Raw genomic sequence first — 57,671 nt, forward strand, 5'->3', positions numbered from 1 at the left:
GAATCCGGTGGTTACAAGCAGTCTTCGGTGGAGCGGTAGTTCAGTCGGTTAGAATACCTGCCTGTCACGCAGGGGGTCGCGGGTTCGAGTCCCGTCCGTTCCGCCACTTATTAAGACATTAAGCCTGCCTTACTGGCAGGCTTAATGGCAAAAAACTTTAGGGGCGTAGCTCAGTTGGTAGAGCACCGGTCTCCAAAACCGGGTGTCGCGAGTTCGAGTCTCTCCGCCCCTGCCATATATAATCCTTTGCTTCGGCAAAGGATTTTTTTTGCCCGAAATACTCTACAGCACCGCTTCTTCATTTTCAGCCAGCCTCCCTGCTGGCTGCTATATCAATCCATCACGTTGATTTTTAATAGATCTTTGATCTGCGATTGCTTATCACTATTTTGCAGCCAAATGGCATACAGCGGCCTGGTAAGCGTGGTGGAATCCACCACCGTATGCAGCCCGGCTTTAGTGTCTGCCCAGCGAACCGGTAACCACGTACACCCTTTTAACAAGGGCAGTTGCTGGCAGGCGATCTCTGCAGAGCTGGTTGTTAACTGTGGAACATCATCAGGTGCAATCAATCCCGCCTCATGCTGCTGAAAATCTGGTCCCCATTCCAGCCGCAAATAGGTCAGGTCTGCCTTCATCATCGAAGGTTCAGAGGCATAAAGCGCCAGACCAAACTGGCCAACAATCTGGCTGCTAAATTCATCCATCTTGGGGGCTTCGGTCGTAATCAGAAGATCAAGCTGACGCTCATGAAGTTGCTTAACCAGCGACTGCCGTTGCGCAATCCTGGCTTCGAATTGCAAATGACCATGAGAATGATACAGCCGGGTAAGCCACTGACTTAACATACATTCCCACAGAGAAGCGCTGGCCCCAATCGAGAACTCATTGTGCCTCGAAGTATGGGCAACCTCTTTGCGCGCTGCCTGCCAGGTATTCATCAGCGTTTCTGCGTACGGGAGCAGTTTTTCACCCGCAGGTGTCAAACGGATGTTGTTGCGATGGCGGGTAAAAAGATTCACACCCAGTTGATTTTCCAGCTGTCGAATACGAAAACTGACTGCTGACTGCGTCAGATAAAGGGCTTCAGCTGCTCGCCCAAAGTGGCGTGTTCTGCTCACTTCAAGGAAAGTTTTTAGCAATTCCGTATCCACATCTTTCTCCGCAAAATTATTTGTCGTTATGATTTAAATGTTTTGTTTTACACTCTGTCAAGCGTAACTAATACTCCGCGCCATAAATAGCTCGGCCAAAGAATTAGGAGCGTGTAGGATGGCGGAAAGCTTTACGACGACTAATCGTTTTTTCGACAATAAAAATTATCCACGCGGGTTCTCTCGTCACGGCGACTTCACCATCAAAGAGGCGCAGCTGCTTGAGCGTCATGGTTATGCCTTCAACGAGCTGGATCTGGGTAAACGTGAGCCTGCAACGGAAGATGAAAAGCAGTTTGTCTCCGTGTGCCGTGGTGAGCGTGAACCACAATCTGAAGCGGAACGTGTATGGATCAAGTACATGGCGCGCATTAAGCGTCCAAAGCGTTTCCATACCCTTTCTGGCGGTAAGCCGCAGATGGAAGGTGCTGAAGATTACACCGAGTCCGATGACTAAGAAAAAAGGGGCTGCGGCCCCTTTTTTACGCCAGTAACTTTTGCAGGTGCAAAAGTAAACGGTCGATTGCCCGATAGCTCAACGCTTCCTGCAGATGCTGTCTCTCAATTGCATGACTGCTTTCGACATCGGCGATAGTACGAGCCACTTTTAAAAGACGCTGCCATGCACGAATAGAGAGCCCGAAGCGCGTCAACGTTTCCTCCAGCCACGTCGCATCCTCAGCCTTTAGCTGGCAAAACTGTCGGATCTCAGCATTATCCAGACGGGCATTCAGTTTATTTTGCCGCCTGTACTGCCGGGCCTGAGCAGCAATAACCCGATCGCGAACCGTTACTGAACACTCTCCTCTGACATTGCTCTGGCTGAGCAGGCCGGGAGGAGGCAAAGGGATCTCCAGGGATAAATCGAAACGATCCAGGAAAGGGCCTGATAACTTTCCCAGATATCGCAGCGTTTGTTCAGGCGTACAGCGGTTGTGATTCCCCTGATAATGACCTGACGGGCTGGGGTTCATTGCCGCAACCAGCTGGAACTGTGCCGGATAGCTTATTTTGGCTCGGGTACGTGAGATATGTATCTCTCCGGATTCAATCGGCTCCCTTAGGGCATCCAACACGCGCCGCTCAAACTCAGGTAGTTCATCAAGAAACAGGATGCCGTTATGTGCCAGTGAAATCTCTCCTGGCCCCGGAATGGAACCTCCTCCGACCATGGCCGTCAGGGACGCGCTGTGGTGCGGAGAGCGGAAAGGGCGACGTCGCCACTGTTTTTGCAACGACACTGAACTCACCAGGCTCACTATCGCAGCGCTTTCGAGTGCTTCATGGTTACTGAGTGGTGGAAGTAAACCATTCAACCGGCTCGCCAGCATCGTTTTTCCGGTACCCGGCGGGCCAATCAGCAACAGGTTATGCCCGCCGGCAGCGGTGATCTCCAGCGCTCGCTTTCCCTGCTCCTGGCCGATAATATCGCTGAGATCGTCGGTGCTTTCAGGCGGTATATCTTCCGTTTCTTCGGGCTCTGACAACCTATGCCGCCCTTCAAGATGGGCGCAGACCTCCTGCAAATGCCCGGCAATAAGGCACCCTTTTTCGGCTATCAGGCTCACTTCCGCACTGTTTTCATTGGCAAGAATGATTTCGCGACCGGCACGTATGGCTTCCAGCGCGCCAGAGATAGCGCCAGGAACGCCTCTCAGCGCGCCTGTAAGCGCCAGTTCCCCGATGAACTCGTACGAGCCTAGCCTGGACGTATTAAGCTGTTCAGAAGCGGCGAGAAGCGCAATAGCGATAGGTAAATCATATCTCCCGCCCTCTTTAGGCAGATCCGCTGGCGCCAGGTTGATGGTGATCTTTTTCGCCGGGAAGGTATAACCGCTATTGATAATGGCGCTGCGGACCCGATCTCTGGCTTCTTTCACCGTTGTCTCTGGCAAACCGACAAGCGTTAAGCCGGGCAGTCCATTACTCAGATGAACCTCCACAGAAATAAGCGGTGCTTTTACTCCAATAGCCGCACGCGTATAAACAACTGACAGTGACATAAGCACCTCCTCGGGCGCTGACTATGCCACTGTCGCTTTCATACCTTGAGTGCTATTTTTGTGTTTTACGGCATTACTTCCAGACTTTTAGCAGCAGTTTGTAATCATTTCTTGTGAGTGGAAGCCTCATCGCAGAAAAAAACGTGCCCGTTATGATGACCTGGCGGCGGCGAAAAAAATGAAAAATATTCACCATCTGTTTTTCTCATATAAAACAATGCTTTTCAAAGATATGGTTCGCGAGCTAATCAAAATGGTCATAAATAAATCTTGTGTTTGGTTTAAAAACTGTGATAACTCTTTAGGTATTCCTTCGAACAAGATGCAAAAAGAACTGAAAATGACAGCCCTTCTACGAGTGATTAGCCTGGTCGTGATTAGCGTGGTGGTGATTATTATCCCACCGTGCGGGGCTGCACTTGGACGAGGAAAGGCTTAGAAATCAAGCCTTAACGAACTAAGACCCCCGCACCGAAAGGTCCGGGGGTTTTTTTATGACTAAAAAACGCAAATGAGGAGCAGAGAATGACAAATAGCACAAAATTCTGTTTCTCCCGATTTATGACGGGGAACTAACTATGAATGGGGCACAGTGGGTAGTACATGCGTTGCGCGCGCAGGGAGTCGAAACAGTATTCGGTTATCCGGGTGGCGCAATTATGCCGATTTACGATGCACTGTATGACGGCGGCGTGGAGCACCTGTTGTGCCGACACGAGCAGGGCGCGGCAATGGCGGCGATCGGTTATGCGCGCGCCACCGGCAAAACCGGCGTCTGCATGGCGACCTCGGGTCCCGGTGCAACTAACCTGATCACCGGTCTGGCTGATGCGCTGCTCGATTCCGTTCCGGTCGTCGCCATCACCGGACAGGTTGCATCTCCCTTCATCGGTACCGACGCTTTCCAGGAAGTGGACGTTCTCGGCTTATCCCTGGCCTGCACCAAACACAGTTTCCTCGTCCAGTCTCTGGAAGAGTTGCCGCGGGTGATGGCAGAAGCGTTCGAGGTGGCAAGTTCCGGCCGTCCAGGTCCGGTTCTGGTTGATATCCCGAAAGATATCCAGGTGGCCATCGGCGATCTCGAACCGCACTTCTCCACTGTTGAAAGCGACGATGCGTTTTCGCATGCGGAAGTGGAAGAGGCGCGGCAGATGTTGGCCCAGGCGAAACAGCCGATGCTGTACGTCGGTGGTGGCGTGGGCATGGCGCAGGCAGTTCCTGCCCTGCGTGAATTTATCGCGGTGACGCAAATGCCTGCTACCTGCACGCTGAAAGGGCTGGGTGCGGTAGATGCGGATTATCCCTGTTATCTGGGCATGCTGGGGATGCACGGTACCAAAGCGGCAAATCTGGCCGTTCAGGAGTGTGACTTGCTCATCGCCGTGGGTGCCCGTTTTGACGATCGCGTCACCGGTAAGCTGAATACCTTCGCGCCGAATGCCAAAGTGATCCATATGGATATCGACCCTGCGGAGATGAACAAATTGCGTCAGGCGCATGTTGCCTTGCAGGGCGATCTCAATACGCTGTTACCAGCATTACAGCAGCCACTGGATATCAATGCCTGGCGAAAGCACACCTCAGACCTGCGCGCTGAACACGCCTGGCGTTACGATCATCCTGGCGACGCCATTTACGCGCCGCTGCTGTTGAAGCAGTTGTCCGATCGGAAACCCGCAGACAGCGTGGTGACGACGGATGTGGGTCAACACCAGATGTGGTCCGCCCAGCACATGACCTATACCCGCCCGGAAAATTTCATCACCTCCAGCGGGTTAGGCACGATGGGCTTCGGCTTGCCTGCTGCCGTGGGTGCGCAGGTTGCCCGCCCGAACGATACGGTAATCTGTATCTCCGGTGACGGCTCCTTCATGATGAACGTTCAGGAGCTGGGCACCGTGAAGCGCAAGCAGTTGCCGCTGAAGATCGTGTTGCTCGATAACCAGCGTTTAGGGATGGTTCGCCAGTGGCAACAACTCTTCTTCCAGGAGCGTTACAGCGAAACCACTCTGACTGATAATCCCGATTTCCTCACCCTGGCCAGCGCCTTTGGCATTCCTGGCCAGCACATCACCCGTAAAGACCAGGTTGAAGCGGCACTCGACACCATGCTGTCAAGCGAAGGGCCTTACCTGCTTCATGTCTCAATCGACGAGCTTGAGAATGTCTGGCCGTTGGTACCGCCAGGTGCCAGTAACTCACAAATGCTGGAGAAATTATCATGATGCAACATCAGGTCGCCGTACAGGCTCGCTTCAATCCAGAGACATTAGAGCGCGTTTTGCGCGTGGTCCGTCATCGTGGCTTTCAGATTTGCTCTATGAATATGGAGACGGCCACTGACGCCCAAAACATCAGTATCGAATTAACCGTTGCCAGCCCGCGCCCGGTCGACTTACTGTTTAGTCAGTTATCAAAGCTGGTAGACGTTGCCCATGTTGCCATCTGCCAGAGCACAACCACATCACAACAAATCCGCGCTTAAGCGTGACAGGAAGAGAAAATGACGACAAAAAAAGCTGATTACATTTGGTTCAATGGTGAGATGGTTCGCTGGGAGGACGCGAAAGTCCACGTGATGTCCCACGCGCTGCACTACGGTACTTCTGTCTTTGAAGGGATCCGTTGCTACGACTCTCACAAAGGGCCAGTGGTGTTCCGTCATCGTGAACATATGCAGCGTCTGCATGACTCAGCCAAAATTTATCGTTTCCCGGTTTCTCAGAGCGTTGATGAGCTGATGGAAGCCTGCCGCGAGGTCATCCGTAAAAACAATCTGACCAGTGCCTATATTCGTCCGCTGGTTTTCGTGGGTGACGTAGGGATGGGCGTTAACCCGCCAGCCGGTTATACCACGGATGTGATCATTGCCGCGTTCCCGTGGGGTGCCTACCTGGGTGCAGAAGCGCTGGAGCAGGGGATCGACGCAATGGTCTCTTCCTGGAATCGTGTGGCACCCAATACGATCCCGACCGCCGCTAAAGCGGGCGGTAACTACCTCTCTTCCCTGCTGGTCGGTAGCGAAGCGCGCCGTCACGGATATCAGGAAGGTATCGCGCTCGATGTGAACGGCTACATCTCCGAAGGCGCCGGTGAAAACCTGTTTGAAGTGAAAGATGGCATCCTGTTCACGCCGCCGTTCACCTCGTCCGCGCTGCCGGGCATCACCCGTGACGCCATCATCAAGCTGGCGAAAGATCTGGGTATCGAAGTGCGTGAGCAGGTCCTGTCCCGCGAATCCTTGTACCTGGCGGATGAAGTGTTTATGTCCGGTACCGCGGCTGAAATCACGCCGGTTCGCAGCGTAGACGGTATTCAGGTAGGCGCAGGCCGCTGTGGTCCGGTCACCAAACGCATTCAACAAGCCTTCTTCGGCCTCTTTACCGGCGAAACAGAAGACAAATACGGCTGGTTGGATCAGGTTAATCAATAAGCATAAATATGGGACGGCACGCACCGTCCCTTTGACTCGTCAGACGGGAGTAAATAAAGCATGCCTAAGTATCGTTCCGCCACCACCACCCACGGCCGTAACATGGCCGGTGCCCGCGCGCTGTGGCGCGCCACCGGGATGACCGACGCTGATTTCGGTAAGCCGATTATCGCCGTGGTGAACTCCTTTACCCAGTTCGTACCGGGCCACGTGCACCTGCGCGATCTCGGTAAGCTGGTTGCCGAGCAAATTGAAGCTGCTGGCGGGGTGGCGAAAGAGTTCAACACCATTGCGGTGGATGACGGTATCGCGATGGGTCACGGGGGCATGCTCTATTCACTGCCGTCGCGCGAGCTGATCGCCGACTCGGTGGAGTACATGGTTAACGCCCACTGCGCTGATGCCATGGTTTGTATCTCCAACTGCGATAAAATCACCCCGGGGATGCTGATGGCCTCCCTGCGCCTGAACATTCCGGTGATCTTCGTCTCCGGCGGTCCAATGGAAGCGGGTAAAACCAAGCTTTCCGACAAAATCATCAAGCTCGACCTGGTGGATGCGATGATTCAGGGCGCGGACCCGAAAGTCTCTGACGAGCAGAGTAATCAGGTGGAGCGTTCCGCGTGCCCAACCTGCGGCTCCTGTTCCGGGATGTTCACCGCCAACTCTATGAACTGTCTGACCGAAGCGCTGGGCCTGTCTCAGCCGGGCAACGGCTCGCTGCTGGCGACCCACGCCGATCGTAAACAGCTGTTCCTTAACGCCGGTAAGTGCATCGTTGAGCTGACCAAACGTTACTACGAGCAGGACGATGCCAGCGCGCTGCCGCGCAACATCGCCAGCAAGGCCGCGTTTGAAAACGCCATGACGCTGGATATCGCCATGGGCGGTTCCACCAATACCGTTCTGCACCTGCTGGCCGCCGCGCAGGAAGCCGAAATCGACTTCACCATGAGCGATATCGATAAGCTCTCCCGCAAAGTGCCACAGCTGTGTAAGGTCGCGCCAAGCACCCAGAAATACCACATGGAAGACGTCCATCGCGCGGGTGGCGTCATCGGTATTCTCGGCGAGCTGGATCGCGCCGGGCTGCTGAACCGCGACGTTCAGAATGTGCTTGGCCTGACGCTGCCGCAGACGCTGGATAAATACGACGTGATGCTGACCAAAGACGACGCGGTGAAAAAGATGTTCCGCGCCGGCCCGGCCGGTATTCGCACCACGCAGGCCTTCTCCCAGGATTGCCGCTGGGACACGCTGGACGATGACCGCGCTGAAGGGTGTATCCGCTCTCTTGAACATGCCTACAGCAAAGACGGCGGTCTGGCCGTGCTGTACGGTAACTTCGCTGAAAATGGCTGTATCGTCAAAACCGCTGGCGTAGATGACAGTATCCTCAAGTTTACTGGCCCGGCAAAAGTCTACGAAAGCCAGGATGAGGCGGTAGACGCCATCCTGGGCGGTAAAGTGGTGGAGGGCGACGTGGTTGTCATCCGCTACGAAGGGCCAAAAGGCGGGCCGGGCATGCAGGAGATGCTCTACCCAACCACTTTCCTGAAATCCATGGGCCTCGGTAAAGCCTGCGCGCTGATCACCGACGGACGTTTTTCGGGCGGTACTTCAGGCCTCTCCATCGGCCACGTCTCTCCGGAAGCGGCAAGCGGCGGCAACATCGCCATCATCGAAGATGGTGACCTGATCGAAATCGACATTCCGAATCGCGGGATCCAGCTCAAGCTGAGCGATCAGGAAATTGCGGCGCGTCGTGAAGCACAGGAAGCGCGCGGTGATAAAGCCTGGACGCCAAAAGACCGCCAGCGTGAAGTCTCCTTTGCCCTGCGCGCTTACGCGAGCCTGGCGACCAGTGCAGACAAAGGCGCGGTACGCGATAAATCGAAACTTGGGGGCTAATGATGGCCGAGTCACAACCCTTATCCGCCGCCCCTGAGGGGGCGGAATATCTCCGGGCGGTGCTGCGCGCGCCGGTCTATGAAGCGGTACAGGTCACTCCGCTGCAGAAAATGGAAAAACTCTCCTCGCGCCTCGACAACGTCATTCTGGTCAAGCGTGAAGACCGTCAGCCGGTGCACAGCTTTAAGCTACGCGGGGCCTACGCGATGATGGCCGGGCTGAGCGATGAGCAAAAAGCGCGCGGCGTGATTACGGCGTCTGCCGGTAACCATGCGCAGGGTGTGGCGTTCTCGTCTGCCCGTTTAGGGTTGAAAGCGTTAATCGTGATGCCGGTGGCTACTGCGGATATCAAAGTCGACGCGGTACGAGGCTTCGGCGGCGAAGTGCTACTCCATGGGGCAAACTTTGATGAAGCGAAAGCCAAAGCGATTGAGCTGGCGCAACAGCAGGGATTCACCTGGGTGCCGCCGTTCGACCACCCGATGGTGATTGCCGGCCAGGGCACGCTGGCGCTGGAGCTGCTGCAGCAGGATGCCCATCTCGACCGCGTTTTCGTTCCGGTGGGCGGTGGTGGATTAGCGGCGGGCGTAGCGGTGCTGATCAAACAGCTGATGCCGCAGATCAAAGTCATTGCCGTGGAAGCAGAAGATTCTGCCTGCCTGAAAGCGGCGCTGGATGCCGGGCATCCGGTAGATCTGCCCCGCGTCGGGCTGTTTGCCGAAGGTGTGGCGGTGAAGCGCATTGGCGACGAAACCTTCCGCCTGTGTCGGGAGTATCTCGATGACATCATTACCGTTGACAGTGATGCAATCTGTGCAGCGATGAAAGATCTGTTTGAGGATGTGCGTGCGGTGGCAGAACCATCCGGCGCGCTGGCGCTGGCGGGAATGAAAAAATACATCGCCCAGCACAATATTCGCGGCGAGCGCCTGGCGCATGTACTCTCGGGGGCTAACGTCAATTTCCACGGCCTGCGCTACGTTTCCGAGCGCTGCGAGCTGGGTGAACAGCGTGAAGCGCTGCTGGCGGTCACCATTCCGGAAGAGAAGGGCAGTTTCCTCAAGTTCTGCCAGCTGCTGGGGGGCCGTTCGGTGACGGAGTTCAACTACCGTTTTGCCGATGCGAAAGACGCCTGCATTTTTGTCGGCGTGCGTTTAAGCCGCGGTCTGGAAGAGCGCAAAGAGATCCTCAACCTGTTGCATGAAGGTGGCTACAGCGTGGTGGATCTCTCTGACGACGAAATGGCGAAGCTGCACGTGCGCTATATGGTCGGCGGACGTCCGTCGAAGCCGCTCCAGGAACGTCTTTACAGCTTCGAATTCCCGGAATCACCGGGTGCGCTGCTGAAGTTCCTGCATACGCTGGGCACGCACTGGAACATCTCCCTGTTCCACTACCGCAGCCACGGCACCGATTACGGCCGCGTGCTGGCGGCGTTTGAACTCGCCGAGCACGAGCCGGATTTCGAAACGCGCCTGAACGAGCTGGGCTACGAGTGCCACGATGAGACCCATAACCCGGCGTTCAGGTTCTTCCTCGCGGGCTAACGGTTCGGCTGCGCGTTGGCCTGGTAAGCGCAGCGCCACCCGGCTTCAGTGGTTCGGCAATATCTTCCAGAACGCATCAATAAGCGGCTCATGCAGCCGCTTTTTTTGTGCACATACGCCAAGCTCAAACGGCGTCTTCTCATCGCTGCGTTCTAAAATCATCACGCGATTACGTACCGGCTCCGGGCTATTTTCCAGCACTACTTCCGGCAGCAGCGCCACGCCGCAGCCGAGTGCCACCATTGACACCATCGCCTCATGACCACCGACCGTGGCGTAAATCGACGGATTGCTGATTTTTTGCCGACGGAACCACAGCTCGATGCGGCGACGTACCGGCCCCTGATCGGCCATGATAAACGGTACCGTTGACCAGTCCGGCTTTTCCACTGACACCTGATTACGCACCGGGCACGGCAGCGCCGGAGCGATCAGTACCACCGCCAGATTTTCCAGCATCGAAAACGCCACCGCGCCGGGCAGGGTTTCCGGTTTCCCGGCAATCGCCAGATCCGCTTCGCCGGTGACCACTTTTTCCATCGCGTCGGCGGCGTCGCCGGTGGTGAGTTTTATTTCAACCGAGGGGTGTTCCGCGCGGAAACGGTCAAGGATAGGCGGCAGATGGCTGTAGGCGGCGGTCACGGAGCAGAAAATATGCAGCTCACCGGAGAGCGACGGCCCTTGCTGATCGATGGTGTGCCGCAGCTGCTGATACTGCAACAAGGTTTGCTGGGCAAAAATCCGCAGCTCTTCTCCCGCTTCCGTGAGCGTGACGGTACGGTTATCGCGCACAAACAGCGGCTGGCCGAGGTCTTCTTCAAGACGCTGGATCTGGCGTGAAAGCGTGGAGGGGCTGACGTGCATCGCCCGGGCGCTGCGGCCAAAATGGCGGCTTTCTGCCAGATGCAGGAACATTTTCAGATCGCGTAAATCCACGGATTCCACTCCCCCGTTTTACATTGCAGATATTGCAACATGACGTTGTGAATATATCAATTTCCGCAATAAAATTCCTGTCATATAGTAAGTTCATTCTCGCATAAGCGAACCGAACAATAAGCACGACAACACAACATCACGAGGTATCACCATGGCTAACTACTTCAACACACTGAATCTGCGCCAGCAGCTGGCGCAGCTGGGCAAATGCCGCTTTATGGCGCGCGACGAATTTGCCGATGGCGCGAGCTATCTTCAGGGGAAAAAAGTGGTCATCGTCGGCTGTGGCGCACAGGGTCTGAACCAGGGCCTGAACATGCGTGACTCCGGTCTGGATATCTCTTACGCCCTGCGCAAAGAAGCCATTGCTGAGAAGCGTGCTTCATGGCGTAAAGCGACCGAAAACGGTTTTAAAGTAGGTACCTACGAAGAGCTGATCCCGCAGGCGGATTTGGTGGTTAACCTGACGCCAGACAAACAGCACTCTGACGTTGTGCGTTCCGTGCAGCCGCTGATGAAAGACGGCGCGGCGCTGGGTTACTCTCACGGCTTCAACATCGTTGAAGTGGGCGAGCAAATCCGTAAAGACATCACCGTCGTGATGGTTGCACCGAAATGCCCGGGGACAGAAGTGCGTGAAGAGTACAAGCGTGGTTTCGGCGTGCCGACCCTCATCGCGGTTCACCCGGAAAACGATCCGAAAGGCGAAGGGATGGCGATCGCCAAAGCATGGGCAGCGGCGACCGGCGGCCACCGTGCGGGCGTTCTGGAATCGTCCTTCGTGGCTGAAGTGAAATCTGACCTGATGGGCGAGCAGACCATTCTGTGCGGCATGCTGCAGGCGGGCTCCCTGCTGTGCTTCGACAAGCTGGTGGAAGAGGGTACCGACCCGGCATACGCAGAAAAACTGATTCAGTTCGGCTGGGAAACCATCACCGAAGCGCTGAAACAGGGCGGTATCACCCTGATGATGGACCGTCTGTCCAATCCGGCGAAACTGCGTGCATACGCGCTGTCTGAGCAGCTGAAAACCATCATGGCTCCGCTGTTCCAGAAACATATGGACGACATTATCTCCGGCGAGTTCTCTTCCGGTATGATGGCGGACTGGGCGAACGACGATAAGAAACTGCTGACCTGGCGTGAAGAGACCGGTAAAACCGCGTTCGAAACCGCGCCACAGTATGAAGGTAAAATCGGCGAGCAGGAGTACTTCGATAAAGGCGTACTGATGATCGCGATGGTGAAAGCAGGCGTTGAGCTGGCGTTCGAAACCATGGTGGATTCCGGCATCATCGAAGAGTCTGCTTACTACGAATCACTGCACGAGTTGCCGCTGATCGCGAATACCATCGCCCGTAAGCGTCTGTACGAAATGAACGTGGTTATCTCGGATACCGCAGAATACGGTAACTATCTGTTCTCTTATGCCTGTGTACCGCTGCTGAAAGAGTTCATGACCACCCTGCAGCCGGGCGATCTGGGCAAGGCGATTGCGGAAGGTGCCGTGGACAACGCACAGCTGCGTGATGTAAACGAAGCCATTCGCAGCCACCAGATCGAGAAAGTGGGTCACAAACTGCGTGGCTACATGACCGACATGAAGCGTATCGCGGTAGCGGGTTAACAACAGGTGCGGGCTGATGCCCTCATCCTGTCCCTCTCCCACAGGGAGAGGGTGCAAACATTAAAGGCCTTCTCTAAGAGAAGGCCTTGCTGTTTATTTCCGATACAGCACTTTAATCACGTGGTAGCCGAACTGCGTGTGCAGCGGTCCGGTTGGCTCCAGCACCGGGCAGGAGAAGACCACTTTATCAAACGCCGGAACCATCTGACCCTGGCGGAATTCACCTAAATCACCACCGCGTTTGCCTGATGGACAAATGGAGTGTTTCTTCGCCAGCTTGCCGAAGTCGGCGCCGTTTTTAAGCTGCTCCAGAAGATCCAGAGCCAGTTTCTCTTCTTTAACAAGAATATGCAGTGCTGCTGCTGTTTTTGCCATGATCGTGCCTTGAGTGGTATGGATTAGGCTCGCTATACTACCACGCTGTTATTCTCCCCTCCTGACTTTCATTGAGTGATCATTTATGCGTTTAAACCCCGGACAACAACAAGCCGTCGAATTTGTCACCGGACCGTGTCTGGTGCTGGCGGGGGCTGGCTCCGGTAAAACCCGCGTGATCACCAATAAAATTGCCCACCTGATCCGCGGCTGCGGCTATCAGGCCAGGCATATTGCGGCGGTAACCTTTACCAATAAAGCGGCACGTGAAATGAAAGAGCGTGTCGGCCAGACCCTGGGGCGTAAAGAGGCACGCGGCCTGATGATCTCCACCTTCCACACGCTGGGGCTGGATATCATCAAACGCGAATATGCGGCGCTGGGAATGAAGGCCAACTTCTCGCTTTTCGATGACACCGATCAGGTGGCGTTGCTCAAAGAGCTCACCGAGGGGCTGATCGAAGATGACAAAGTGCTGTTGCAACAGCTGATCTCGACGATCTCCAACTGGAAAAACGATCTAATGACTCCCGCACAGGCGGCGGCGAGTGCCAAAGGCGAACGGGATCGGATCTTCGCCCATTGCTACGGCCTGTACGATGCGCACATGAAAGCGTGCAACGTGCTGGATTTTGACGACCTGATCCTGCTGCCAACGCTGCTGCTGCAGCGTAATGAAGAGGTGCGCGAGCGCTGGCAAAACAAGATCCGCTACCTGCTGGTGGATGAATATCAGGATACCAATACCAGCCAGTATGAGCTGGTGAAGCTGCTGGTGGGACAGCGTGCGCGTTTCACCGTGGTAGGCGATGACGACCAGTCTATTTACTCCTGGCGCGGTGCGCGTCCTCAAAACCTGGTGCTGCTGAGTAAAGATTTTCCGGCGCTGCAGGTGATTAAGCTCGAGCAGAACTATCGCTCCTCGGGGCGCATCCTGAAAGCGGCCAATATTCTGATTGCCAATAACCCGCACGTGTTTGAGAAGCGCCTGTTCTCTGAACTCGGCTATGGCACAGAGCTGAAAGTGCTCAGTGCCAACAATGAAGAGCACGAAGCGGAGCGCGTCACGGGTGAACTGATTGCTCACCACTTCGTCAATAAAACCGACTACAAGGATTACGCGATCCTCTATCGCGGTAATCATCAGTCGCGCGTCTTTGAAAAGATGCTGATGCAGAACCGCATCCCGTACAAAATTTCGGGCGGCACCTCGTTCTTCTCGCGGCCGGAAATCAAAGATCTGCTGGCTTACCTGCGCGTGCTCACCAACCCGGATGATGACAGCGCGTTTCTGCGTATTGTGAATACCCCGAAACGTGAGATTGGTCCGGCGACCCTGCAAAAGCTGGGCGAATGGGCGATGACGCGCAACAAAAGCCTGTTCACGGCCAGCTTCGACCTGGGGCTGAGCCAGACGTTAACCGGTCGGGGTTATGATTCGTTAACCCGCTTTACCCACTGGCTGGGTGAAGTGCAGCGTCTGGCGGAGCGTGAACCGGTGGCCGCTGTCCGCGACCTGATCCACGGCATCGACTACGAGTCCTGGCTGTATGAAACGTCAGCCAGCCCGAAGGCGGCAGAGATGCGTATGAAAAACGTTAACCAGCTGTTCAGCTGGATGACGGAAATGCTGGAAGGCTCCGAAATCGACGAGCCAATGACCCTGACGCAGGTGGTCACCCGCTTTACCCTGCGCGATATGATGGAGCGCGGCGAGAGCGAAGAAGAGGCCGATCAGGTTCAGCTGATGACGCTCCATGCGTCAAAAGGGCTGGAGTTCCCGTATGTCTATCTGGTTGGCATGGAAGAGGGGTTATTGCCGCACCAGAGCAGTATCGATGAAGACAACGTCGACGAGGAGCGCCGTCTGGCCTATGTGGGGATCACCCGCGCGCAGAAAGAGCTGACGTTCACCCTATGTAAAGAGCGTCGTCAATACGGCGAGCTGGTGCGCCCGGAGCCGAGCCGATTCCTGCTGGAACTGCCGCAGGATGACCTGATCTGGGAACAGGAGCGCAAAGTGATTACCGCAGAAGAGCGTATGCACAAGGGGCAGGCTAACGTGGCGAACATTCGCGCCATGCTGGCAAAAGCGAAAGAGAAAGGATAATTTTTTGTAGGCCGGGTAAGGCGAAGCCGCCACCCGGCAATATTCAGGGTATTAATTCACCTCAAGCACCCAGTGCACATAGCTCTGCCACTGGCATTCCTGCTCGATCAACTCAGCCCCAAGCGGGTGATTATCCAGCCACTTTTCCGGCAGCGTCAGGGACAATTTTTCGTCATCGGCCACCAGATTGATCGCAGGCAGCAAATCATCGCGGCGGCGGCTGGCAAACAGGATCGCCAGACGCAGCAGACGGCACAGATGCTCGGCCACGCGCGGCGGTACGGCGTTTTGCTGGTGCAAAGAAGAGAGATCAACGGCATTGGTCTGGTTCAGCAGCAGCGTTGCCAGCAGTTTTTTCTGGGCGGGGGTATAACCCGGTAAATCAAGGTTACGCACCAGATACGCAGCGTGAGCAGGAGCCTGCTTAAAATCAATGCTCAGCCCCACTTCATGGAGCGCACAGGCACTCAGCAAGAGATCGCGGCTCAGATGATCGAGATCCCATGCGTTAGTGACCTGATCGGCGAAGCGTGACGCCAGTTGCGCCACGCGACCAGCCTGGTCGATATCCACCAGAAAACGGCGCTGCACGTTGCGCAGGGTACGGCTACGAATGTCCTGATCAACCGACAGATGCAACATCCCATACACCAGACCTTCGCGCAGTGCGCCGCCGGCCAGCGTCATACAGGTGATGTTGAGCTCGGTGAAAATGGCGATCAGAATGGCCAGCCCGCTGGGGAAGACCAGCGCACGTTCAAGGGTCAGGCCTTCAATTTCCAGCTCTTCCAGTCGTCCGCACTGAATAGCGCGCTGTTTTAGCTGCTGAAGCTTGGCAAGCGTAATCCGCTCGTCCATGCCCTGTGCCATCATGATTTCCTGCAAGGCCTGCACGGTACCCGAGGCACCTACGCAGACTTTCCAGCCGTGATAGCGCAGTTCGTCCATCACCGGACGTAATACCTCGCGCGCGGCATTTTCTGCCTCGTCGAAGTTCTCTTTGCCGAGATTGCGGTCGGCAAAGTAGCGCTCAAGCCAGGTCACACAGCCCATCGACAGGCTAAACAGCGAGGTCGCCTGCGCGCCTGTACCGGTGACCAGCTCCGTGCTGGCACCGCCGATATCCACCACCAGACGGCGATCGTCGCCCCCTGTGGTATGCGCAACACCTTGATAAATCAGGCGAGCTTCTTCTTCACCGCTGATCACCTGAACCGGACAACCGAGAATTTCCTGCGCTCTGGCAATAAAATCCACGGCGTTAACCGCCAGGCGGAGTGTCGCGGTGGCGACAACGGTGATTTGGGAATGGGGGATATCCTGCAGACGCTCAGCGAAGAGCCGCAGACACTGCCAGCCACGTTCCATGGCTTCTGGTGAGAGGTAATTGTCGCTGCTCAGGCCCGCCGCGAGGCGGACCTTGCGCTTAATGCGCGTCAGCGTTTGTATGCTTCCCGCCACCTCGCGCACAACCAGCATATGAAAACTATTCGAACCGAGATCGATGGCTGCGTAAAGCGAGGTGGAGCTGAGCATATTTTCTTAACCTGAACGACGACGATTACGCGGCGCGCCACCTGAACGACGCGGACCATTGCCGGAGCGTGGGCGGGTAAGACGCTTAGGCGGCGGCAGTTCGCTTAACAGCGCTTCCGGATTGTATTTGCTCTGCGGAATAGAGTGACCGATGTAAGCCTCAATGGCGGGCAGATTCAGTGCATACTCTTCACACGCAAGGCTAATCGAGTGACCGCTTGCGCCCGCACGACCGGTACGACCGATACGGTGTACATAGTCTTCACAGTCGTCTGGCAGGTCATAGTTGAAGACGTGTGTCACGGCTGGAATGTGCAAACCACGTGCTGCCACGTCGGTTGCGACCAGAATGTCGAGATCGCCACGGGTAAACTCTTCGAGAATACGCAGGCGTTTTTTCTGCGCCACGTCGCCGGTCAACAGACCTACACGGTGACCATCAGCAGCCAGATGGCCCCAGATGTCTTCACAACGGTGTTTGGTGTTCGCGAAGATAATGGCGCGATCCGGCCACTCTTCTTCAATCAGCGTTTGCAGCAGACGCATTTTCTCTTCATTGGAAGGATAGAAGAGCTCTTCTTTAATGCGGTGACCCGTTTTCTGCTCCGGCTCCACTTCCACATATTCGGCGTTGTTCATCTGTTCGAACGCCAGTTCACGTACACGGTAAGAGAGGGTGGCAGAGAACAGCATATTCAGACGCTGGTTGGCCGGCGGCATGCGGCGGAACAGCCAGCGGATGTCTTTAATGAAGCCCAAATCGTACATGCGGTCGGCTTCATCGAGCACCACAACCTGAATGGCACCGAGGTTAATGTGGTTCTGTTTGGCGTAATCGATAAGACGGCCAGTGGTACCGATCAGGATATCCACACCGCTTTCCAGCACTTTCAGCTGCTTATCGTAACCGTCACCGCCATAGGCCAGACCCAGCTTCAGGCCGGTAGCCTGTGCCAGGGGTTCAGCGTCTGCGTGGATCTGTACCGCCAGTTCTCGCGTCGGGGCCATAATTAGCGCGCGCGGCTGGTTAACTTTGCGGTCTGCAATCGCTGGGTGAGAAAGTAAATAATGAAACGTTGACGTCAAAAACGCCATCGTTTTGCCAGTACCGGTTTGCGCCTGCCCTGCAACATCGCGACCGGCCAGCGTCAGCGGCAGGGCGAGGGCCTGAATGGGCGTGCAGTTATGAAAGCCTTTGTTTTCAAGGGCTTCAATCACTTTTGGGTGCAGGGCGAAGTCGGAAAACTTCTGTTCTGTTAAATGTGTTTTGCTCATAGTGTGGTAGAATATCAGCTTACTATTGCTTTACGAAAGCGTATCCGGTGAAATAAAGTCAACCTTTAGTTGGTTAATGCGACATCAACACGTCGTTGGTGGAGACAAAACCAACGTACCAGGCTTATTCCTGTGGAGTTATATATGAGCGATAAAATTATTCACCTGACAGACGACAGTTTTGACACGGACGTACTTAAGGCTGACGGGCTGATCCTCGTCGATTTCTGGGCTGAATGGTGTGGTCCTTGCAAAATGATCGCCCCGATTCTGGATGAGATCGCCGACGAATATCAGGGCAAACTGACCGTTGCCAAGCTGAACATCGACCAGAACCCGGGTACCGCACCAAAATACGGTATCCGTGGTATCCCGACCCTGCTGCTGTTCAAAAACGGCGAAGTGGCGGCGACCAAAGTGGGCGCGCTGTCCAAAGGTCAACTGAAAGAGTTCCTGGACGCTAACCTGGCGTAAGGTTTCTCCGCTGTGCGTCCAGAGCATCTTGCTAAATGATGTGGAACTCTGGACGCCCGGCAGAAGTCGTGCTAAGTTAGCTATGACTTCGTTTTAAACATATCTTGTTGTTTGAATCTTGTTTTACCCGATACTTCCCGTTGTTGACATAAACAGTGCGTGAAGTGGCTAAATTCCGGGCTTGTCACTCAATCCGTCTTGTCGTTTCAGTTCTGCGTTCTTTCCCTGTGACCAGACAGCGAACAGACATGAGTTGATGGCCGCTAAACAGGCATGGATGACCCTGCCATACCATTCACAACATTAAGTTCGAGAATCACCCCGAGTTTAAGAACCCACACCATTATGAATCTTACCGAATTAAAGAATACGCCGGTTTCTGAGCTGATCACTCTCGGCGAAAATATGGGACTGGAAAACCAGGCTCGTATGCGCAAGCAGGACATCATTTTCGCCATCCTGAAGCAGCACGCTAAGAGTGGCGAAGATATCTTTGGCGACGGTGTGCTGGAGATATTGCAAGACGGATTTGGTTTCCTCCGCTCTGCAGACAGCTCCTACCTCGCCGGCCCTGACGACATCTACGTATCCCCCAGCCAAATCCGCCGTTTCAACCTCCGCACTGGTGACACCATTTCAGGTAAGATTCGTCCTCCTAAAGAGGGTGAACGCTACTTTGCGCTGTTGAAAGTCAACGAAGTTAACTTCGACAAACCAGAAAACTCGCGTAATAAGATCCTCTTTGAGAACTTAACGCCGCTGCACGCGAACTCTCGCCTGCGTATGGAGCGTGGTAACGGTTCTACCGAAGACTTAACCGCACGTGTTCTGGATCTGGCCTCACCAATCGGTCGTGGGCAGCGTGGTCTGATTGTGGCACCGCCAAAAGCGGGTAAAACCATGCTGCTGCAGAACATCGCGCAGAGCATTGCTTACAACCACCCTGACTGTGTGCTGATGGTGCTGCTGATTGACGAACGTCCGGAAGAAGTTACCGAGATGCAGCGTCTGGTTAAAGGTGAAGTTGTGGCTTCGACCTTTGACGAACCGGCCTCTCGCCACGTTCAGGTGGCTGAGATGGTGATCGAGAAGGCGAAACGCCTGGTTGAGCACAAGAAAGACGTGATCATCCTGCTCGACTCCATTACGCGTCTGGCACGTGCCTACAACACCGTGGTCCCGGCTTCCGGTAAAGTACTGACCGGTGGTGTGGATGCTAACGCCCTGCATCGTCCAAAACGCTTCTTCGGTGCAGCACGTAACGTGGAAGAGGGCGGCAGCCTGACGATCATCGCGACAGCGCTGATCGATACCGGCTCCAAAATGGACGAAGTGATTTACGAAGAGTTTAAAGGGACAGGCAACATGGAACTGCACCTTTCTCGTAAAATTGCAGAAAAACGCGTCTTCCCGGCAATCGACTACAACCGTTCCGGTACCCGTAAAGAAGAGCTGCTCACCACCCAGGAAGAGCTGCAGAAAATGTGGATCCTGCGCAAAATCATCCATCCAATGGGTGAAATTGACGCGATGGAGTTCCTCATTAACAAACTGGCGATGACCAAAACCAACGACGATTTCTTCGACATGATGAAACGCTCGTAACGCAAATAAAGCCAGTGAACGCCACGTTTTTACGTGGCGTTTTTCTTTTATGGACTATACGCTAGTACCACCTACTCCCAATTTTGACCGGTCGGTGCGACAATAGGACCGTTTATACAGTCAAAGAAATAATTGATTGAAAAATATACAAAGGGAGTTGTGAGAAGCCACCTTTATTACTTCTGAGGCGGTGGCTTCATGGTTATACTTCCGGGACTAACATTTGTTGAGAGCAATCCATTGTGAATCTACTCACCGTTGTGACTGAGCTAATCAGTATATTTTTATTCACAACCTGTTTTTTGTTCATCGCGCGTAAGGTGGCAAAAAGAATAGGGTTGGTGGACAAACCTAATTTTCGTAAACGTCATCAGGGACTTATTCCTCTTGTTGGAGGGATCTCTGTTTACGCAGGTATCTGTTTCACGTTTGGTATTGCGGATTATTATATTCCACACGCAGCCCTCTATATTGCCTGTGCGGGCGTCCTGGTCCTCGTCGGGGCGCTTGATGACCGGTTCGATATCGCGGTGAAAATACGCGCCACCGTCCAGGCGGCGATTGGCGTGGTGATGATGGTCGTGGGTGGGCTGTACCTGAGAAGCCTCGGTTATGTGTTTGGCCCCTGGGAGTTAGTCCTGGGTCCATTTGGTTTCTTCCTGACGCTCTTTGCCGTCTGGGCAGCCATCAATGCCTTCAACATGGTCGACGGCATTGACGGCCTGCTCGGGGGATTGTCTTCTGTTTCGTTCGCCGCCATCGGCATTATTTTGTGGTTTGATGGCCAGTACAGCCTGGCAATGTGGTGTTTTGCCATGATTGCCGCCATCCTGCCTTATATTCTCCTGAACCTCGGTGCGCTCGGGCGTCGCTATAAAGTCTTTATGGGTGATGCGGGCAGTACATTGATTGGTTTCACCGTGATCTGGATTTTGCTCGAAACGACGCAGGGCAAAACTCACCCGATCAGTCCGGTCACGGCATTGTGGATCATTGCTATTCCATTAATGGATATGGTGGCGATTATGTATCGCCGTCTGCGTAAAGGGATGAGTCCTTTCTCGCCTGACCGTCAGCATATTCACCATCTCATCATGCGCGCAGGTTTTACTTCTCGTCAGGCGTTTGTGCTGATCACCCTGGCCGCTGCTATTCTGGCCGCCATTGGCGTCGCGGCTGAATATGCCCACTTTATTCCTGAATGGGTAATGTTGGTATTATTCTTGCTAGCATTTTTCCTGTACGGCTACTGTATTAAGCGCGCATGGAAAGTGGCGCGATTCATTAAACGTCTGAAACGCAGGATGCGTCGTAACAATGACAAAAACCCAACATTAACTAAGTAAAACCGGGACTATGATGACTCAACCGTTGGCGGGAGCGAAATCAGTGGTAACTGAGAATGAACTGGATATTCGTGGTTTGTTTCGCGTGTTATGGGCAGGCAAACTTTGGATTGCGGGGATCGCACTGGGGTTCGCACTGTTAGCCCTGGCCTACACTTTCTTTGCAAAACAGGAGTGGAGCGCCACGGCAATCACAGACCGACCTACGGTTAACATGCTCGGTGGGTTTTATTCTCAGCAGCAGTTCCTGCGTAACCTGGATATCAAGGCCAATCTGGCGACACCTGACCAGGCTTCTGTTATGGATGAAGCCTATAAAGAGTTTGTGATGCAGCTGGCCTCCTGGGACACGCGTCGCGACTTCTGGTCCCAGACGGATTATTACAAGCAGCGTATGGTGGGTAACAGCAAGGCGGATGCCGCGCTGTTAGATGACCTGATTAACAATATCCAGTTTATGCCGGGCGATGCGCTGCGTAACGTGAATGACAGCGTCAAGCTGATTGCAGAAACCGCGCCGGATGCCAACAACCTGTTGCGCCAGTACGTTGCGTTTGCCAGCCAGCGTGCTGCCAGTCATCTCAATGAAGAGCTGAAAGGCGCCTGGGCGGCCCGCACCATCCAGATGAAGGCGCAGGTAAAACGTCAGGAAGAGGTGGCGAAAGCCATTTTCGCTCGCCGCGTACACAATATTGAGCAGGCGCTGAAAATTGCGGAACAGCACAATATTTCCCGCAGCGAAACGGATGTACCGGCTGATGAACTCCCGGATTCTGAAATGTTCCTTCTTGGCCGCCCCATGCTGCAGGCACGTCTGGAAAATCTTCAGGCCGTTGGCCCCGATTTTGACCTCGACTACGATCAAAACCGCGCCATGCTCACTACCCTGAATGTCGGTCCGACGCTGGACCCGCGTTTTCAGACCTATCGTTATTTGAGAACGCCTGAAGAACCTGTAAAACGCGATAGTCCGCGTCGTGCATTCCTGATGATTATGTGGGGGATTGTCGGCGCACTGACGGGCGCTGGCGTGGCGTTAACGCGTCGTCGCACAAACTAAGAACGCCGTCTACGATGAAGGCTATGTATGGCCTTCATCGCTTAATCGAAGAGAATCGATGTGAAAGTACTTACCGTATTTGGCACCAGGCCGGAGGCCATTAAGATGGCACCTCTGGTTCATGCGCTGGCCAGCGATCCTGATATTGAAGCGAAAGTGTGTGTCACTGCCCAACACCGTGAGATGCTCGATCAGGTTTTAACGCTCTTTTCTATCGTCCCGGATTACGATCTTAATATTATGAAACCGGGTCAAGGGCTGACGGAGATAACCTGTCGCATCCTGCAAGAGCTCAAGCCGATCCTGGAGTCATTCAAGCCCGACGTGGTACTGGTTCACGGCGACACCACCACCACCGTGGCGACAAGCCTGGCGGCGTTTTACCAGCGTATTCCCGTAGGACATGTTGAGGCGGGACTGCGCACCGGCAATCTCTACTCGCCGTGGCCGGAAGAAGCTAACCGCACGCTCACCGGACATCTGGCGATGTACCACTTTGCGCCCACGGAAAATTCCCGTCAGAACCTGCTGCGTGAAAATATCGCTGATAACAAAATCTTTGTGACCGGTAATACGGTCATTGATGCGTTAATTTGGGTACGTGACCGCGTGCTGGCGAACCGCGAACTGCAGGAAGACCTTGCTGCCCGTTATCCCTTCCTGCACAACGGCAAAAAAACCATCCTGGTTACCGGCCATCGCCGCGAAAGTTTTGGTCGGGGCTTTGAGCAGATCTGTCATGCGCTGGCTGAAATTGCTGCGCAGAACGAAGATGTGCAGATCGTTTATCCGGTCCATCTCAACCCTAACGTCAGCGAGCCGGTTAACCGCATTCTGGGCCATGTCGACAATGTACTTCTGATGGAACCGCAGGACTACATGCCGTTTGTCTGGCTGATGAACCATGCCTGGCTGATCCTCACCGATTCCGGTGGGATCCAGGAAGAAGCGCCTTCCCTCGGTAAACCGGTGCTGGTGATGCGTGAAACCACCGAACGCCCGGAGGCCGTTAAAGCGGGAACCGTGCGCCTGGTCGGAACCAGCACGCAGTTGATTGTCGAAGAGGTCACGCGCCTGCTGCACGACGAGGAAGCGTATCAGGCAATGAGCCGGGCCCATAACCCATATGGCGACGGGCAGGCTTGTGGTCGTATTTTGCATGCACTTAAACACAATCGGGTATCGCTATGAGTTTTACTACCATCTCTGTCATTGGTCTTGGCTACATTGGCTTGCCCACCGCGGCGGCGTTTGCCTCTCGTCAAAAACAGGTTGTCGGTGTGGATATCAACACACGCGCGGTGGAAACCATTAACCGTGGCGAAATTCATATTGTGGAGCCCGATCTCGACCGCGTGGTCAAGGAGGCGGTTGACGGGGGATTCCTGCGCGCCAGTACCACGCCGGTTGAAGCGGATGCGTACCTGATTGCCGTTCCTACGCCATTTAAAGGCGACCATGAACCCGATATGGTCTATGTCGAAGCGGCGGCGAAATCTATCGCGCCCGTGCTGAAGAAAGGGGCGCTGGTGATCCTTGAGTCGACGTCGCCGGTTGGCGCGACCGAGCAGATGGCGCAGTGGCTGGCCGACGCGCGTCCTGATTTAAGCTTCCCGCAACAGGCGGGAGAGCAGGCGGATATCAATATCGCCTACTGTCCGGAACGCGTGCTGCCGGGCCAGGTGATGGTTGAACTGATTAAAAACGACCGCGTGATTGGCGGTATGACGCCGGTGTGCTCTGAACGTGCCAGCGCGCTATACAAGATTTTCCTTGAAGGCGAATGCGTGGTGACCAACTCACGCACTGCTGAAATGTGCAAGCTGACGGAAAACAGCTTCCGTGACGTTAACATCGCCTTCGCGAATGAACTGTCACTGATCTGCGCCGATCAGGGGATTAACGTCTGGGAGTTGATTCGCCTGGCGAATCGCCATCCGCGTGTCAATATTCTCCAGCCAGGCCCGGGCGTGGGTGGACACTGCATCGCCGTCGACCCGTGGTTTATCGTGGCGCAGAATCCGGCGCAGGCTCGTTTGATCCGCACCGCGCGTGAAGTGAACGACAGCAAACCGCACTGGGTACTCAACCAGGTTAAAACGACGGTAGCGGATTGTCTGGCAGAGAGCGGCAAGCGCGCCAGCGAGCTGAAAATCGCCTGCTTTGGTCTGGCATTTAAGCCCAACATTGACGACCTGCGCGAAAGCCCGGCAATGGAAATTGCTGAAATGATTGCCGAATGGCACAAAGGCGAAACGCTGGTGGTCGAGCCAAATATTCATGAACTGCCGGCAAAACTGGCGGGGCACTGCACGCTGACAGCGCTCGATAATGCCCTGGCGACGGCGGATGTGCTGGTACTGCTGGTGGATCACAACGAGTTTAAAGCGATCTCCGGCGATGCCGTTCATCAGCAGTATGTGGTTGATACCAAGGGTGTCTGGCGTTGAGCAGCCTGAATGGGGTACTCGAGCCTCTGCAATGGGAGAGTGCCTTTTTCGGTCTGCCGTCGGCCATCGTGCGTCTGCGCGATGATGCGCCGGCTCTGACGGAATCGGCATTTACCGCCTGGCAACGGGTACAGGCTAAGATCCCGGCGGACCGTACTGATCTGCTTGATGCGCTCCAGCAGCTCGGCTTTAAGCTGGTTGAAGGTGAGGCCGATCTCTCCATTACCCTTACCCGGTACGATGCGCCCGGTGCGGAAATGGCAACCGAACAGGATATTCCCGTGTTGCGTCAGATGGCGGCCCAGGCGTTTGCGCAGAGCCGCTTTCGCACGCCCTGGTACGCACCTGGCGATAGCGGACGGTTCTACGCCCAGTGGGTGGAGAATGCGGTAAAAGGCACGTTTGACCATGTCTGCCTGGTTTTTCGGGCAGGGGACAGTCAGATCCAGGGATTTGTCTCGCTGCGTAAGCTCAACGAGCGCGAGGCGCGGATTGGCTTATTAGCCGGGCGTGGGATGGGTGAGAAACTCATGCAGGCGGCGCTGCACTGGGCGCAGGAGCAAAAGCTTGTGACGCTGCGGGTGGCGACCCAGGTGGGCAATACCGCCGCGCTTAAACGATATATTGCGAGTGGTGCCAACATCGACGCCACCGCCTACTGGTTATACAGGTGACAAGATGATTCCATTTAACGCACCACCCGTCGTGGGCACCGAACTCGACTACATGCAGTCTGCCATGGGCAGCGGCAAACTCTGCGGTGATGGTGGGTTTACCCGTCGCTGCCAGCAGTGGATGGAGCAGCGTTTTCACAGTGCCAAAGTGTTGCTGACCCCGTCCTGTACAGCATCACTGGAAATGGCGGCCCTGTTGCTGGATATCCAGCCTGGCGATGAAGTCATTATGCCAAGCTATACCTTCGTCTCCACGGCGAACGCGTTTGTCCTGCGCGGGGCGAAAATCGTCTTTGTGGATATCCGTCCGGATACCATGAACATTGATGAAACGCTCATTGAAGCGGCGATCACCGACAAAACGCGCGCGATCGTGCCGGTCCACTATGCGGGCGTAGCCTGCGAAATGGACACCATCATGGCGATTGCCAACAAACATAACCTGTTTGTGGTGGAAGACGCTGCTCAGGGGGTGATGTCCACCTACAAGGGACGCGCGCTGGGCACGATCGGCCATATTGGCTGCTTTAGCTTCCACGAAACCAAAAACTACACCGCTGGCGGTGAGGGCGGCGCGACGCTGATAAACGATCGCGCGCTGGTCGAGCGCGCGGAAGTGATCCGCGAAAAAGGGACCAACCGCAGCCAGTTCTTCCGCGGACAGGTAGACAAATACACCTGGCGCGATATCGGCTCAAGTTATCTGATGGCGGATCTGCAGGCGGCATACCTGTGGGCGCAGCTGGAAGCCGCGGAGCGTATCAACCTTCAGCGTCTGTCCCTGTGGCAAACCTATTACGACGCGCTGGAGCCTCTGGCGAAAGCCGGGCGCATTGAACTCCCGACCATTCCGGCTGATTGTGTCCACAATGCGCACATGTTCTACATCAAGCTGCGCGATAACGACGATCGCAGCCAGCTCATCGCCTGGCTGAAAGAGGCTGAAATTATGGCGGTGTTCCACTACATTCCGCTGCACTCCAGCCCCGCGGGCGAAGCGTTCGGCACATTTGCGGGTGAAGACCGTTACACGACCAAAGAAAGTGAGCGTTTGCTTCGCCTGCCATTGTTCTACAACCTCGCGCCAGTTAACCAGCGTACGGTGATTAATACTCTTCTGAGCTATTTCGGCTGATATGTCTCTGGCAAAAGCATCGGTGTGGACCGCCGCGTCCACACTTGTAAAAATTGGCGCCGGACTGCTGGTCGTCAAGCTGTTGGCTGTCTCATTTGGCCCATCAGGTGTCGGGATGGCGGGTAACTTCCGCCAGCTCGTTACCGTCCTTGGGGTGCTGGCCGGTGCCGGAATCTTCAACGGCGTGACCAAATACGTTGCGCAGTATCATGATGATGCGGCACAGCTGCGCCGGGTGGTGGGCACCGCTTCGGCGATGGTCACGGGTTTTTCGACCCTGATGGCGATTGTCTTTCTGCTGGCGGCGGCCCCCATCAGCCAGGGATTGTTCGGTCACACCCACTATCAGGGACTGGTGCGTCTGGTTGCGTTGGTGCAGATGGGTATTGCCTGGGCTAACCTGCTGCTGGCGCTGATGAAAGGTTTTCGTGATGCTGCCGGGAACGCCCTTGCGTTAATCCTGGGAAGCGTCATTGGTGTTATTGCCTACTACTTCTGCTATCGCCTCGGTGGCTATGAAGGTGCCCTGCTCGGGCTGGCGCTGGTACCGGCCCTCGTGGTTGTGCCTGCCGCGTTTATGCTGATGCGTCGGGGCGTCATCCCTCTGCGCTACCTGAAACCGCAATGGGACAAGCTGCTTGCCAGCCAACTGGGTAAATTTACCCTGATGGCGCTCATCACCTCCGTCACGCTGCCCGTGGCCTATGTGATGATGCGAAACCTGCTGGCGGCGCATTATAGCTGGGAGGAGGTCGGGATTTGGCAGGGCGTGAGCAGCATTTCTGACGCCTACCTCCAGTTTATTACGGCTTCCTTTAGCGTTTATTTGCTGCCAACCTTATCGCGTCTGACGTCCAGACAGGATATCACCCGTGAGATTTTCCGATCGCTGCGCTTTGTCTTGCCGGCGGTTGCGGCTGCCAGCTTCACTGTCTGGTTATTGCGCGATGTCGCTATCTGGCTGCTCTTCTCGGCGAAGTTCACCGCCATGCGCGATCTCTTTGCCTGGCAGCTGGTGGGTGATGTACTGAAAGTAGGGGCTTACGTTTTCGGCTACCTGGTGATTGCGAAGGCCTCACTGCGGCTGTATATCCTGGCGGAAATGAGCCAGTTTGTGTTACTGACGTCGTTCTCGCACTGGTTGATACCCGCGCACGGCGCGCTGGGGGCGGCTCAGGCCTATATGGCAACGTATATCGTTTATTTCGCTGCCTGTTGCGGCGTATTTTTATTGTGGCGTAAACGCGCATGACTGCACTGATTCACATCCTGGGATCGGATATCCCACACCATAACCAGACCGTTTTGCGGTTTTTCAACGACGAGCTGGCATCGGGTAATCCCGATGCGCGTGAGTTTATGGTTGCAGGTCAGGATAAGGGCCTGAGCGCAGCATTTCCGGCGCTGAACATGAGCTTCTGGCCGGATAAGGCCACGCTGGCAAAGGCGGTGATTGCCAAAGCCAAAGCGGATCGTGAGCAACGATTCTTCTTCCACGGGCAGTTTAATACCGGCCTGTGGCTGGGGCTTCTCAGCGGGGGGATTAAACCTTCCCAGTGCAGCTGGCATATCTGGGGGGCCGATCTCTACGAAGTCTCCCGCGGCTGGAAATTCCGTCTGTTCTATCCCCTGCGCCGCATGGCCCAGGGGCGGGTGGGCTGCGTTTTTGCTACCCGTGGCGATCTCAACTATTTTGCGAAACAGCATCCGAATGTGCGTGGTGAGCTGCTCTATTTCCCGACCCGCATGGATCCGGCGTTGAACGCCATGGCAAATGACACGGTGCGAGAAGGCAAGCTGACGATCCTGGTGGGGAATTCCGGCGATCGCAGTAACGAACATGTTGCGGCGCTCAGGGCGGTGCATCAGCAGTTTGGCGACACGGTGAAGGTGGTGGTGCCGATGGGCTATCCCGCCAATAACGACGCCTACATTGATGAGGTTCGCCAGCAGGGACTCGCGTTATTCAGCGCGGAGAATTTGCATATTCTGCGGCATAAGCTGGAATTTGAGGAGTATCTCGCGCTGCTGAGAAAATGCGACCTCGGGTATTTCATCTTTGCCCGTCAGCAGGGCATTGGCACGCTGTGTCTGCTTATTCAGGCGGGGATCCCGTGCGTGCTCAACCGCGACAACCCGTTCTGGCAGGACATGGCCGAACAGCATCTTCCGGTCCTGTTTACCACGGATGTGCTTAATGAAGAGGTTGTTCGGGAAGCACAGCGACAGCTGGCGCTGGTGGATAAAAACGCCATCGACTTCTTTAGCCCGAATTACCTCACGCCGTGGCACCGTGCACTGCGTATCGCTGCAGGAGACAAAGCATGAGCCAGTTGCAATTCAGCGGTTTGCTGGTCGTTTGGCTGTTGAGCATCCTGTTTATCGGTACGCTCACCTGGTTCGAATTCCGCCGCGTGCGTTTCAACTTTAACGTGTTCTTCTCGTTATTGTTTCTGCTGACGTTCTTTTTCGGTTTCCCGCTCACCAGCATTCTGGTCTTCCGCTTTGACGTGAGCGTCGCGCCGCCGGAAATTTTGCTCCAGGCGCTTCTGGCAGCGACCTGCTTCTATGCGGTCTACTACGTTACCTATAAAACGCGTCTGCGTTCCGCGCAGGCCGCCACGCCGCGCCGGGCGCTATTTACCATGAACCGTGTGGAGACACACCTGACGTGGGTGATGCTGATGACCATTGCCCTGGTCAGTGTCGGTATCTTCTTCATGCATAACGGCTTCCTGCTGTTTAAGCTTCACTCCTACAGCCAGATTTTTTCTGCCGAAGTATCGGGCGTGGCGCTTAAGCGTTTCTTCTACTTCTTCATCCCGGCGATGCTGGTGATCTTTTTCCTGCGTCAGGACAGCAAAGCGTGGCTGTTCTTCCTGGTCAGTACCGTCGCGTTTGGCATCCTGACCTATATGATTGTGGGCGGCACGCGCGCCAATATCATTATCGCTTTCGCCATCTTCCTGTTTATTGGCATCATCCGCGGCTGGATCTCGCTGTGGATGCTGGTTGCCGCCGGGGTGTTTGGCATTGTGGGGATGTTCTGGCTGGCGCTGAAGCGGTACGGAATGAACGTGGCGGGTGATGAGGCGTTTTATACGTTCCTCTACCTTACGCGGGATACGTTCTCGCCATGGGAAAACCTGGCATTACTGCTGCAAAACTACGACAAGATTGATTTCCAGGGGCTGGCGCCGATTGTTCGCGACTTCTACGTCTTTATCCCTTCCTGGCTATGGCCGGACCGCCCGGGCGTGGTGCTGAATACGGCGAACTACTTTACGTGGGAAGTGCTGAACAACCACTCCGGTCTGGCAATCTCGCCAACGCTGCTCGGTTCCCTGGTGGTGATGGGGGGAGCCTGGTTCATTCTTCCCGGGGCGGTTGCCGTGGGGCTGATTATTAAGTGGTTCGACTGGCTTTATCTGCGTGGCAATGAAGAGACCAACCGCTATAAAGCGGCCATTTTGCACAGTTTCTGCTTCGGTGCCATTTTCAATATGATCGTTCTGGCGCGCGAAGGGCTGGATTCGTTTGTTTCGCGCGTGGTGTTCTTCATGGTTGTTTTCGGCGTCTGCCTGTTACTGGCCAAGCTGTTGTACTGGCTGTTTGATAATGCAGGGCTTGTGCACAGGCGCGAGCGTCAGGGCAGCACAACGCTGTCACAAGTCTGAGTAAGGATAGTAATGACTGATAACATTTCTGCACCGCGCTATGCGCTACGGGGTCTGCAGCTGATTGGCTGGCGCGACATGCAGCATGCGCTGGACTTTCTCTTCGCCGACGGCCAGATGAAATCCGGAACGCTGGTCGCCATCAATGCGGAAAAGATGCTGGCGGTAGAAGATAACGCTGAGGTCAAAAGCCTGATTGAAGCGGCGGAGTTTAAGTACGCGGACGGTATCAGCGTGGTTCGCTCCATCCGTAAAAAGTATCCTGACGCTAATGTTTCTCGCGTGGCGGGAGCCGATCTCTGGGAGCAGCTCATGGCACGCGCCGGCGCGCAGGGCACGCCCGTGTTCCTGATTGGCGGGAAGCCGGAGGTTCTGGCTCAGACTGAGGAGAAACTGCGTCGTCAATGGAATGTGAATATTGTCGGCAGTCAGGATGGTTACTTCAAACCTGAAGCACTGCAAGCTCTGTTTGAGCGCGTTCGTGACAGCGGGGCGAAAATTGTCACCGTGGCGATGGGCTCCCCGCGCCAGGAGATCCTGATGCGCGACTGCCGTCTGGTCTGCCCGGATGCCCTTTATATGGGGGTCGGTGGCACGTATGACGTCTTTACCGGCCACGTTAAGCGTGCGCCTAAGGTTTGGCAAAATCTCGGGCTGGAGTGGCTGTACCGCCTGTTATCGCAACCGACGCGTATTAAACGACAGATCCGACTGCTTCGCTACCTGGCCTGGCATCACACCGGGAAAATGTAATCAAAATGTAGCGCGATATGCTATTCGCGCTGCAACTCGCCTGCAAAACTGCTGATAATCTGTGCAATGCATTCATTTTTTTAATGCATCGTTTGCCATTTGGCACATTTTAAGAAACCATTCGCTCCGTATTTTAGTCCCCCTAAAAAACAATACCCGGTCTTAAGCCGGGAAACAGCAAACACAATCGAGGATCTATGGCTGAGAAAAAACCGGAGCTACAGCGTGGGCTGGAAGCTCGTCATATTGAACTGATAGCGCTGGGTGGCACTATCGGCGTGGGCCTGTTTATGGGCTCTGCAAGCACCCTAAAATGGGCTGGCCCTTCCGTCTTACTGGCGTACATTATCGCCGGGCTGTTTGTTTTCTTCATTATGCGTTCCATGGGCGAAATGCTCTTCCTGGAACCGGTAACCGGCTCTTTTGCCGTTTATGCGCACCGGTATATGAGCCCGTTCTTTGGCTACCTGACGGCCTGGTCGTACTGGTTTATGTGGATGGCGGTGGGCATTTCAGAGATCACCGCGATAGGGGTCTACGTTCAGTTCTGGTTCCCGGACATGGCCCAGTGGATACCCGCGCTCATTGCCGTGGGGCTGGTGGCGCTGGCAAACCTGGCCGCCGTACGTCTTTACGGCGAGATTGAGTTCTGGTTTGCGATGATTAAAGTCACCACCATTATCGTGATGATTGTCGTCGGACTGGGCGTGATTTTCTTCGGCTTTGGCAACGGCGGACACGCGATTGGCTTTGGCAATCTGACCGAAAACGGCGGCTTCTTCGCTGGCGGCTGGAAAGGCTTCCTGACGGCGCTGTGTATCGTTGTGGCTTCGTATCAGGGCGTGGAGCTCATCGGGATCACCGCCGGTGAAGCGAAAAACCCACAGGTCACGCTGCGTAGTGCGGTGGGCAAAGTACTGTGGCGTATCCTGATTTTTTATGTGGGCGCGATCTTCGTTATCGTGACCATCTTCCCATGGAACGAAATTGGCACGACGGGGAGTCCGTTTGTTTTAACCTTCGCCAAAATTGGTATCACGGCGGCGGCGGGTATCATTAACTTTGTGGTCCTGACGGCAGCGTTGTCAGGCTGTAACAGCGGGATGTATAGCTGTGGGCGTATGCTCTATGCGCTCTCGAAGAATAACCAGCTGCCTGCCGCAATGAGCAAAGTCTCACGTGCTGGCGTGCCGGTTGCGGGTGTGGCGGTATCCATTGCGATCCTGCTGATTGGCTCTTGCCTGAATTACATCATCCCGAATCCGCAGCGCGTGTTCGTTTACGTCTACAGTGCCAGCGTACTGCCGGGCATGGTGCCGTGGTTTGTTATTCTCATCAGCCAGCTGCGTTTCCGTCATGCGCATAAAAAGGCGATTGCAAGCCATCCGTTCCGCTCAATTCTGTTCCCGTATGCGAACTATTTGACGATGGCATTCCTGATTTGCGTATTAATCGGAATGTACTTTAATGAAGATACCCGCATGTCGCTGTTTGTCGGGGTGATCTTCCTGGCGGCAGTGACGGCTGCCTATAAGCTTTTTGGCCTGGGTCGCCGTGCCACCACGCAGAAAGTGGAGGAATAAGCGGCAAAATGTGCAAACCATAACCAAACGCGCATTTTTTTCAAAAAAGCACTAGACAGCGGGGACGGAGGTACGTAATATCCAGCCCCGCAACGGCGCTAAGCGCCCGTAGCTCAGCTGGATAGAGCGCTGCCCTCCGGAGGCAGAGGTCTCAGGTTCGAATCCTGTCGGGCGCGCCATTTTAGTCCCGGCGCTAGAGCTGCGGTGGTCTGAGAAGTAGTCAGTACCGCGTGAAAGAATACAGTGGTGGCTATAGCTCAGTTGGTAGAGCCCTGGATTGTGATTCCAGTTGTCGTGGGTTCGAATCCCATTAGCCACCCCATTATTGAAAGAGTTGTGAATTGCGAAGGTGGCGGAATTGGTAGACGCGCTAGCTTCAGGTGTTAGTGTCCTTAGGATGTGGGGGTTCGAGTCCCCCCCCTCGCACCACGACTTTTTAAATGAATTGAACTAAAAATTCAAAAAGCAGTACATCGGCGAGTAGCGCAGCTTGGTAGCGCAACTGGTTTGGGACCAGTGGGTCGGAGGTTCGAATCCTCTCTCGCCGACCAATTTTGAACCCCGCTTCGGCGGGGTTTTTTGTTTTCTGCCACTTTTCTTCCCTGTAGTGATTCCCCGACAGCACTCCATCTTATTGTCGCGATTCAGCGACATGTAAGTTATTGAAAATAAAGTGTTTTACAGAATGTGTGTTTTGCTGTCTCCTCCTGGCGACATATTTCTGTATTGAACGATACGTTGTCGGGCTTAAGACGACGCTCAACAGCATAATTTCCTTTTATCTTAAAATGTTGCGCCATGTAAAACTTCCTGGTGTCATGTTGGCACGTTACATGCAATAATATGAGTGTAGATGCTCATTCCATCTCTTATGTTCGCCTTAGTGCCTCATAAACTCAGGAATGACGCAGAGCCATTTACGGTGCTTATCGTCCACTGACAGATGTCGCTTCGGCCTCATCAAACACCATGGACACAACGTTGAGTGAAGCACCAAATATGTTGTCTTACAGACCTGTTTTAACGCCTGCTTTTATAGCAGGCGTTTTTTTATGCCTTATTCCCGATACCGGCGCATGATCAGGGCCACCAACAGCAGGGCGGCTGACGAGACCATATAAAGCGTCTGCACTGAGCCAAACCCAACTGCCACCATTGCGGCAATGCCGGTGAAAAGAGAGGCGCTGAGCGTTTGCCATCGCCAGGCTTTACCGCTGGCTGAAGCGGTTTGTGCAAAATGAAAACTACTGAGAATGCCGAACGTGCCAGCCGCGAAGAGAACATTCGAGGCCAGATGTGCAATAAAGATCATCCCCAGCGCATATGCCATTCGCCCGGACAACAACGGCAGTATTCCATAAGCGGCCAAAAAGATGCCGAGACAAACGATGAGTCGCGGTGTGTGAACCACAAAGCGGGTAAGACTCTCTTTTTTTAACAGCAGGGGGCCGCAAAGTTGCCCCATGCTCCTCGCGAAAAGCAGAGGCAGGGCAAGGCCCGCCGCATCCTGAGGGTGGAGTTGCTGCGCCAGTGCCGGAAGAAGCGCCATGGCCGGTGAGCCGACGGCTGCCAGCGCCGGCAGAATGAGCAGGCTGCGTTTTTGTCGAACGGTCAATGTCCCCCAGCGTAACGCCACCGGTACCTCCTTTTTGCCGGAGATCGGCAGCGCTGGCGCAGATAACCGGCGTCCAGCCAGCCACAGCAAAAACAGGGACCCGACAAAGCTGGCGGCATCAATCGCCAGCAAGGTAAACACGGATGTCTTCTGGAACAACACTACGCCGAGTCCGGTGCCTAACAACACCTGCGAGGCAAAAATCACATTTTCCAGACAGGTTGCCGCAGGCAGTTCCGCTTCACTAAGGCCGCGCTTAAAAAGCAACGTCAACGCGGGCCAGCTCATCCCGCTGAGCAGCGCTTCGGTGGACTGCACGGCGAGTAGCGCGGCAATGCTGTGATAACCCACGCCAAGCAAGGGAAAGAGCAGGGCGAGCAAGCCCAGTGCTTCGGTCAGTATCAGCAGGGACAGGGGAGAATAGCGTGAGCACAGTTTTTCGCCGATCGCGCTGCCGATGAATCCCGGTACCGTAGCGAAAAGAAAAGCGAGTGTGAGCAGGGCGGGCGGGGCCGACCACGCTAACAGTAAACCAAAGACCACCACCTGGGTTAACCCATTCCCCAGCGAAGAAAAAATAAAGGCACAGGCAAGCAGGCGCAGCCAGCGATGGCAGCGTAGCGCTTCAATAAGCGCATACATAAGCGAGTTCATGACGATTTCCTTTCAAAAACGATTTAATCCACGCTGCAGAAAATGCGCGTGTGTGAAAAAAAGTTAATGAAAAGACATCGTTACATTGGCGGGTTCGTTTGCGGATTAGGGTGTAAAGAATGTAGCAGGAGAAAGGCGATAAAAAAAGGAGGCCGTCTGGCCTCCTTTTTATTTATTGCTGGCTGCCGTTATTTCGCAGCGTCAGCAATAATCCATCGCGGCGCATCGCTGCCGCCTCTTCCGGCTTATGCTGCTTGTCGAGCGTATCGGCAAGCCACGCATAGTCGAACGCATCCGGACGCTGTTTCAGCGCCGCGCGGAACGCAAGGCTTGCCTCCTGCCATTCGCCGTGCTTCATCAACGACTGACCGAGCGTACTCCACAGCAGCGGGCGATCGCCGACGGTTTTAATCTGCTGACGCAGCACTTTCTCGACTTGCTCAGGATTGTTGGTTTTCAGGCGCGGGATCACCATCACCAGACGATCGTCGTACTGACGCTTCAGACCGTCGAGGAGGATCTCCTGGGCGGTGTCATGATCGTCACATTCAATCAGATGTTCCGCCATTGCCACCTGCAGTGGAACCTGCTGGCGCGTTTTACGGCTCTGGTTCTTCCACCACGTTTTCAGACCGTCGCTGCCGAGATCGGCGCGCGCCTGGTCCATCAGGCCAATCCACGCCAGACGCTGAAGCTCATCACGGTGCTCATCATCACCAACATCGGCCTTCGCCATCGACGGAATGATGTCCAGCAGCGAGCCCCACGCACCGGTACGGATATAGGCCTGCTCGGCAAGACGCAGCACTTCCGGATGACGTGGCGCGACTTCCAGCAGGCGGTCGATACCGTGGCGTGCCGCGTGGTTCTCATTGCGTGCCAGCTGCAGACGTACGCGCGTAATTTCCACCGGAATCGGGTCGCCATGCGCCAGCTCAGCCGCCCGTTCCAGGTGCTGATTGGCGCGGGCTTCATCACCGCGCTGCTGCGCCGCTTCGGCAGCAAGCAGGTAGTTCACCACCGGCTGCTCGGCATGGTCGGCGTTTTTCGACATCAGCTTTTCAACCTGCTGATAGTCACCTTCTGCGAGCTTAAGCAGCGCCTGTTCGGTCTGCTTACGGGCGCGGCGGCGCTTACGGCCAACGAACCAGCCGCGCGTATGGGCACCGGTGCGGAAAAGACGGCGCAGGACCCATTCGAGCGCAAACAGCACCACTACGCCGAGGATCAGGATGATCGTCAGGCCCGTTACGCTGGTTTCGATGTTGTAGTTATCGGTCTGGATCAGGACGTAGCCCTGATGGCCGGCAAGCATCGGCCCCAGCACGATCCCGGCGATCAGCAGGACGAAGAGTAAGAGGACTTTTAGCATCATTACTCTCCTTGCGGCGCGCTTTCAGGCGCCGGTGCGGAAGCAGGAGCGGGTGCTGCTCCGCCCGTCTGCTCTGCCGGTACGCCCGGCTGCGCCAGAAGATTGCGTACGCGCGTCTGCATCAGTTTTTCCAGAATCGGCTGGCTGGCCAGCTTATCCGGCACGTTCATGGTGATGTTCTGCTGGCTCAGTTTATCAATGTCTTCAAGGAAGGCGGTGGTCGTCGCATCATCGGTGTTGTAGTAAGCGCGTACCCACGTTGAGACGTTATCCAGCGCCTGTTTGTAAGTCTCTTCCTGATGACGCGGCACGGCCTGAGCGGCCACCAGCAGTCGGGAACGAATATTTTCGCGCAGATAGACATCCTGGTTCGGCGCCAGCAGCGGGACCGCGGTTTCGTCGCGGCGGCGAATCGTGATAAAGCTGTCCATAAAGTTCTGCCAGCTTTTTTGCAGGTTCACGCGCCATTCGCTCAGGGAGCTGGAAAGCTCGGTCCCGTCGGAATCCATCGGGGAGTCGTCGTCGTTGTTATCCGCCAGCTGCAGGTTATCAATCTGATTCGAAAGCTGATTCACTTTAAGGATAATGCCGTCATAATCCACCTGCGAGACGGCAGAGAGGCTGGCGATGTCTTCGGTGATCGCGCGACGTGCGGTGATAAGGCTTGGATCGTTCATGTCTGCCAGGCTTGCATCGGCGCTTTTCAGCAGCGCAGCGGCAGTGGTGACGTCCTGATCGCTCCAGAGCTTACGTCCGGCGAGCTTCACCAGGAAGTCAGCCTGCGAGAGCAACCAGGTTTTGGCATCGGTACCGGAGATCGTGGCGACCTTCTGCTGCACTTCGCCCAGCTGTTTGGTCAGTTCTTCCTGTTTGCTGTTCGCTTCGGCAAGCGCGGCGGCCTGCTGTTTAATCACCGATTCCAGTTCAGTTTTCTGCGTCTCCTGCGCTTTTTGCAGGGCGCTGAGCTGATTCACCAGCGCATCGCTGGTAGAGGTCTGGTTAGCGCTCTGTTGTTTTACCAGACCGTACAGACCCACCCCGGCTGCCAGCGCAATAGCGATGGCAATCGCGCTCAGCGTGAGGCTCGTTTTGTTGCTGCCGTTTTTCTTCTCAGCGGTTTTCTCAGTCGTCTCTGGCTGTGGCGTTGTCTCCACAGTCTCCCTGGTCTCTTCAACCACGGCGGAGGATTTATCGTGTTCCGTCATTATGGCTTCCCATTTGAGAGTTATTGTAATGCGCGCAGCAGCGCATCGTTGTCGGCGTTATCAGCGATCCGAATATCATGCCAGCCCAGCTCCCGGGCCTGGTTCGCCAGACGCTCACTGACGACCAGAAGCCGACAGTGGAGTAACCAGTTTTCACGATACCATTGCGGCACAAGTGACCAGAGCTGCTGCAGCATTTCACCGCTGGTCACGACCAGGGTATTAATGCCGCGCGTATGCCAGCGCATCGCCTCTTGTGCACCGTCATAATGTTTTGCACAACGCTGGTAGCATTCGCAGAACGTCACGTTAGCCCCGCGCTCCCGCAGCGTTTCACCAATCAGTTCGCGTCCGCCGTTACCGCGTAAAATCAGCGCACGTTTTCCGACAATAGTTTGTAATTCAGGTAATTGTAGCAAGACTTCACTGATTTCCCGATCTAACGGGTAACGAACGTCCGCGCCGCTTACGGTATGCAGCGCCAGTGCTGTTGTGCGGCCAATCGCGAAATAGCGGGGGGCAGTTGGCCAGGGCAGACCCTGCTGTTGCAGCTGCGCGTGGGCAAATTCCACGGCATGTTGCGATAACGCAAACAGCAGGTCACCGTCCTGAAGGGTATTCATCTGGTCGGCGAGCGCAGAGAGCTCCCGACCCGGGGAGAATTCAATCAGCGGAAAACTCCAGGCCACCCGCCCCAGTGCGCGCAGACGGCTCACTAATTGCTCTCCTGCGGGAGAAGGGCGGGTGACAAGAATACTCATGCAGGGGGTTCTCCATTATAAACGTCAGCCAGGATTTCGCGGGCGCCGTTATCCAGTAACTCTTCTGCCAGCGAGACGCCAAGCTGTTCGGCATCCTGCGCGTAACCACGACGTTCACCGCGCACCATCTGCGAACCGTCCGGAGCGCCGACCAGCGCGCGCAGCCACAGTTCACCATTCGTCAATTCAGCATAGCTGCCAATCGGCACCTGGCACCCCCCTTCGAGGCGGGTATTCATCGCACGCTCGGCTTTTACGCGGATAGCGGTCTCGTCATGGTTCAGCGGGGCAAGGAGCTCGCGGGTACGCGCATCGTCCAGACGGCACTCAATGCCGACGGCACCCTGGCCAACGGCCGGCAGCGACAGTTCTGGCGGCAGTGCCATGCGAATGCGTTCTTCCAGCCCCAGACGCTTCAGCCCGGCAACGGCGAGAATAATGGCATCGTAATCACCGTTATCCAGTTTGCCCAGACGCGTGCCGACGTTACCGCGCAGCGAGCGAATGATCAGATCGGGACGACGCGCCGCCAGCTGACACTGGCGACGTAAACTGGACGTGCCAACCACGCTTCCCTCAGGCAGCGCATCGAGCGAGTCGTAGCGGTTAGAGACAAACGCATCACGCGGATCTTCGCGCTCGCAGATGGTCACCAGCCCCAGCCCTTCCGGGAACTCGACGGGCACGTCTTTCATCGAATGTACGGCGATATCGGCGCGGTTCTCAAGCAATGCCAGTTCCAGTTCTTTGACAAACAGGCCCTTGCCGCCCACTTTCGCCAGTGGCGTATCCAGGATCACATCACCGCGCGTGACCATCGGCACCAGCTCGACGCGCAATCCACTGTGGCAGGCTTCAAGGCGCTGCTTAACATAATGTGCCTGCCAGAGCGCGAGAGGGCTTTGGCGTGTGGCAATTCTCAAAACATTGTCTAACATGCTTGTTACCGTCATTATCAATCGCCAACCATCCTAACATTGTTGACTCTGGGATGGCAGTTTTACGGTTGATGAAGAGTGAGAGGGACAAGGCGGCGTATTCGTCAGCCACAGCCGTATTAAGGAATTTACACGTACAGAACGGTGCTACACTTTGTATGTAGCGCAACTTTCTTTACGGTCAATCGGCAAGGTGTTAAATTGATCACGTTTTAGACCATTTTTTCGTCGGTACCAGCATAATGATAAGGCGAAAAAGGGTAACGGTTATCTTTTTGAAATACTGCGGGGCCCGCTGTTATTCGTATTTTGAATAGCATGCGATACCCGGAAACATCAGGCGATACGTCTTGTACCTCTATATTGAGACTCTGAAACAGAGACTGGATGCCATAAATCAACTGCGTGTGGATCGCGCGCTTGCTGCTATGGGACCTGCTTTCCAGCAGGTTTACAGTCTGCTGCCGACATTATTGCACTATCACCATCCGCTAATGCCTGGCTACCTTGACGGTAACGTTCCCAAGGGCATTTGCCTCTTCACGCCTGATGAAACCCAACAGCATTATCTCAACGAACTGGAACTCTACCGCGGCATGCCGCCACAGGAGTCTCCGAAAGGTGAACTGCCGATTACCGGGGTTTACTCGATGGGGAGTACCTCATCGGTAGGGCAAAGCTGTTCGTCAGACCTCGACATCTGGGTCTGTCATCAATCCTGGCTCGATAACGAAGAGCGTCAGCTGCTGCAGCGTAAATGCAGCCTGCTGGAGAGCTGGGCGGCGTCGCTCGGCGTGGAAGTGAGCTTCTTCCTGATTGATGAAAACCGTTTCCGCCATAACGAAAGCGGCAGTCTGGGTGGTGAGGACTGCGGCTCGACGCAGCACATCCTGTTGCTGGATGAATTTTACCGTACTGCTGTGCGCCTGGCCGGGAAGCGTATTCTGTGGAATATGGTCCCGTGCGAAGAAGAAGAGCATTACGACGATTACGTCATGTCGCTTTATGCGCAGGGCGTACTGACGCCAAACGAATGGCTGGACCTCGGCGGTCTGAGCTCGCTGTCAGCCGAAGAGTACTTTGGCGCAAGCCTCTGGCAGCTCTATAAGAGCATCGACTCACCGTACAAAGCGGTGCTGAAAACGCTGCTGCTTGAAGCCTATTCCTGGGAATACCCCACGCCGCGCCTGCTGGCGAAAGATATCAAGCAGCGTCTGCACGACGGGGAAATTGTCTCCTTCGGGCTGGACGCTTACTGCATGATGCTGGAGCGCGTGACCGAATACCTGAAAGCCATTGATGACACCACGCGTCTCGACCTGGTGCGTCGATGTTTCTATCTCAAAGTGTGTGAGAAATTGAGCCGCGAGCGCGCCTGCGTCGGCTGGCGTCGTGAAGTGGTCACGCAGTTAGTGAAAGAGTGGGGATGGGGCGAAGAGCGTCTCTCCATGCTCGACAACCGGGCCAACTGGAAAATCGATCAGGTGCGTGAAGCGCACAACGAACTGCTCGATGCGATGATGCAAAGCTACCGTAATCTGATCCGCTTTGCGCGCCGTAACAACCTCAGCGTTTCCGCCAGCCCGCAGGACATCGGGGTATTGACCCGTAAACTGTACGCCGCGTTTGAAGCGCTGCCGGGTAAAGTGACCCTGGTTAACCCACAGATTTCGCCTGACCTGTCAGAACCGAACCTGACCTTTATCTATGTTCCGCCGGGCCGCGCGAACCGCACCGGGTGGTATCTGTATAACCGTGCCCCCAGAATGGACTCGATCATCAGCCATCAGCCGCTGGAGTATAACCGCTACCTGAACAAGCTGGTGGCCTGGGCCTGGTTTAACGGCCTGTTGACCTCACGCACGCGTCTGTTCATCAAAGGCAACGAGGTGGTCGATCTCGCTAAACTGCAGGAGATGGTGGCGGATGTTTCCCACCACTTCCCGCTGCGCCTGCCGGCACCCACGCCGAAAGCGCTCTACAGCCCGTGCGAGATCCGCCATCTGGCGATCATCGTTAACCTGGAATACGACCCGACGGCGGCCTTCCGCAATCAGGTGGTTCATTTCGACTTCCGCAAGCTGGACGTCTTTAGCTTTGGCGAGCAGCAAAACTGCCTGGTGGGTAGCGTGGATCTGCTGTACCGCAACTCGTGGAACGAAGTGCGTACCCTGCACTTCAACGGCGAGCAGGCGATGATCGAAGCGCTGAAAACCATTCTCGGCAAGATGCACCAGGATGCCGCGCCGCCGGACAGCGTGGAAGTGTTCTGCTACAGCCAGCATCTGCGTGGGTTGATTCGTACCCGCGTGCAGCAGCTGGTCTCGGAATGTATTGAGCTGCGTCTCTCGAGTACCCGTCAGGAAACCGGCCGCTTTAAAGCGCTGCGCGTTTCCGGCCAGACCTGGGGCCTGTTCTTCGAACGTCTCAATGTGTCAGTACAGAAGCTGGAAAACGCCATCGAGTTCTATGGCGCGATTTCGCACAACAAACTGCATGGTCTGTCGGTGCAGGTGGAAACCAACCACGTTAAGCTGCCGCAGGTGGTGGATGGTTTTGCCAGTGAAGGGATTATTCAGTTCTTCTTTGAAGAGTCGGGCGATGATGCTGGTTTCAACATCTACATTCTGGATGAGACCAACCGCGCCGAGGTCTATCACCACTGTGAAGGCAGTAAAGAGGAGCTGGTGCGCGACGTCAGCCGCTTCTACTCCTCTTCGCATGACCGGTTCACCTACGGCTCAAGCTTTATCAACTTTAACCTGCCGCAGTTCTACCAGATTGTGAACGTTGATGGCCGTGCGCAGGTGATTCCGTTCCGGACTCAGACCGTAACGCCTGCTGCCCCTGCCAATCAGGACACCGCGCCGCTGTTGCAGCAATATTTTTCCTGAGCCTTTTCGCTTGCCCGGTGGCGGCTACGCCTTACCGGGCCTACAACAGCTCGACGCCGTAGGCCGGGTAAGCGCAGCGCCACCCGGCAACAAAACTACCTGAAACGCACGTCCTCGCCCGCCTGCGCGGTCGCCGCCTGTTCCAGCAGGTCCCAGAACGGTATGCCGCTGCGGTCGCAAACCCACTCCCCGTCTTTCAGATCGAAATGATAGCCGCCCTGTCTGGCCGCCAGCCATACCTGGTGAAGCGGCTCCTGGCGGTTAATAATAATTTTGCTGCCATTTTCGAAGCTCAGGGTCAGAATACCGCCGTTGATTTCACAATCGATATCGCTGTCGCCGTCCCAGTCGTCAAGACGCTCTTCAATGGTCATCCACAGGTTGTCGGCAAGGCGATGGAATTCACTGTCGTTCATGGTTTTGTTCCTGTTTTTCGTGATGCCGGCAGTATAACCCTAAATAAATCCCGTTGCAGGAAAGCGGCAAACTCTTGCTTTTGTGTCTTCTCCTGCGATGATAGAAACAGATTTGAACTTACGGGCAACTTTATAATGAAAAACGCTTTCCGAACGCTTGCCGTTCTCATCACGCTGTTTAGCCTGACTGGCTGTGGACTGAAGGGACCGCTGTACTTCCCGCCAGCGGATAAAACCGCACCACCGCCGACGAAACCGGTGAACAGCGGCATTGAGTCCTCTACGCCAGATACTAACGATCGTGGCAACAACGGCGGCCCGACTCAGGTTAATCTCTGACGACAACGTTCTGTACCCGCGCAATGGAGCAAATGATGCAGTTCTCTAAAATGCATGGCCTTGGCAACGATTTTATGGTCGTCGACGCGGTAACGCAGAATGTGTTTTTCTCCCCGGAATTGATCCGCCGCCTGGCGGATCGGCATCTGGGCGTGGGGTTCGATCAACTGCTGGTGGTTGAACCGCCGTACGATCCCGACCTCGATTTCCACTACCGTATTTTTAACGCGGATGGCAGCGAAGTGAATCAGTGCGGCAACGGCGCGCGCTGTTTTGCCCGCTTTGTCCGCCTGAAAGGGCTGACCAACAAGCGTGATATTCGCGTCAGTACGGCCAATGGTCGTATGGTGCTCAGCGTCACCGATGATGAGCTGGTGCGGGTGAACATGGGCGAGCCAAACTTCGAGCCTTCCGTCGTGCCGTTTCGCGCAAACAAAGCGGAAAAGACCTATATTATGCGTGCGGCCGAGCAGACAGTATTGTGCGGCGTCGTCTCAATGGGTAACCCGCACTGTGTGATTCAGGTTGATGATGTGGAAACGGCCGCCGTCGAAACCCTCGGCCCGGTGCTGGAGAGCCACGAACGTTTCCCGGAGCGCGCGAACATCGGTTTTATGCAGGTGGTGAAACGCGAGCACATCCGTCTGCGGGTTTACGAGCGCGGCGCGGGCGAGACGCAGGCCTGCGGAAGCGGCGCCTGTGCGGCGGTGGCCGTGGGCATCTCTCAGGGGTTACTGGCAGAAGAGGTTCGCGTGGAGTTACCAGGCGGTCGGCTTGATATCGCCTGGAAAGGACCGGGTCATCCACTGTATATGACTGGCCCGGCGGCACATGTCTATGACGGGTTTATCCATCTATGAAACAACCAGGGGAAGAACTGCAGGAAACAGTGACGGAACTGGACGACAGGGCTGTTGTTGATTATCTGCTGCGCAATCCTGAGTTTTTTATTCGCAATGCACGCGTCGTCGAAGAGATGCGCGTGCCACATCCGGTTCGCGGAACCGTGTCGCTCGTCGAATGGCATATGGCGCGCTCGCGCAACCACATCAATCAGCTTGAAGAGAACATGACGCTGCTGATGGAACAGGCGAGTACAAACGAAAGTCTGTTCTACCGTCTGCTCCATCTGCAGGCGCGTCTGGCGTCGGCGCACAGCCTCGAAGAGTTCCTCAGCCGCTTCCATCGCTGGGCGCGCGAGCTTGGGCTGGCGGGCGCAACGATCCGTCTTTTCCCTGACCGCTGGCGCATTGGCGCGCCGTCGGGATTTACCCATCTGGCACTTAGCCGTCAGGCGTTTGAACCGCTGCGCATTCAGCGTCTGGGCCATGAGCATCACTATCTGGGACCGCTGAACGGACCCGAACTGCTGGTGGTATTGCCGGAGGCCAAAGCGATTGGTTCGGTAGCGATGTCTCTGATGGGGCGCGATGGCGATCTGGGGGTTATCTTATTTACCAGCCGCGACGCGCATCACTACGAGCGCGGGCAGGCCACGCACCTGCTGCAGGAGATTGCCCTGATGCTGCCTGAGCTGCTGGAGCGCTGGATTGAGCGCGTATGATGGACGGATTGCTTGCCACAGACGTCTCCCGCTTTTTGCGCTATCTGGGCGTGGAGCGTCAGCTTAGCCCTATTACCCTGCTCAACTATCAGCGTCAGCTTGATGCCATCATGCAGATTGCCGACGAAATCGGCCTGAAAAGCTGGCAACAATGTGATGCTGCGACGGTACGCGGGTTCGTTGTGCGTAGCCGTAAAAAAAATCTCAGTCCGGCAAGTCTGGCGTTGAGGCTCTCCGCCCTGCGCAGTTTCTTCGACTGGCTGGTCAGCCAGGGAGGCTTAAAAGCCAACCCGGCAAAAGGGATCGCCACGCCGAAAGCCCCGCGCCATCTGCCGAAAAATATCGACGTTGACGACGTCAACCGCCTGCTGGATATCGATCTGAACGATCCGCTGGCCGTGCGCGACCGCGCGATGCTGGAGGTGATGTACGGTGCCGGGCTACGTCTCTCGGAGCTGGTTAACCTTGATGTAAAACATCTCGACCTGGAGACCGGCGAAGTGTGGGTGATGGGCAAGGGCAGCAAAGAGCGCCGCCTGCCGATTGGCCGCAATGCGGTCTCCTGGATTGAGCACTGGCTGGATCTGCGCGGGCTGTTTGGCGCAGAAGAGGATGCGCTGTTCCTGTCGAAACTCGGCAAGCGGATCTCGGCGCGTAACGTGCAGAAGCGCTTTGCGGAGTGGGGCATTAAGCAGGGGCTTAACAGCCACGTTCACCCGCACAAGCTGCGCCACTCCTTTGCGACACACATGCTTGAGTCAAGCGGCGATCTGCGCGGCGTGCAGGAACTGCTCGGCCACGCGAATCTGTCGACCACTCAAATTTATACCCACTTAGACTTTCAACACCTTGCCTCGGTGTACGACGCGGCGCATCCACGCGCCAAACGGGGGAAATAATGCGTTTTTACCGCCCACTCGGTCAGATCTCCGCCCTGACGTTTGACCTTGATGACACCCTTTATGATAACCGCGACGTGATCCTGCGTACCGAGCAGGAGTCGCTGGCGTTTGTCCAGAACTACCATCCGGCGCTGAAGACGATACAGAACAAGGACTTCCAGAAGCTGCGTCAGTCCCTGCGGGAAACCGAGCCGGAGATTTACCACGACGTGACCGAATGGCGTCGCCGCGCGGTTGAGCAGGCGATGCTCAACGCGGGGCTCAGCGTACAGGATGCGGCCATTGGGGCTGAAGCGGCAATGGAACACTTTGCCAAATGGCGCAGCCGTATCGACGTGCCGCAGGAGACCCACGACACGCTGACTGCCCTTGCCGAAAAATGGCCGCTGGTGGCGATCACCAACGGTAATGCCCAGCCGGAGCTGTTTGGCCTGAGTGATTACTTTGAATTTGTGCTGCGTGCGGGTCCCCACGGGCGCGCGAAGCCGTTTAACGATATGTACCATCTGGCGGCGGAAAAACTGAACCTGCCGCTGGGTCAGATTCTGCACGTGGGGGATGACCTGACCACAGACGTGGCCGGAGCCATCCGCTGCGGCATGCAGGCCTGCTGGATCAAGCCGGAAAACGCCGACCTGATGATCGCCTCCGATAGCCGTCTTCTGCCACACCTGGAAATTTCGCGGTTGGCATCCCTCACGACGCTGATATAATCATCAGTTGTTCTGTATAAATTAACAGGGTTTTGGCGAATGCTATTCGCCTGCCCGACATGACGTGACGGTGCCAATGGACGTTTCTTACCTGCTCGACAGCCTTAATGACAAACAGCGTGACGCGGTTGCCGCCTCGCGCACCAACCTGCTGGTGCTGGCGGGGGCGGGCAGTGGTAAGACACGCGTGTTGGTTCACCGTATCGCCTGGCTGCAGAGCGTGGAGAACTGCTCGCCATACTCCATCATGGCGGTCACGTTTACCAACAAGGCGGCGGCGGAGATGCGCCACCGTATCGCCCAGCTGATGGGCACCAGCCAGGGCGGCATGTGGGTCGGCACCTTCCACGGCCTGGCGCACCGCCTGCTGCGCGCGCACCATATGGATGCCAATCTGCCGCAGGATTTCCAGATCCTCGACAGCGAAGACCAGCTCCGTCTGCTGAAACGCCTGATCAAGGCGATGAACCTCGACGAGAAGCAGTGGCCACCGCGTCAGGCGATGTGGTACATCAACGGCCAGAAAGACGAAGGGTTGCGCCCGCACCACATTCAGAGCTTCGGCAACCCGGTCGAGCAGACCTGGCAGAACGTCTACAAGGCCTATCAGGAAGCGTGCGATCGCGCCGGCCTGGTGGATTTCGCCGAGCTGCTGCTGCGCGCCCACGAGCTGTGGCTCAACAAACCGCATATCCTGCAGCACTACCGCGAACGCTTCACCAATATTCTGGTGGACGAATTCCAGGATACCAACAACATCCAGTACGCGTGGATCCGCCTGCTGGCCGGCGATACCGGCAAGGTGATGATCGTGGGTGATGACGACCAGTCAATCTACGGCTGGCGCGGGGCGCAGGTAGAGAATATTCAGCGCTTCCTCAATGACTTCCCGGGTGCACAGACCATCCGTCTGGAGCAGAACTACCGCTCAACCAGCAATATCCTGAGCGCGGCCAACGCCCTGATTGAAAACAACAACGGGCGTCTGGGGAAAAAACTGTGGACCGACGGCGTCGACGGCGAACCGATTTCGATTTACTGCGCCTTCAACGAACTCGATGAAGCCCGCTTCGTGGTGAACCGCATTAAAACCTGGCAGGACAACGGTGGCGCGCTGGAACAGTGTGCCATTCTCTATCGCAGCAACGCCCAGTCGCGCGTGCTGGAAGAGGCGCTGCTGCAGGTGGGGATGCCATACCGCATTTACGGCGGTATGCGCTTCTTCGAACGTCAGGAAATCAAAGACGCGCTCTCCTATCTGCGCCTCATTGCGAACCGTAACGACGACGCGGCGTTTGAACGCGTGGTCAACACGCCGACCCGCGGGATTGGCGACCGTACGCTGGACGTGGTGCGTCAGGCCTCGCGCGACCGTCAGCTGACGCTGTGGCAGGCGTGCCGCGAGCTGCTGCAGGAAAAAGCGCTTGCCGGACGCGCGGCCAGCGCCCTGCAGCGCTTCCTTGAGCTGATTGACGCCCTGGCGCAGGAAACCGCCGACATGCCGCTGCACGTGCAGACCGACCGGGTGATTAAAGACTCCGGCCTGCGAACCATGTACGAGCAGGAAAAAGGTGAGAAAGGCCAGACCCGTATTGAGAACTTAGAGGAACTGGTGACGGCAACGCGCCAGTTCAGCTACAACGAAGAAGATGAAGACCTGATGCCGCTGCAGGCGTTCCTCTCTCACGCTGCGCTGGAAGCGGGCGAAGGGCAGGCGGACACCTGGCAGGATGCGGTTCAGCTGATGACCCTGCACTCCGCCAAAGGTCTGGAGTTCCCGCAGGTGTTTATCGTCGGTATGGAAGAGGGGATGTTCCCGAGCCAGATGTCGCTGGATGAAGGCGGACGCCTGGAAGAGGAGCGTCGTCTGGCCTATGTCGGCGTGACGCGAGCGATGCAAAAGCTGACGCTGACCTACGCCGAAACCCGCCGCCTGTATGGTAAAGAGGTCTATCACCGTCCGTCGCGCTTTATCGGTGAACTGCCGGAGGAGTGCGTGGAAGAGGTGCGTCTGCGTGCCAGCATCAGCCGTCCGATCAGCCATCAGCGGATGGGATCGCCGATGGCGGAAACCGACACCGGCTACAAGCTGGGCCAGCGCGTGCGCCATTCTAAGTTTGGCGAAGGGACCATTGTGAATCTGGAAGGCAGCGGTGAGCACAGCCGCCTGCAGGTGGCGTTCCAGGGGCAGGGAATCAAATGGCTGGTGGCAGCCTACGCGAAGCTGGAAACTGTGTAACATTCAGAAAAATATCATTATTTTGTAATAATCTGCTAACCTTATACGTTGAAGGTCAATTAATGCCCTTCAGCGTTCCGTTGCGTGTTGACGCCACAGTTATAGCTGGCGTAACATGCGCGCACGATTACGCTAAGAGGACATTCGCCTTGGACACACCCAGTAGATACTGGCTCAATTCCCTGTCATCCAGGAACAACTCCTAAGGCTATCTCCTCTTGCTGATGGCCTTAGTGGTTGTCAGCGACTGCATTATTCCCGTCGCGCTGAGTCAGGCTGTTTAATGGTCTGAAACCCAATTTGTTTCTGTGTGCCCACCGAACTGTCCGATTTTTTTTGCATTGGGAGTCCCGGTCATGTTGAGCGCATTTCAACTCGAAAATAACCGACTGACGCGGCTTGAAGCCGAAGAGTCACAGCCCCTCATTGATGCCGTATGGGTGGATCTGGTCGAGCCGGACGACGATGAACGCCTTCGCGTACAATCTGAGCTGGGACAAAGCCTGGCGACACGCCCGGAGCTGGAAGACATCGAAGCATCTGCGCGTTTTTTTGAAGACGAAGACGGTTTGCACATTCACTCTTTCTTCTTCTTTGAAGATGCTGAAGACCACGCGGGAAACTCCACCGTGGCGTTTACCATTCGTGATGGCCGCCTGTTTACCCTGCGCGAGCGTGAGCTGCCGGCATTCCGTCTCTACCGCATGCGCGCCCGCAGCCAGCCATTAAATGATGGTAATGCCTGGGAGCTGCTGCTCGACCTGTTCGAGACCAAAATTGAACAGCTGGCGGACGAGATTGAAAACATCTACAGCGATCTGGAAAAGCTGAGCCGTGTCATCATGGAAGGCCATCAGGGCGATGAGTACGACGAAGCGCTCTCCACCCTGGCGGAGCTGGAAGATATCGGCTGGAAAGTGCGTTTGTGTCTGATGGATACCCAGCGCGCGCTGAATTTCCTGGTGCGCAAGGCGCGTCTGCCGGGCGGCCAGCTGGAGCAGGCGCGGGAGATCCTGCGCGATATCGAATCCCTGCTGCCGCACAACGAATCCCTGTTCCAGAAGGTCAACTTCCTGATGCAGGCGGCGATGGGCTTTATCAACATCGAGCAGAACCGCATCATCAAGATCTTCTCAGTGGTATCCGTGGTGTTCCTGCCGCCGACGCTGGTGGCCTCCAGCTACGGGATGAACTTTGAGTTTATGCCGGAGCTGAAGTGGAGCTTTGGTTACCCGGGGGCGATTATCTTTATGATCCTCGCCGGGCTGGCGCCGTATCTGTACTTTAAGCGTCGTAACTGGCTGTAAACATCTGGCGGGTAGCGCTGCGCTTACCCGCCCTACAAAACACCTACATTCCTTTGCGGGCCCTGCGCTGGGTGTAAATCGCATCGGCGACAAAAATCGCCAGCGCCACCCAGATAAAGGCGAACGTCACCATTTTATCCGCACCCGGCACTTCACCGTAAAACACCACCGCCAGCAGGAACATCAGCGTCGGGCCAATATACTGGAAGAAGCCCAGGGTAGAGAGACGCAGGCGCGTCGCCGCACCGGTGAAGCACAGCAGTGGGATCGTCGTTACCACACCTGCCGCCATCAGCATCAAATTCAGCGACCACGGGTTGCTGCCCATATGGCTGGTCGGGCTGTCGGCGATGCCGAAAAGATAAATCGCCGCAACCGGCAGCAGCCACAGGGTTTCAAACAGCATGCCGGTTTGTGCTTCGACAGCTATCTTCTTACGCACCAGGCCATAAAAGGCAAAGCTGAACGCCAGGCCGAGGGCAATAATCGGCAACGAGCCGAAGGTCCAGAGCTGTACCATCACGCCGCAGAAGGCCAGAATGACGGCCACCCACTGCATACGTCGGAAGCGCTCGCCGAGGAAAATCATCCCCAGCACAATATTCACCAGCGGGTTAATGAAGTACCCCAGACTTGCTTCGAGCATGTGGTGGTTATTCACTGCCCAGATAAACAGCAGCCAGTTACCGCCGATCAGCACGGCAGAGAGCGCCAGCAGGAAAATCTTCTTCGGGGTTTGCAGCAGCGTTTTGACGCCTGACCACTGACGGCTGAGGCTCATCAGCGCAATCATAAAGAAGAACGACCAGATGACGCGGTGAGTCAGGATCTCATCGGCCGGAACGTCGGCGATAAGCTTAAAATACGCCGGGGCGATACCCCAAATAAAATAAGCGGCAAGGGCGAGTAAAACGCCCTGCCGCGTCTGTTTAGCATCCATCGGGAAAATCCGTTACAAAAAAGTGAAATAATTTTACCCGATTTTGCAGCCTCAACCCACCATATAAGTGGCAGTTGCGCTGGCGATATAGACCTGTTCCTCGTTGTGTAATTCAACGCGTGCCACGGCAACTTTGTTGCCCGCGCGCAACAGGCTGCTGGTACAGGTAAAGCGATTTCCGCGCCCCGGGCGAAGGTAGTCAACGCGTAAGTCGATAGTGCCCATGCGTGCCAGACGCTGGCGAAGTTCGTCTTCGTTGATGGTGTCGTGGCGGGTCAGCGTGCTGCCCACACAGACCAGGCCTGCCGCGACGTCCAGCGCGGAGGCAATCACCCCGCCGTGTAAAATACTTTGCGCCCAGTTACCCACCATCATTGGCTGGTTGTTGAAACTCAGCTGGGCAAAGTCCTTTTCATAACGCTCCAGCTCCAGTCCCAGCGCACGGTTAAACGGCATATGGTAAACAAAAATCTCGCCCACGAGTTTTAACACTTCATCGGCGGTAAGCATGGCTGACATGAGGCATCACATCCTTATTGTTAATGAAATGTTGATTTTATGCCTCAGCAATAAGGAATTCCACTTTCAGAAACGAGGATGCAGCAGTTGTCGCAGAAGTCTGTAGAATGACGGGCACATAACTATTCAACGAAATTTACTCTTTTGCAGGAGAACACCACCGATGCGGACGTATCTGGCCTGGTTACTGGCGGCGGTTTCGCTGCCCCTCACAGCGTATGCGCAGGAAGCGACGATCAAAGAGGTGCATGATAAACCTGCCGTTCACGGCAGCATTATCGCCAACCTACTTCAGGAGCATGACAATCCGTTCACGCTCTATCCGTATGATACCAACTACGTGATTTACACCCAGACCAGTGACCTCAACAAAGAGGCGATAAGCTCCTATAACTGGTCTGATAATGCGCGTAAAGATGAGGTGAAGTTCCAGCTCAGCCTGGCCTTCCCGTTCTGGCGCGGCATTCTGGGGCCGAACTCGGTGCTGGGCGCGTCTTACACGCAAAAATCCTGGTGGCAGCTCTCTAACAGCGGCGAGTCCTCGCCGTTCCGTGAAACCAACTATGAGCCACAGCTGTTCCTCGGTTTTGCAACGGATTATGAGTTTGCGGGCTGGACACTGCGTGACGTCGAAGTGGGCTTTAACCACGATTCCAACGGCCGTTCCGACCCGACTTCCCGTAGCTGGAACCGCGCCTATACGCGCCTGATGGCGCAGAATGGCAACTGGATGGTGGAGGTGAAGCCGTGGTATGTGGTGGGCGAAACCGATGACAACCCGGATATCACCAAATACATGGGCTACTACCAGCTCAAAGTCGGCTATCAGCTGGGCGATGCTGTGCTGAGCGCGAAGGGCCAGTATAACTGGAACACCGGTTACGGCGGTGCGGAAGTGGGCTTAAGCTACCCAATGACGAAGCACGTGCGTATCTATACGCAGGTCTACAGCGGTTACGGCGAGTCGCTTATCGACTACAACTTCAACCAGACCCGTGTCGGCGTGGGCGTGATGCTGAACGACATTCTCTAGACAGCTCGAATGTTTTTGCGTTAAACGTTGAAGTTTCTCTCTCAGGCGCTGAAAATAGCGCCTGTTTTATTTTTCGCAGATGGGGTTAATGTGGCGCAGGCGGAAGTATTGAATCAGGAGTCGCTGGCTAAACAGGTTTTGCATGAAACCTTTGGCTACCAGCAGTTCCGCCCTGGCCAGGAAACCATCATTGAAACGGTGCTGGAAGGCCGCGACTGCCTGGTGGTGATGCCAACCGGCGGCGGTAAATCGCTCTGTTATCAGGTGCCCGCGCTGGTGCTTAACGGCCTGACGGTGGTGGTATCGCCCCTGATTTCGCTGATGAAAGACCAGGTGGACCAGCTGCTCGCCAACGGCGTGGCGGCGGCCTGTCTTAACTCCACGCAAACCCGCGAGCAGCAGCAGGAAGTGATGGCCGGGTGCCGCACCGGGCAGATCCGCCTGCTGTATATCGCGCCCGAACGCCTGATGCTGGATAACTTCCTCGACCACCTCGCGCACTGGAATCCGGTGCTGCTGGCGGTGGATGAAGCGCACTGTATCTCCCAGTGGGGACACGATTTCCGTCCGGAATACGCCGCACTCGGTCAGCTGCGTCAGCGCTTCCCCGAGCTGCCGTTTATGGCGCTTACCGCCACGGCAGATGACACCACCCGTCTGGATATCGTTCGCCTGCTGGGGCTGAACGACCCCTATATTCAGGTCAGCAGCTTCGACCGCCCCAACATCCGCTACATGCTGATGGAAAAATTCAAGCCGCTGGATCAGCTCTTACGCTACGTGCAGGAGCAGCGCGGCAAGTCCGGCATCATCTACTGCAACAGCCGTGCGAAGGTGGAAGACACCGCCGCGCGCCTGCAAAACCGCGGCTTTAGCGCGGCGGCTTACCATGCCGGGCTGGAAAACCACATCCGCGCCGACGTGCAGGAAAAATTCCAGCGCGACGACCTGCAGATTGTGGTGGCGACGGTGGCGTTCGGCATGGGGATCAACAAGCCAAACGTGCGCTTTGTGGTGCACTTCGACATTCCACGCAATATTGAATCTTACTATCAGGAAACCGGTCGCGCCGGACGCGACGGTCTGCCTGCGGAAGCGATGCTGTTTTACGATCCGGCCGATATGGCGTGGCTGCGCCGCTGCCTGGAAGAGAAACCGCAGGGGCAGCTGCAGGATATCGAACGTCACAAGCTCAACGCGATGGGCGCATTTGCCGAAGCGCAAACCTGCCGTCGCCTGGTGCTGCTCAACTACTTTGGTGAAGGGCGACAGGAGCCGTGTGGCAACTGCGATATCTGCCTCGATCCGCCGAAACAGTACGATGGTCTGATGGACGCGCGTAAGGCGCTCTCAACCATTTATCGTGTGAATCAGCGCTTCGGGATGGGCTACGTGGTGGAAGTGCTGCGTGGTGCCAATAACCAGCGTATCCGAGATATGGGCCACGACAAGCTGCCTGTCTACGGTATTGGCAAGGATCAGAGTCACGAGCACTGGGTCAGCATTATTCGTCAGCTGATTCACCTCGGTTTTGCCACACAGAACATCGCCCAGCACTCCGCGCTTCAGCTCACCGAAGCCGCGCGCCCGGTGCTGAGGGGGGACGTTGAACTGAAGCTTGCCGTGCCGCGCGTTGTCGCCCTGAAGCCGCGAGTGATGCAAAAATCGTACGGCGGCAACTACGACCGCAAGCTGTTTGCCAAACTGCGCAAGCTGCGTAAAGCCATCGCCGATGAAGAAAACATCCCGCCTTACGTGGTGTTCAACGACGCGACGCTGATCGAGATGGCCGAACAGATGCCGCTGAGCGCCAGCGAAATGCTCAGCGTTAACGGCGTTGGCACGCGCAAGCTGGAGCGTTTTGGTAAGGAGTTTATGGCGCTTATCCGTTCCCATGCTGACGGTGATGATGAGGAGTAGTCAGCCGGGCGAAAAAGTGCCAGGATGGTGACTCACTGAATTATTTCCCCGCGAGCGAATTATGTTAATGCTATTTCTCACCGTGGCGTTAGTGCACATCGTTGCGCTGATGAGCCCGGGTCCTGACTTCTTCTTCGTATCACAAACCGCGGTCAGCCGCTCCCGCAAAGAGGCGATGATGGGCGTGCTGGGTATCACCATGGGCGTTATGGTCTGGGCGGCGGTGGCGCTGCTTGGTCTGAACCTGATTCTGGCGAAAATGGCCTGGCTGCATAACATCATTATGGTCGGTGGCGGGCTGTACCTGTGCTGGATGGGCTACCAGATGCTGCGCGGGGCGCTGAAGAAAGAAGAGAAAAAACCGCAAGAGCCAAAGGTTGAGCTGGCAACGGGCGGCCGCAGTTTTGTAAAAGGTCTGCTGACCAACCTGGCGAACCCGAAAGCGATTATCTATTTCGGCTCTGTCTTTTCGCTGTTTGTCGGCGACAGCGTTGGCGCGGGCGCACGCTGGGGGATCTTCCTGCTGATCGTGGTTGAGACGTTTGCCTGGTTCACCATCGTGGCAAGCCTGTTTGCCTTACCGGCGATGCGCCGCGGCTACCAGCGCATCGCGAAGTGGATTGACGGCTTCGCCGGCGCGCTGTTCGCTGGCTTCGGTATTCATCTCATCATTTCTCGCTAAGCGTGACGCGCTGACGCAAGCAGCGCGCCAACCAGCATGAACAGCGAACCAAACACCTTATTCAGGGCCTTCATCTGTTTAGGCCCTTTAATCCATGCCGCAATTCGCTGCGCCAGCGTCGCGTAACCAATCATCACGATGATATCGACGATAATGGTGGTCGCGCCCAGCACCACGTACTGCATCACCTGGGGCTGATGCGGCACGATAAACTGCGGGAACAGCGCGGCGAGGAAGACGATGCTTTTCGGGTTGGTCAGGTTGACGAACACCGCACGCTTAAACAGATGGCCACGATTTTGCGTCTGCGCGAGCGTGTTCAGGTTGATGGAGCCTGCCGCGCGCCACTGCTGGATGCCGAGCCAGATCAGATACGCTGCCCCGGCCCATTTCAGTACTTCAAACGCCAGCACCGAGCGGGAGAACAGGGTGCCCAGACCAATCCCGACCAGCACGATGTGAATGCCCAGCCCGGTCTGCAAACCAGCAATCGACGCCGCCGCACCGCGATAGCCGTGGTTAATGGAGGTGGTCATGGTGTTAATGGCGCCCGAGCCTGGTGAAAGGCTAAGGATGATGGATGTCAGCAGGTAAGCGAACCACCACTCGAAGGTCATTTGAAACTCCCGAATCGTCTGTTTTTATGCCACAATACGCTATTGTTGAGTCATTTTGTGACCGGTGACGAAAAAACGATATTCCTTGGCTTAGGTGAGTAGAAACCCGATGTTTCAGCAGAAAAAGGACTGGGAAACACGAGAAAACGCATTTGCTGCTTTCTCCATGGGGCCGCTGACCGATTTCTGGCGCCAGCGTGAGGAAGATGAGTTTACGGGTGTCGGTGGTATTCCGGTACGCTTTGTGCGTTTTCGCGATAAGAAAAATGACCGGGTCATTGTGGTCTGCCCCGGACGTATCGAGAGCTACGTCAAATACGCCGAACTGGCCTATGACCTGTTCCATCTTGGCTTCGATGTGCTGATTATTGACCATCGCGGGCAGGGGCTTTCCGGCCGCCTGTTATCGGACACGCATCGCGGCCATGTGGATAACTTCAGTGATTACGTCGACGATCTCGCCGCGTTCTGGCAGCAGGAGGTCGAGCCTGGCCCCTGGCGGAAGCGCTATATCCTGGCACACTCGATGGGCGGTGCGATTTCAACGCTGTTCTTACAGCGCCACCCGCATCAGTGCGACGCCATTGCGCTCACCGCGCCGATGTATGGCATCGTCATGCGTTTTCCTGACTGGATGGTACGTCATATTCTCGACTGGGCTGAGGGCCATCAGCGCATTCGGGAAGGCTATGCCATCGGAACGGGGCGCTGGCGAGCATTGCCCTTTGCGATGAACGTCCTGACGCACAGCCGACAGCGCTATCGTCGTAACCTGCGTTTTTATGCCGATGAGCCGCGCCTGCGCGTGGGCGGCCCGACATATCACTGGGTACGGGAAGGGATCCTTGCCGGTGAGCAGGTTCTGGCAGGCGTCACGAATGATGACACGCCAACCCTCCTGATTCAGGCTGAAGAAGAGCGTGTGGTGGATAACCGCATGCATGACCGCTTTTGTGAACTCCGCGCTGCCGCCGGCCACCCTTGTGAAGGGGGAAAACCGTTGGTTATCAACGGCGCGTACCATGAGATCCTTTTTGAAAAGGACGCTATGCGCTCAGTCGCGCTTAACGCCATCGTCGAGTTTTTCGACCGGCATAACTGATTGTCTATTGAGGTTAAATTTTCCTATGTACCAGGTTGTTGCATCTGATTTAGATGGCACGCTGCTCTCCCCCGACCACACCCTGTCGCCTTACGCGAAAGAGACCTTAAAGCTGCTGACTGCCCGGGGCGTGAACTTTGTGTTTGCCACCGGCCGCCACCACGTAGACGTGGGGCAGATCCGCGATAATCTTGAGATCAAATCGTACATGATCACCTCCAACGGTGCGCGCGTACATGATACCGACGGCAATCTGATCTTTACGCACAACCTGGATCGCGATATTGCTGCCGATCTGTTCGGTGTGGTGCACAATAATCCGGCTATCGTCACTAACGTTTACCGCGATGACGACTGGTTCATGAACCGCCATCGCCCGGATGAAATGCGTTTCTTCAAAGAAGCGGTATTCAACTACTCCCTGTATGAACCAGGTCTGCTGGAGCCGGATGGCATCAGTAAAGTGTTCTTCACCTGCGACAGCCATGAAGAGCTGCTCCCGCTGGAACAGGCGATCAACGCCCGCTGGGGCGATCGCGTTAATGTCAGCTTCTCAACGCTGACCTGTCTGGAAGTGATGGCGGGAGGTGTCTCCAAAGGCCACGCCCTGGAAGCGGTCGCGAAACGTCTGGGCTTCGGGCTGAAAGACTGTATCGCCTTTGGTGACGGCATGAACGATGCCGAAATGCTTTCGATGGCAGGTAAGGGCTGTATCATGCAGAACGCGCACCAGCGTCTGAAAGATCTGCACCCGGAACTGGAAGTGATTGGTTCTAACGCTGATAACGCGGTACCGAAGTATCTGCGCAAACTGTTCCTTGAATAATCTTCATTCGGTTCTTTATTGTTCAGTTGTCAACTAAAGAGTTCGCTACAATGCCTCTCCTTATTTCTGAGAGACAAGCATTGTGGCGCTACTCATTATCACCACTATCCTGTGGGCCTTCTCCTTTAGCCTGATTGGCGAATACCTTGCCGGTTCAGTCGACAGCTACTTCTCGGTGCTGATGCGCGTGGGGCTGGCGGCGCTGGTGTTCCTGCCGTTTCTGCGTACGCGCGGGCAATCGTTGAAAACGATCGTGCTGTATATGCTGGTGGGGGCGATGCAGCTCGGCATCATGTATCTGTTTAGCTTCCGGGCTTACGTCTACCTGTCCGTCTCTGAATTCCTGCTGTTCACCGTGCTTACGCCGCTCTATATCACGCTGATTTACGACCTGCTCAGCAGGCGCCGCCTGCGCTGGGGATACCTGCTGAGCGCGGCACTGGCGG

The 57,671-nt window shown here is 55.8% G+C and carries 53 protein-coding genes and 6 tRNA genes (1 of these 59 running past the window's edge); 44 read left to right on the plus strand and 15 right to left on the minus strand.

The window, feature by feature from the left end; genetic code table 11:
* The first annotated feature begins 29 nt into the window (after positions 1–29).
* Together EKN83_RS16395 and EKN83_RS16400 are read left to right on the plus strand one after the other, a co-directional pair.
* Positions 30–106: transfer RNA gene (locus EKN83_RS16395), tRNA-Asp, on the plus strand.
* A gap of 53 nt (positions 107–159) precedes the next feature.
* Positions 160–235, plus strand: a tRNA-Trp gene (locus EKN83_RS16400).
* A 97-nt stretch (positions 236–332) separates the two neighbouring features.
* Here EKN83_RS16400 and hdfR read toward each other — a convergent pair.
* Entirely contained in the window at positions 333–1,154 is an 822-nt protein-coding gene (gene hdfR, locus EKN83_RS16405; RefSeq protein WP_025757599.1) for an HTH-type transcriptional regulator HdfR, read from the minus strand.
* Between the two features lie 118 nt (positions 1,155–1,272).
* Between hdfR and EKN83_RS16410 the strand changes: the two genes are divergently transcribed.
* Positions 1,273–1,611: a DUF413 domain-containing protein gene (locus EKN83_RS16410; RefSeq protein WP_025757596.1), complete on the plus strand. Its 339-nt coding sequence runs from the start codon at positions 1,273–1,275 to the stop codon at positions 1,609–1,611.
* A gap of 25 nt (positions 1,612–1,636) precedes the next feature.
* On the opposite strand, the gene EKN83_RS16415 is transcribed toward EKN83_RS16410, so the two are convergent.
* Positions 1,637–3,157 (minus strand): YifB family Mg chelatase-like AAA ATPase, encoded by a 1,521-nt coding sequence (locus EKN83_RS16415; protein ID WP_045285567.1) that lies wholly within the window; start codon positions 3,155–3,157, stop codon positions 1,637–1,639.
* 340 nt (positions 3,158–3,497) lie between these two features.
* On the opposite strand from EKN83_RS16415, the gene ilvL reads away from it, so the two are divergent.
* The 7 genes from ilvL (at position 3,498) to ilvA (ending at position 10,048) form a co-directional block, all read left to right on the plus strand.
* Positions 3,498–3,596 carry an ilv operon leader peptide gene (gene ilvL, locus EKN83_RS16420; RefSeq protein ID WP_001311244.1) on the plus strand — a complete coding sequence of 33 codons (99 nt, stop codon included), beginning with the start codon at positions 3,498–3,500 and terminating at the stop codon, positions 3,594–3,596.
* An 86-nt stretch (positions 3,597–3,682) separates the two neighbouring features.
* Complete coding sequence (ilvX, locus tag EKN83_RS16425) at positions 3,683–3,733, plus strand: peptide IlvX (protein WP_102046757.1); 51 nt, start codon at positions 3,683–3,685, stop codon at positions 3,731–3,733.
* 2 nt (positions 3,734–3,735) lie between these two features.
* A complete protein-coding gene (gene ilvG, locus EKN83_RS16430) occupies positions 3,736–5,382 on the plus strand; it encodes an acetolactate synthase 2 catalytic subunit (protein ID WP_126801293.1) in 1,647 nt (548 codons plus the stop codon).
* On the plus strand, positions 5,379–5,642 hold the full coding sequence (ilvM, locus tag EKN83_RS16435; RefSeq protein WP_003860184.1) for an acetolactate synthase 2 small subunit: 264 nt from the start codon (positions 5,379–5,381) through the stop codon (positions 5,640–5,642). Before ilvG ends, ilvM begins: the two co-directional genes overlap by 4 nt.
* Before the next feature lie 18 nt (positions 5,643–5,660).
* Positions 5,661–6,590 carry a branched-chain-amino-acid transaminase gene (gene ilvE / locus EKN83_RS16440; RefSeq protein WP_013099287.1) on the plus strand — a complete coding sequence of 310 codons (930 nt, stop codon included), beginning with the start codon at positions 5,661–5,663 and terminating at the stop codon, positions 6,588–6,590.
* 60 nt (positions 6,591–6,650) lie between these two features.
* Entirely contained in the window at positions 6,651–8,501 is a 1,851-nt protein-coding gene (gene ilvD / locus EKN83_RS16445; protein ID WP_126801294.1) for a dihydroxy-acid dehydratase, read from the plus strand.
* 2 nt (positions 8,502–8,503) lie between these two features.
* Positions 8,504–10,048, plus strand: a complete 1,545-nt coding sequence (gene ilvA / locus EKN83_RS16450) for a threonine ammonia-lyase, biosynthetic (protein ID WP_126801312.1) — start codon at positions 8,504–8,506, stop codon at positions 10,046–10,048.
* A gap of 45 nt (positions 10,049–10,093) precedes the next feature.
* Here ilvA and ilvY read toward each other — a convergent pair whose 3' ends face one another.
* A complete protein-coding gene (gene ilvY, locus EKN83_RS16455) occupies positions 10,094–10,984 on the minus strand; it encodes an HTH-type transcriptional activator IlvY (RefSeq protein WP_017382574.1) in 891 nt (296 codons plus the stop codon).
* A gap of 154 nt (positions 10,985–11,138) precedes the next feature.
* Here ilvY and ilvC point away from each other — a divergent pair, with 154 nt between their 5' ends.
* On the plus strand, positions 11,139–12,614 hold the full coding sequence (gene ilvC, locus EKN83_RS16460; protein ID WP_008501571.1) for a ketol-acid reductoisomerase: 1,476 nt from the start codon (positions 11,139–11,141) through the stop codon (positions 12,612–12,614).
* Between the two features lie 93 nt (positions 12,615–12,707).
* On the opposite strand, the gene ppiC is transcribed toward ilvC, so the two are convergent.
* Positions 12,708–12,989, minus strand: a complete 282-nt coding sequence (gene ppiC, locus EKN83_RS16465) for a peptidylprolyl isomerase PpiC (protein WP_013099282.1) — start codon at positions 12,987–12,989, stop codon at positions 12,708–12,710.
* An 85-nt stretch (positions 12,990–13,074) separates the two neighbouring features.
* Between ppiC and rep the strand changes: the two genes are divergently transcribed.
* On the plus strand, positions 13,075–15,099 hold the full coding sequence (rep, locus tag EKN83_RS16470; protein WP_025757586.1) for a DNA helicase Rep: 2,025 nt from the start codon (positions 13,075–13,077) through the stop codon (positions 15,097–15,099).
* Positions 15,100–15,150: 51 nt separating this feature from the next.
* Here the strand turns inward: rep and gppA are convergent, their stop codons facing one another.
* Together gppA and rhlB are read right to left on the minus strand one after the other, a co-directional pair.
* A complete protein-coding gene (gene gppA / locus EKN83_RS16475; RefSeq protein WP_045285571.1) occupies positions 15,151–16,635 on the minus strand; it encodes a guanosine-5'-triphosphate,3'-diphosphate diphosphatase in 1,485 nt (494 codons plus the stop codon).
* A gap of 6 nt (positions 16,636–16,641) precedes the next feature.
* Positions 16,642–17,910, minus strand: coding sequence for an ATP-dependent RNA helicase RhlB (gene rhlB, locus EKN83_RS16480; protein ID WP_025757583.1), 1,269 nt, complete (start codon positions 17,908–17,910; stop codon positions 16,642–16,644).
* Between the two features lie 144 nt (positions 17,911–18,054).
* On the opposite strand from rhlB, the gene trxA reads away from it, so the two are divergent.
* The 17 genes from trxA to EKN83_RS16565 all read left to right on the plus strand — a co-directional run bounded on the left by trxA (position 18,055) and on the right by EKN83_RS16565 (position 33,218).
* Positions 18,055–18,384, plus strand: coding sequence for a thioredoxin TrxA (gene trxA / locus EKN83_RS16485; protein WP_006179218.1), 330 nt, complete (start codon positions 18,055–18,057; stop codon positions 18,382–18,384).
* Between the two features lie 345 nt (positions 18,385–18,729).
* A complete protein-coding gene (gene rho / locus EKN83_RS16490; protein WP_008501566.1) occupies positions 18,730–19,989 on the plus strand; it encodes a transcription termination factor Rho in 1,260 nt (419 codons plus the stop codon).
* A gap of 242 nt (positions 19,990–20,231) precedes the next feature.
* Entirely contained in the window at positions 20,232–21,335 is a 1,104-nt protein-coding gene (gene wecA, locus EKN83_RS16495) for a UDP-N-acetylglucosamine--undecaprenyl-phosphate N-acetylglucosaminephosphotransferase (RefSeq protein WP_047959702.1), read from the plus strand.
* Between the two features lie 13 nt (positions 21,336–21,348).
* Positions 21,349–22,395 carry an ECA polysaccharide chain length modulation protein gene (gene wzzE / locus EKN83_RS16500; protein ID WP_025757579.1) on the plus strand — a complete coding sequence of 349 codons (1,047 nt, stop codon included), beginning with the start codon at positions 21,349–21,351 and terminating at the stop codon, positions 22,393–22,395.
* Positions 22,396–22,455: 60 nt separating this feature from the next.
* Entirely contained in the window at positions 22,456–23,586 is a 1,131-nt protein-coding gene (gene wecB / locus EKN83_RS16505; RefSeq protein ID WP_025757578.1) for a non-hydrolyzing UDP-N-acetylglucosamine 2-epimerase, read from the plus strand.
* Positions 23,583–24,845: a UDP-N-acetyl-D-mannosamine dehydrogenase gene (wecC, locus tag EKN83_RS16510; protein WP_025757577.1), complete on the plus strand. Its 1,263-nt coding sequence runs from the start codon at positions 23,583–23,585 to the stop codon at positions 24,843–24,845. Before wecB ends, wecC begins: the two co-directional genes overlap by 4 nt.
* A complete protein-coding gene (rffC, locus tag EKN83_RS16515; RefSeq protein ID WP_126801295.1) occupies positions 24,842–25,519 on the plus strand; it encodes a dTDP-4-amino-4,6-dideoxy-D-galactose acyltransferase in 678 nt (225 codons plus the stop codon). The genes wecC and rffC overlap by 4 nt, the downstream gene beginning before the upstream one ends.
* A gap of 4 nt (positions 25,520–25,523) precedes the next feature.
* Positions 25,524–26,654 carry a dTDP-4-amino-4,6-dideoxygalactose transaminase gene (rffA, locus tag EKN83_RS16520; RefSeq protein ID WP_025757575.1) on the plus strand — a complete coding sequence of 377 codons (1,131 nt, stop codon included), beginning with the start codon at positions 25,524–25,526 and terminating at the stop codon, positions 26,652–26,654.
* A 1-nt stretch (position 26,655) separates the two neighbouring features.
* Positions 26,656–27,906 carry a lipid III flippase WzxE gene (gene wzxE / locus EKN83_RS16525; protein WP_045285574.1) on the plus strand — a complete coding sequence of 417 codons (1,251 nt, stop codon included), beginning with the start codon at positions 26,656–26,658 and terminating at the stop codon, positions 27,904–27,906.
* Positions 27,903–28,982: a TDP-N-acetylfucosamine:lipid II N-acetylfucosaminyltransferase gene (locus EKN83_RS16530; protein WP_045285575.1), complete on the plus strand. Its 1,080-nt coding sequence runs from the start codon at positions 27,903–27,905 to the stop codon at positions 28,980–28,982. Before wzxE ends, EKN83_RS16530 begins: the two co-directional genes overlap by 4 nt.
* Positions 28,979–30,331, plus strand: coding sequence for an ECA oligosaccharide polymerase (gene wzyE / locus EKN83_RS16535; RefSeq protein ID WP_025757569.1), 1,353 nt, complete (start codon positions 28,979–28,981; stop codon positions 30,329–30,331). The genes EKN83_RS16530 and wzyE overlap by 4 nt, the downstream gene beginning before the upstream one ends.
* 12 nt (positions 30,332–30,343) lie before the next feature.
* A complete protein-coding gene (gene wecG / locus EKN83_RS16540) occupies positions 30,344–31,084 on the plus strand; it encodes a lipopolysaccharide N-acetylmannosaminouronosyltransferase (RefSeq protein ID WP_126801296.1) in 741 nt (246 codons plus the stop codon).
* A gap of 197 nt (positions 31,085–31,281) precedes the next feature.
* Positions 31,282–32,667 (plus strand): bifunctional threonine/serine APC transporter ThrP, encoded by a 1,386-nt coding sequence (gene thrP, locus EKN83_RS16545; RefSeq protein ID WP_025757567.1) that lies wholly within the window; start codon positions 31,282–31,284, stop codon positions 32,665–32,667.
* Between the two features lie 102 nt (positions 32,668–32,769).
* Positions 32,770–32,846 (plus strand) — tRNA-Arg (locus EKN83_RS16550).
* A gap of 67 nt (positions 32,847–32,913) precedes the next feature.
* Positions 32,914–32,989: transfer RNA gene (locus EKN83_RS16555), tRNA-His, on the plus strand.
* Positions 32,990–33,010: 21 nt separating this feature from the next.
* A tRNA-Leu gene (locus EKN83_RS16560) sits at positions 33,011–33,096 on the plus strand.
* 45 nt (positions 33,097–33,141) lie between these two features.
* Positions 33,142–33,218: transfer RNA gene (locus EKN83_RS16565), tRNA-Pro, on the plus strand.
* 506 nt (positions 33,219–33,724) lie between these two features.
* Here the strand turns inward: EKN83_RS16565 and EKN83_RS16570 are convergent.
* The 5 genes from EKN83_RS16570 to hemC form a co-directional block, all read right to left on the minus strand.
* Positions 33,725–34,936, minus strand: a complete 1,212-nt coding sequence (locus EKN83_RS16570; RefSeq protein ID WP_126801297.1) for an MFS transporter — start codon at positions 34,934–34,936, stop codon at positions 33,725–33,727.
* 172 nt (positions 34,937–35,108) lie between these two features.
* Positions 35,109–36,308 (minus strand): protoheme IX biogenesis protein HemY, encoded by a 1,200-nt coding sequence (gene hemY / locus EKN83_RS16575; protein ID WP_045285577.1) that lies wholly within the window; start codon positions 36,306–36,308, stop codon positions 35,109–35,111.
* A 2-nt stretch (positions 36,309–36,310) separates the two neighbouring features.
* Positions 36,311–37,513 carry a uroporphyrinogen-III C-methyltransferase gene (gene hemX, locus EKN83_RS16580; protein WP_025757560.1) on the minus strand — a complete coding sequence of 401 codons (1,203 nt, stop codon included), beginning with the start codon at positions 37,511–37,513 and terminating at the stop codon, positions 36,311–36,313.
* Between the two features lie 20 nt (positions 37,514–37,533).
* Positions 37,534–38,274, minus strand: coding sequence for a uroporphyrinogen-III synthase (gene hemD / locus EKN83_RS16585; RefSeq protein WP_126801298.1), 741 nt, complete (start codon positions 38,272–38,274; stop codon positions 37,534–37,536).
* A complete protein-coding gene (gene hemC / locus EKN83_RS16590; protein ID WP_148110460.1) occupies positions 38,271–39,212 on the minus strand; it encodes a hydroxymethylbilane synthase in 942 nt (313 codons plus the stop codon). Before hemC ends, hemD begins: the two co-directional genes overlap by 4 nt.
* A gap of 350 nt (positions 39,213–39,562) precedes the next feature.
* Between hemC and cyaA the strand changes: the two genes are divergently transcribed.
* Positions 39,563–42,106: a class I adenylate cyclase gene (cyaA, locus tag EKN83_RS16595; RefSeq protein WP_126801300.1), complete on the plus strand. Its 2,544-nt coding sequence runs from the start codon at positions 39,563–39,565 to the stop codon at positions 42,104–42,106.
* A 95-nt stretch (positions 42,107–42,201) separates the two neighbouring features.
* On the opposite strand, the gene cyaY is transcribed toward cyaA, so the two are convergent.
* Positions 42,202–42,522 (minus strand): iron donor protein CyaY, encoded by a 321-nt coding sequence (gene cyaY, locus EKN83_RS16600; protein ID WP_126801301.1) that lies wholly within the window; start codon positions 42,520–42,522, stop codon positions 42,202–42,204.
* Between the two features lie 135 nt (positions 42,523–42,657).
* Here cyaY and lptM point away from each other — a divergent pair, with 135 nt between their 5' ends.
* The 8 genes from lptM (at position 42,658) to corA (ending at position 49,586) form a co-directional block, all read left to right on the plus strand.
* Positions 42,658–42,861, plus strand: coding sequence for an LPS translocon maturation chaperone LptM (gene lptM, locus EKN83_RS16605; protein WP_013099260.1), 204 nt, complete (start codon positions 42,658–42,660; stop codon positions 42,859–42,861).
* Between the two features lie 35 nt (positions 42,862–42,896).
* The gene (gene dapF / locus EKN83_RS16610; protein ID WP_008501545.1) at positions 42,897–43,721 is read left to right on the plus strand and encodes a diaminopimelate epimerase; all 825 of its coding nucleotides are present in this window, start codon (positions 42,897–42,899) and stop codon (positions 43,719–43,721) included.
* The gene (locus tag EKN83_RS16615) at positions 43,718–44,425 is read left to right on the plus strand and encodes a DUF484 domain-containing protein (protein ID WP_095442006.1); all 708 of its coding nucleotides are present in this window, start codon (positions 43,718–43,720) and stop codon (positions 44,423–44,425) included. Before dapF ends, EKN83_RS16615 begins: the two co-directional genes overlap by 4 nt.
* Positions 44,422–45,324: a tyrosine recombinase XerC gene (gene xerC / locus EKN83_RS16620; protein ID WP_025757550.1), complete on the plus strand. Its 903-nt coding sequence runs from the start codon at positions 44,422–44,424 to the stop codon at positions 45,322–45,324. The genes EKN83_RS16615 and xerC overlap by 4 nt, the downstream gene beginning before the upstream one ends.
* A complete protein-coding gene (gene yigB, locus EKN83_RS16625; RefSeq protein WP_025757549.1) occupies positions 45,324–46,040 on the plus strand; it encodes a 5-amino-6-(5-phospho-D-ribitylamino)uracil phosphatase YigB in 717 nt (238 codons plus the stop codon). The genes xerC and yigB overlap by 1 nt, the downstream gene beginning before the upstream one ends.
* Before the next feature lie 76 nt (positions 46,041–46,116).
* Positions 46,117–48,279 carry a DNA helicase II gene (gene uvrD / locus EKN83_RS16630; RefSeq protein ID WP_126801302.1) on the plus strand — a complete coding sequence of 721 codons (2,163 nt, stop codon included), beginning with the start codon at positions 46,117–46,119 and terminating at the stop codon, positions 48,277–48,279.
* A gap of 149 nt (positions 48,280–48,428) precedes the next feature.
* A complete protein-coding gene (gene ysgD / locus EKN83_RS23415; RefSeq protein ID WP_212743980.1) occupies positions 48,429–48,485 on the plus strand; it encodes a YsgD/CorL family protein in 57 nt (18 codons plus the stop codon).
* A gap of 150 nt (positions 48,486–48,635) precedes the next feature.
* On the plus strand, positions 48,636–49,586 hold the full coding sequence (corA, locus tag EKN83_RS16640; protein WP_025757547.1) for a magnesium/cobalt transporter CorA: 951 nt from the start codon (positions 48,636–48,638) through the stop codon (positions 49,584–49,586).
* A 43-nt stretch (positions 49,587–49,629) separates the two neighbouring features.
* Here the strand turns inward: corA and rarD are convergent, their stop codons facing one another.
* Positions 49,630–50,526, minus strand: a complete 897-nt coding sequence (gene rarD / locus EKN83_RS16645; protein WP_045285580.1) for an EamA family transporter RarD — start codon at positions 50,524–50,526, stop codon at positions 49,630–49,632.
* A 51-nt stretch (positions 50,527–50,577) separates the two neighbouring features.
* A complete protein-coding gene (yigI, locus tag EKN83_RS16650; protein ID WP_025757543.1) occupies positions 50,578–51,045 on the minus strand; it encodes an acyl-CoA thioesterase YigI in 468 nt (155 codons plus the stop codon).
* Between the two features lie 163 nt (positions 51,046–51,208).
* Between yigI and pldA the strand changes: the two genes are divergently transcribed.
* The 3 genes from pldA (at position 51,209) to rhtC (ending at position 54,680) form a co-directional block, all read left to right on the plus strand.
* Positions 51,209–52,078: a phospholipase A gene (gene pldA, locus EKN83_RS16655; RefSeq protein ID WP_025757542.1), complete on the plus strand. Its 870-nt coding sequence runs from the start codon at positions 51,209–51,211 to the stop codon at positions 52,076–52,078.
* Between the two features lie 90 nt (positions 52,079–52,168).
* Positions 52,169–53,998: an ATP-dependent DNA helicase RecQ gene (recQ, locus tag EKN83_RS16660; protein ID WP_032644788.1), complete on the plus strand. Its 1,830-nt coding sequence runs from the start codon at positions 52,169–52,171 to the stop codon at positions 53,996–53,998.
* A 61-nt stretch (positions 53,999–54,059) separates the two neighbouring features.
* Positions 54,060–54,680: a threonine export protein RhtC gene (gene rhtC / locus EKN83_RS16665; protein WP_025757538.1), complete on the plus strand. Its 621-nt coding sequence runs from the start codon at positions 54,060–54,062 to the stop codon at positions 54,678–54,680.
* Here rhtC and rhtB read toward each other — a convergent pair.
* Positions 54,677–55,297, minus strand: coding sequence for a homoserine/homoserine lactone efflux protein (gene rhtB, locus EKN83_RS16670; protein ID WP_008501533.1), 621 nt, complete (start codon positions 55,295–55,297; stop codon positions 54,677–54,679). The genes rhtC and rhtB overlap by 4 nt on opposite strands.
* A gap of 109 nt (positions 55,298–55,406) precedes the next feature.
* Between rhtB and pldB the strand changes: the two genes are divergently transcribed.
* From pldB to EKN83_RS16685, 3 genes are all read left to right on the plus strand, one after another.
* Entirely contained in the window at positions 55,407–56,399 is a 993-nt protein-coding gene (gene pldB, locus EKN83_RS16675) for a lysophospholipase L2 (protein WP_095450462.1), read from the plus strand.
* Positions 56,400–56,424: 25 nt separating this feature from the next.
* Positions 56,425–57,225, plus strand: coding sequence for a sugar/pyridoxal phosphate phosphatase YigL (yigL, locus tag EKN83_RS16680; RefSeq protein ID WP_025757535.1), 801 nt, complete (start codon positions 56,425–56,427; stop codon positions 57,223–57,225).
* Positions 57,226–57,307: 82 nt separating this feature from the next.
* Positions 57,308–57,671 carry the beginning of a carboxylate/amino acid/amine transporter gene (locus EKN83_RS16685; protein ID WP_045285583.1) on the plus strand. 536 nt of this gene lie beyond the right edge of the window, so only the first 364 of its 900 coding nucleotides appear in the window; the start codon lies at positions 57,308–57,310; its stop codon lies off the right edge, out of view.

Origin of the sequence: Enterobacter sp. WCHEn090032, assembly GCF_003986875.1 — a bacterium.
Classification (GTDB): Bacteria; Pseudomonadota; Gammaproteobacteria; order Enterobacterales; family Enterobacteriaceae; genus Enterobacter; species Enterobacter sichuanensis.

Coding starts and splice junctions, on each gene's coding strand:
- ilvD (WP_126801294.1), top strand. CDS start 6,651: ATGCCTAAGTATCGTTCCGCCACCACCACCCACGGCCGTAACATGGCC.
- wecC (WP_025757577.1), top strand. CDS start 23,583: ATGAGTTTTACTACCATCTCTGTCATTGGTCTTGGCTACATTGGCTTG.
- cyaY (WP_126801301.1), bottom strand. CDS start 42,522: ATGAACGACAGTGAATTCCATCGCCTTGCCGACAACCTGTGGATGACC.
- hemD (WP_126801298.1), bottom strand. CDS start 38,274: ATGAGTATTCTTGTCACCCGCCCTTCTCCCGCAGGAGAGCAATTAGTG.
- rhtB (WP_008501533.1), bottom strand. CDS start 55,297: ATGACCTTCGAGTGGTGGTTCGCTTACCTGCTGACATCCATCATCCTT.
- corA (WP_025757547.1), top strand. CDS start 48,636: ATGTTGAGCGCATTTCAACTCGAAAATAACCGACTGACGCGGCTTGAA.
- wzyE (WP_025757569.1), top strand. CDS start 28,979: ATGAGCCAGTTGCAATTCAGCGGTTTGCTGGTCGTTTGGCTGTTGAGC.
- trxA (WP_006179218.1), top strand. CDS start 18,055: ATGAGCGATAAAATTATTCACCTGACAGACGACAGTTTTGACACGGAC.
- uvrD (WP_126801302.1), top strand. CDS start 46,117: ATGGACGTTTCTTACCTGCTCGACAGCCTTAATGACAAACAGCGTGAC.
- EKN83_RS16530 (WP_045285575.1), top strand. CDS start 27,903: ATGACTGCACTGATTCACATCCTGGGATCGGATATCCCACACCATAAC.
- dapF (WP_008501545.1), top strand. CDS start 42,897: ATGCAGTTCTCTAAAATGCATGGCCTTGGCAACGATTTTATGGTCGTC.
- rhlB (WP_025757583.1), bottom strand. CDS start 17,910: ATGAGCAAAACACATTTAACAGAACAGAAGTTTTCCGACTTCGCCCTG.
- yigI (WP_025757543.1), bottom strand. CDS start 51,045: ATGTCAGCCATGCTTACCGCCGATGAAGTGTTAAAACTCGTGGGCGAG.
- wzxE (WP_045285574.1), top strand. CDS start 26,656: ATGTCTCTGGCAAAAGCATCGGTGTGGACCGCCGCGTCCACACTTGTA.
- hemC (WP_148110460.1), bottom strand. CDS start 39,212: ATGTTAGACAATGTTTTGAGAATTGCCACACGCCAAAGCCCTCTCGCG.
- rep (WP_025757586.1), top strand. CDS start 13,075: ATGCGTTTAAACCCCGGACAACAACAAGCCGTCGAATTTGTCACCGGA.
- ilvE (WP_013099287.1), top strand. CDS start 5,661: ATGACGACAAAAAAAGCTGATTACATTTGGTTCAATGGTGAGATGGTT.
- rffA (WP_025757575.1), top strand. CDS start 25,524: ATGATTCCATTTAACGCACCACCCGTCGTGGGCACCGAACTCGACTAC.
- hemX (WP_025757560.1), bottom strand. CDS start 37,513: ATGACGGAACACGATAAATCCTCCGCCGTGGTTGAAGAGACCAGGGAG.
- wzzE (WP_025757579.1), top strand. CDS start 21,349: ATGACTCAACCGTTGGCGGGAGCGAAATCAGTGGTAACTGAGAATGAA.
- wecG (WP_126801296.1), top strand. CDS start 30,344: ATGACTGATAACATTTCTGCACCGCGCTATGCGCTACGGGGTCTGCAG.
- EKN83_RS16415 (WP_045285567.1), bottom strand. CDS start 3,157: ATGTCACTGTCAGTTGTTTATACGCGTGCGGCTATTGGAGTAAAAGCA.
- pldB (WP_095450462.1), top strand. CDS start 55,407: ATGTTTCAGCAGAAAAAGGACTGGGAAACACGAGAAAACGCATTTGCT.
- ilvL (WP_001311244.1), top strand. CDS start 3,498: ATGACAGCCCTTCTACGAGTGATTAGCCTGGTCGTGATTAGCGTGGTG.
- ilvA (WP_126801312.1), top strand. CDS start 8,504: ATGGCCGAGTCACAACCCTTATCCGCCGCCCCTGAGGGGGCGGAATAT.
- hemY (WP_045285577.1), bottom strand. CDS start 36,308: ATGCTAAAAGTCCTCTTACTCTTCGTCCTGCTGATCGCCGGGATCGTG.
- EKN83_RS16410 (WP_025757596.1), top strand. CDS start 1,273: ATGGCGGAAAGCTTTACGACGACTAATCGTTTTTTCGACAATAAAAAT.
- thrP (WP_025757567.1), top strand. CDS start 31,282: ATGGCTGAGAAAAAACCGGAGCTACAGCGTGGGCTGGAAGCTCGTCAT.
- rhtC (WP_025757538.1), top strand. CDS start 54,060: ATGTTAATGCTATTTCTCACCGTGGCGTTAGTGCACATCGTTGCGCTG.
- yigL (WP_025757535.1), top strand. CDS start 56,425: ATGTACCAGGTTGTTGCATCTGATTTAGATGGCACGCTGCTCTCCCCC.
- ppiC (WP_013099282.1), bottom strand. CDS start 12,989: ATGGCAAAAACAGCAGCAGCACTGCATATTCTTGTTAAAGAAGAGAAA.
- rarD (WP_045285580.1), bottom strand. CDS start 50,526: ATGGATGCTAAACAGACGCGGCAGGGCGTTTTACTCGCCCTTGCCGCT.
- EKN83_RS16570 (WP_126801297.1), bottom strand. CDS start 34,936: ATGAACTCGCTTATGTATGCGCTTATTGAAGCGCTACGCTGCCATCGC.
- ilvM (WP_003860184.1), top strand. CDS start 5,379: ATGATGCAACATCAGGTCGCCGTACAGGCTCGCTTCAATCCAGAGACA.
- EKN83_RS16615 (WP_095442006.1), top strand. CDS start 43,718: ATGAAACAACCAGGGGAAGAACTGCAGGAAACAGTGACGGAACTGGAC.
- rho (WP_008501566.1), top strand. CDS start 18,730: ATGAATCTTACCGAATTAAAGAATACGCCGGTTTCTGAGCTGATCACT.
- lptM (WP_013099260.1), top strand. CDS start 42,658: ATGAAAAACGCTTTCCGAACGCTTGCCGTTCTCATCACGCTGTTTAGC.
- pldA (WP_025757542.1), top strand. CDS start 51,209: ATGCGGACGTATCTGGCCTGGTTACTGGCGGCGGTTTCGCTGCCCCTC.
- ilvC (WP_008501571.1), top strand. CDS start 11,139: ATGGCTAACTACTTCAACACACTGAATCTGCGCCAGCAGCTGGCGCAG.
- xerC (WP_025757550.1), top strand. CDS start 44,422: ATGATGGACGGATTGCTTGCCACAGACGTCTCCCGCTTTTTGCGCTAT.
- yigB (WP_025757549.1), top strand. CDS start 45,324: ATGCGTTTTTACCGCCCACTCGGTCAGATCTCCGCCCTGACGTTTGAC.
- gppA (WP_045285571.1), bottom strand. CDS start 16,635: ATGCTCAGCTCCACCTCGCTTTACGCAGCCATCGATCTCGGTTCGAAT.
- ilvG (WP_126801293.1), top strand. CDS start 3,736: ATGAATGGGGCACAGTGGGTAGTACATGCGTTGCGCGCGCAGGGAGTC.